Origin of the sequence: Leucobacter sp. USHLN154, assembly GCF_037145595.1 — a bacterium.
In the GTDB taxonomy this organism is placed as follows: Bacteria; Actinomycetota; Actinomycetes; order Actinomycetales; family Microbacteriaceae; genus Leucobacter; species Leucobacter alluvii.
Window position 1 is genome coordinate 230687 of the sequence record NZ_JBBCXF010000002.1, and the last position, 56595, is coordinate 287281.

Here is a 56595-nt window from a genome sequence, read left to right on the forward strand (position 1 = left end):
CTTCGCCAACGCTTCTCCCGTTTTTCGTCGTATATGAGCCGGGATTCATTCTACCCGAGTCCGTTTGAGTATCTCGACATCGAGATATATTCGCTCCGCTGCCGCCCCATTGCGGCCCTCCTGCCGCCGGGCATCGCGTGCGCCTCACCCGTAGCGCCTGGCCCCATCGCTCCCCTAATGTGGGTCTCACCCGAACCGGGTACCGACGGCGATGCAGCCGTCTTCCGCTGCAACGGATCGTCCGGCACGTGCCTGCCGGCAGAGGAGTTCATCATGGCAACAGTTACGTTCGACAACGTCACCCGGGTCTACCCGGGTGCTTCGCGCCCATCGGTCGATGCGCTCGACCTCGACATCGGGGACGGTGAGTTCCTCGTGCTGGTCGGCCCATCGGGTTGCGGCAAATCCACCACGCTGCGCATGCTGGCCGGGCTGGAGGAGATCGACGGCGGTCACATCCTCATCGGCGAGCGCGACGTCACCGACGTTCCCCCGAAGGATCGCGATATCGCGATGGTCTTCCAGAACTACGCGCTGTACCCCCACATGACGGTCGCCGACAACATGGGCTTCGCCCTCAAGATCGCCGGCGTCTCGAAGACGGAGCGCGAGGAGCGCGTGCGCGAGGCCGCTCGGATGCTCGACCTCGAGGAGTTCCTCGACCGCAAGCCGAAGGCGCTCTCGGGCGGCCAGCGGCAGCGCGTCGCGATGGGCCGCGCCATCGTGCGCCAGCCTCAGGTCTTCCTGATGGATGAACCGCTCTCGAACCTCGACGCGAAGCTGCGCGTGCAGACCCGCACGCAGATCGCGTCCCTGCAGCGCCGGCTCGGCGTGACCACGGTCTACGTGACGCACGATCAGACCGAGGCGCTCACCATGGGCGATCGCATCGCTGTGCTCAAAGAGGGGGTGCTGCAGCAGATCGGCACTCCGCGCGACCTGTACGAGACCCCGAACAACGTGTTCGTGGCCGGCTTCATCGGGTCGCCCGCGATGAATCTGCTGCCTGCGACGATCACGGGCGACGCGGCGCGATCCGGATCGCTCGACATTCCCCTGGAACCCTCCATCCGCAGCGCCGCGGCGAGCGGGGCGCTCACCATCGGCCTGCGGCCGGAAGATCTGACGGTCGTGCCGGAGGGAGACGCCGGGATACGGGTGGAGGTCGATCTCGTCGAGGAGCTCGGCGCCGACGGCTACCTGTACGGGCACGCCGACGTCGACGGAGTGCGCACCGAGGTCGTGTCGCGGGTCGACGGGCGCGTGCACCCGGAGGCCGGCGAGACCGTCACCCTCGCCCCCAACCCCTCGCGCGTGCACGTATTCGACGGGGAGTCGGGCGCTCGCCTCTCCTGACGCTCGCGCCCGCTTCCGAATCGGGGTCGATCTCCGGGCACTCGCCGACCCGGCGACGCCTCGAAACCGACCCCGATCCGCGTCGGGCCCGCTGCCGGCGCCGCGGAGCGGCCGCCGAAGATCCTGCACCTCCTCCTTGCGCGAACGGCGCGAGGCGCTAGCCTTGATTCATGAGCGACCTGAGACTCGAAGAGCTTTCCGCAGCGACCATCGTCGCGGTGAATACGCTGGGCTTGAAGCGGGGCCAGGAGCAGTTCATCACGCCCGTCTCCTACGCTGCTGCGGCGGCGGTCACGCCCGCGCACACGGCGTGGCAGCGCGTCGTCCTGCGCGATGACGAGGTCGTCGGGTTCATCCACGGCAACTTCGATCCCGACGCCTCCCAGGAGGAGTTCAAGGCAGCGCTCTGGCGCATCAACGTCGACGCCGAGGAGCAGGGAACGGGCGTCGGCACCTTCGCCGTCAAGGCGCTCATCGAAGAGGCCCGGCGCCGCGGGTTCGAGCGCGTCACCGTGCTCTGGGAGCGCGGTGAGGAGGGACCGGAGGGGTTCTTCCTGCACATCGGCTTCGCCCCGATCGGCGAGACGCCGTACGGCGAGGTCATCGGCGCAATCGATCTCTAAGGAGTGACCGGCTCGCTGAGCCGCGACTCGAGAGGGGCGATCGTTTCGGTCGCCTCTTCTGTGCTGTTCGCGGGAATCTACTTCGTCACGCCGCTGCTCGCCCCGGCCCCGGCTGAGGCGATCTGGGCGCTGCGCACGCTCTGCGCGATTCCCATCATCGCCCTCGCGCTCCTCGCCGCACGGCAGTGGCATCTCGTCGCCGAGCTCGGCCGCAGACTCCGGCGCACGCCGCTGCTCGTGCTCGGAGTGATCGCATGCGGCGCGCTGATCGCCGTTCAGCTCTGGGTGTTCACCTGGGCACCGCTGCACGGGCGCGGCCTGCAGGTCGCCCTCGGGTACTTCCTCCTCCCCCTGATGCTCGTGCTCGTCGGCAAGTTCTTGTACCGCGATCGCCTGCTGTGGTGGCAGTGGGCTGCCGCGGGCATCGCCGCGATCGGCGTCGGCTTCGAGCTCGTGCGCGCCGGCGGCGTCTCCTGGGAGACGCTGCTCGTCGCCGTGGGCTACCCCGTGTACTTCGTGCTCAGGAGGGCACTCGGTTTCGCGCACCTGGGCGGCATGTTCTGGGAGTTCCTCGCGATGACACCGATCGCCGCGATCCTGCTGGCGCGCGAGCTCGTCACGGGCACGTCCCTCGCCGTCAACCCGAATCTCCTCTGGTTGGGACCCGTCTTCGGCATCGGCACCGGCATCGCGCTCGTCTGCTACATCCTCGCCTCTCGACTGCTGACGATCAGCGTGTTCGGGCTGCTCAGCTACCTCGAGCCGGCACTCCTCGTCGTCGCATCGATGCTCAACGGGGAGCGCATCGCGCCTGAGGAGTATCCGCTCTACCTCGCCATCTGGGCGGCCGTGCTCGTGCTGATCGGCGGGGGTGTCGTCGGGTTGCTGCGCCGTCGGCGAACGGACGGCTGAACCCGGGTACAGTTCTCGCATGAGCGAAGTCATGGATGCTGCCTGCGCTGAGCACACGCACGGCTACATCGAGCACAAAGACGAACTGTTGAAGCGGCTGCGCCGCGCCGAGGGCCAGGTGCGCGGCGTCCAGCGCATGGTGCAGGAGGACGAGTACTGCATCGACATCCTCACGCAGGTCTCGGCGGCGACGAAGGCCCTGGAGCGCGTGGCGCTCGAGCTCCTGGACGATCACCTGCGTCACTGCGTCGCGTCTGCCGCTGCGGAGGGCGGGGCAGTGGCCGCCGAGAAGCTGCATGAGGCTTCGGCTGCGATCGCCCGGCTGGTGCGCTGACCATCGCGGCCGAGTCGCCGCCCCTTGCATCCCTCGCCTCCGGCCACCACGATGGAGGCATGAGCGAACTCGGAATCGATCCCGCAGCCATCCCCTCTGACGCGCTGGAGAGCGGCGTGCCTGAGGTCACGTTCTCGCTCTTCGCGGCGTTCCGCGTGAGTTCGTCGCACCCGGTCGTGCTCGACGGTCGTGACGTGCCCGGCATCGTCCGCGAGCTCGAAGACGTGTCGCGGGAGATCGATGATGAGGGCGTCGTCGTCCGCGGCTGGTACGACGTCAGCGGAGTGCGCTCAGACGCCGACGTGCTCGTCTGGCTGCAGGGGGCCGCACCCGAGGATCTGCAGTGGTCCCTGCGTCAGTTGCGGCGCACGGCGATCGTGCAGCCCCTCATTCGCACCTGGAGCACTCTCGGCGTCGTCGTCGATGCTGCCGCAGCCGATGAGTCGCCGAAGCAGTGGCTCTCCGTGAGCGGGGCGAGCGACCGGCCTGGCCTAGCCGGCGCCTCGGCGGCCGTCTCGGTTCAGTCGGCTGCCACCTGCGGCATCGGTGACACCGACTGGATCGTGACACGTGAGGCCGACGAGCTCGTCTGGATCGTCGACCATCTGCGCGACGCGGGCGACCGCTCGGGCGTCACCGGCGGCACGATCGCGGGCCGCCTCATCGATCCGGCGGAAATGGTCGAGGTGCTGCAGTAGCCCATCGGCGCACCGCCGCTGGTCTCCCGCTTACAGGCCCGAGTAGGCGTGCAGCCCCTTGAAGAAGACATTGACGATCGTGAAGTTGAAGATGACCGCCGTGTAGGCGATGACCGACAGCCATGCTGATCGCGTTCCTCGCCAGCCGCGCGTCGCGCGGGCGTGGATGTACCCCGCGTAGAGCACCCAGATGACGAAGGTCCAGACTTCCTTCGTGTCCCAGCCCCAGTAACGGCTCCACGCGGCTTCCGCCCAGATCGAGCCGGCGATGAGCGTGAACGTCCAGAAGACGAACCCGATGATCGCCAGGCGATAGGCCAGATCTTCCAGGCGCACGGCCGCAGGGAAGGTGGAGAGGAACCGCATGGTCGGCGTGGCGCCCTGCGCATCTCGCGCTTCGCGTCGGGCTTGGAGCAGCTGCAGCACCGACAGTCCGAACGAGAGGGTGAGGAACCCGACTGCGAGCACGGCGACGAGAATGTGGATCACGAGCCAGTACGAGTCGAGCGCCGGCTGCAGCGGGACGATCGCGACGTAGAAGTTCACCTTCGTGACTCCGAGGAACAGGATCGTCATGCCCGTGATCAGCGCGCCGAGGAAGCGCAGGTCGACGAAGAACTGCACGACCAGGAAGATCAGTACGATCGCGCAGGTCGCGGTCAGCGCGAACTCGTACATGTTCGCCCACGGAACGCGCTCCGCCCCGATGCCGCGCAGCACGGTCGCTCCGAGGTGCAGCAGGAACCCGAGGACGGTGAGCGAGAACCCGATGCGCAGCGAGCGGGATCGCCGAGGCTTGATCACGGTACCGGTTGCGCGGCTCGGCGGCGCCGTCCGCACCATCGTCGCAACGCCACCGCCGGCCGTCGCCGCCTCAGCGTCGGCGGCCGGCGTACGGACCGCTGCGGCGTCACCGCTGCGGTTCGCGAGATCCACCGCGTAGAACACGAAGGCGATGGCGTAGACGATCATCGCCGAGTACAGGGCGATGGTCGAGTAGTTTTCCAGTTCCGTCAGCAGCACAGTTTCCTAGAGTAGCCGCTCCCGCTGTGAACGGGGCCCGCCGAGCCCGTCGTTCGCTCAGCCCGCGAGCACGACCTGCTCGAGACGTTGGTAGCCCGTCTCCATGCCCTCGGCCATGCCGGTGGCGAGCACCGCCTCGCGCACGGTCGCGTCCGGGTACGTGATGACGTAGGCGAGCAGTGTGCCGCCGTCGACGGGAACGAGCGTCATCTCATTCAGGGTCTCGGGGCTGCTAGAGCCCTCGGGATCCTGCGGCGAGATCATCCGCTCCGTCGTCACGAGCCGATGCGGTGCGGCTGATTCGACGACGACCCCGGCGAAGCCGAAACGTTCACCGCTCTCGTCGTTCTGCCATTCGGTGCGCAGGCGCTGGCCGACTTCGGCGCCGTACTCGCAGACGGGCATGCTCCAGCCGTCGGGCCCCAGTTGCCAGCGCTGCAAGAGGGAGGGGTCGACGTGCGCCTGCCACACCTGCTCGACCGACCCGCGGATGATGCGGGAGACCCGCGCCTGCGTCTCACCCAGCAGCTGCACTTCGGTCTCGCGCCCGGCGGCGAACGATCGGAGGTCCTCGACGACCGCGTCGATCTGGCCCATCGCAGCGCGCATGCCCTCTTCCATTCCCATCGCCTTGAGCTGTTCGAGCGCTTCGAGCGAACCGAATCGGGAGACGGTGGTGAGTCTGGAGCCGAGGGCCGACTCGGTGAAGGCGAACTCCATGCGCACTGTGGGGAATTCGGTGTTCGGCGTGCCGTCGTCGTTCGCGAAGCCGTCTCGCACCGCGAACGAGTGCGGCGCGTCGACGGACTCCCATTCCCAGTATCCGCAGCTCCGGTCTCCGCCCGGGCCCGTCATGATGTAGTTGCTCACGCCGCCCGCGACCGCGTCGTGCCGGGTGAACGTCGAGGGGTACTCGGGCGGCCCCCAGAAGCGTTCGATCTGCCTGGGATCGACGTAGGCGTCCCAGAGGCGGCGCACCGGGACGGTGAAATCGGCGACCACGGTGAGGGTGTACGCCTCGGTATCGGTCGTGACGGAGGTGATGGGCATGATGTCGACCTTTCTTCGCGTGCCAGGGTCGCTGCGTCGGTGCAGCGCCGACGTGGGTTACTCGGGGCGTTCGGAGAGGAACGCGTCGAGCCGATCGATGCGCGAGCGCCAGATCTGCTCGAAGTGGCCCAGGAGTTCCTGGACCCGACGGATGGTCTCGGGGTTGCCGCAGATGATGCGCTCCCTTCCCTTGGGGGTTCGTGCGACGAGATCCGCTGCTTCGAGCACGCTGACGTGCTTCTGCACCGCCGCGAACGACATGTCGTAGTCGGCCGCCAGCTCGGAGATCGAGGCCTCTGCGGTCAGGGTGCGTCGCACGATGTCGCGCCGTGTCGCGTCGGCGAGGGCGCGGAAGACGCGGTTCACCTGCTCGTCCGTCAGCCCGAGTGCGGGCTCGGCGCTGGCGTCAGCGGACTGGGGCGAGATTTGTGCAACCATTTGGTTGTACTTTAAAGCAGGATCAGCGCGCCGTCAACCGACGAATGTCGCTCGTTCGCCGAGCGCTCTACGAGGCCCGCTTGCGGCGCGCGTTGCGCACCAGTCGGGCGATCACGAACCACAGGAAGAGCGCGACGATGATCACGATGATGGCGTCGGAGAGCACGCCGCTCCACTGCTCGAGTATCGGCTTGATCGCCGGCCCGAACGCGTACCCCAGTCCGATCCAGATCCCGTTCCAGACACCGGATCCGAGCAGCGTGTACATGCTGAACTTCGCGATCGACATGCGCTCGATGCCCGCGGGAATGGAGATGAAGGATCTGACGAGAGGCACGCAACGGCCGAGGAGCACCGCCGTGCCTCCCCACCGTGAGAAGAACGCTTCCGCACGATCGAAGTCGTCGTGGTCCATGAGCGGGATCCTGCCGACGACCCGACGGGTCCGGTCCCGGCCAAAGGCGGCGCCGATCGCGTACCAGACCCAGGCGCCCACCAGAGCCCCGAGTGTGGCCATCGCCCACGCGAACCAGAAATTCAGCCGCCCCTCGTACGCGAGAAAGCCGGCGCCGGGAAGCAGGGCCTCCGAGGGAATCGGCGGAATGAACGTCTCGAGGAAGACGGCGAGCCCGACCCCCCACTCGCCGATGCGCTCCATCAGCGTCAGGATCCAGCCGATGAGGCCCTCGTACTCGCTGCCCGGGTGCGTATTCATCTGTCTGCGCGCCCGCTTCAGGCGATCTCGTCGCCGTCGCGCGAGACGGGCGCCGCGACCGGAGCCCCGCGCTTCGCACGCCAGTGCGAGAGGGCGCGGAAGAGTTCGATGAGGATCGGGATGCCCGGGATCAGCACGAGGACGATGATGAACACCTCGCTGTACTCGCGCACGAAGGGGATCTGCCCGAGGAAGAACCCGAGGAGGGTCACCCCGACGCCCCAGAGCAGGGCGCCGATCGCGTTGTAGAGGACGAAGTGGCGGTACTCCATCTTGCCGACGCCGGCAGCAGCCGGCACGAATGCGCGGAAGATCGGGAGGAAGCGCGCGATGATGATCGCCTTCGGACCGTGCTTCTCGAAGAACGCGTGCGTACGCGCGACGTTCTCGGGGTTGAAAAGGCGGCTCTTCTCCCGGTTGAAGACCGCCGGTCCCAGCTTCCGCCCGATCATGAAGCCCATCTGGTCGCCGGCGAAGGCGAAGAGGAAGAGGAGGGCGCACGTGATCCCGATCGGCACATCGATGATGCCCGTCGCACTGAAGAGCCCGACCGTGAAGAGGAGCGAATCACCGGGGAGGAACGCCAGCACGAGAACGCCCGTTTCCAGGAACACGAAGGCGCACGCGAGCACCAGTGCGATCCACCCACCGGCCTCCAGCAGGGTCTCCGGATCGAGCCAGTCGATGCCGAGCAGCGCAGGGACGGTCGCGATCATGGAGAGTGCGGTGGTCGTCGGTGTCACGTGCAGAGCTCAACTTTCGTCGGGATGGGCGGCGGGCACGACGCACACCAGTATGCCGCGCCCGCCTGAAAGTTCGGCACCCCCAACGGGCGGCGCAGAACTTGCAGCACTGGAGTCAGCCGCGCTCAGCCATCTCCACGACGTTCTGCAGCAGAAGCGCACGCGTCATCGGCCCGACGCCGCCCGGATTCGGTGAGACCCACGCCGCGACCTCGGCGACCGAGGGATCGACGTCTCCGACGACACGGCTCTTCCCCGTCACCGGATCGGTCTTGCGCGATACTCCGACGTCGAGCACGATCGCGCCGGGCTTCACATGCTCCGCGCGCACGATGCCCTCGGAGCCGGCCGCAGCGACGATCACGTCGGCCTGCTGCAGGATGCTGCCGAGATCCTGCGTTCCCGTGTGCGTCAGTGTCACCGTCGCGTTGTACTCGCGACGCGTCAGCAGCGGACCGATCGGTCGCCCGACGGTCACACCCCGGCCCACCACCACCACGTGCTTGCCCGCCCATGAGATGCCGTTGCGCTCCACGAGTTCGATCACACCGCGCGGAGTGCACGGCAGCGGCGACGCGATCGGTCGGTTCGCGTTGAGCACGAGCCGCCCGAGGTTCGTCGGGTGCAGCCCGTCGGCGTCCTTGTCGGGATCGATGCGCTCGAGGATCCGATCGGTGTCGATGTGCTTCGGCAGCGGGAGCTGGACGATGTAGCCGGTGCACGCCGGGTCGGCGTTCAGCTCATCGAGCACGGCCTCGAGCTCCTCCTGCGTCACCGACTCCGGGAGGTCGCGCTTGATCGACGCGATGCCGACCTCGGCGCAGTCCCGGTGCTTGCCGGCGACGTACCACTGCGATCCGGGGTCGTCACCGACGAGCACCGTCGCGAGCCCGGGCACGATTCCGCGCTCGCGCAACGCCGACACGCGGCCCGTGAGCTCCTGCTTGATCGCCGAGGCAGCTGCCTTCCCGTCCAGGAGTTCAGCGGCCATCGGTTACCACTCCTCGAGACCGGGGTACAGCGGGAACGCGTCGGCGAGCGCCGTGACGCGGGCCGAGAGCGCATCGACGTCGCCCGACTGCTGCAGCGTCAGTGCGATGATGTCGGCGACCTCGGCGAACTCGGCGTCGCCGAATCCGCGGGTCGCGAGCGCGGGCGTGCCGATCCGCAGGCCCGACGTGACCATGGGCGGGCGAGGATCGAAGGGAACGGCGTTGCGGTTAACCGTGATGCCGACCGAGTGCAGCGCATCCTCCGCCTGCTGCCCGTCGAGCGACGAGTCGCGCAGGTCGGCGAGCACGAGGTGCACGTCAGTGCCGCCCGTCAGCACATCGACGCCGGCTCCGCGCGCGGCCTCGGTCGTCAGCGCCTCGGCCACGAGCTTCGCTCCCGAGAGGGTGCGCACCTGGCGGTCGGCGAACTCCTCCGTCGCGGCGAGCTTGAACGCGGTCGCCTTCGCGGCGATCACGTGCATGAGCGGCCCGCCCTGCTGCCCTGGGAAGACGTTCGAGTTCAGCTTCTTGTGCAGGTCGAGATCGTTGGTGAGGATGAAACCAGAACGGGGCCCGCCGATGGTCTTGTGCACGGTCGACGAGACGACGTGCGCGTGCGGCACCGGGTTCGGGTAGAGGCCTGCAGCGACGAGACCCGCGAAGTGCGCCATGTCGACCCAGAGGGTGGCTCCCACCTCGTCGGCGATCTCGCGGAACTTCGCGAAATCGAGCGTACGGGGGTAGGCGGACCACCCGGCGATGATCACCTTGGGCCGGTGCTCGAGCGCCTGCTGGCGCACGACATCCATGTCGATGAGGAACGTGTCGGGGTCGACTCCGTAGGAGGCGACCTTGTAGAGCTTGCCGGAGAAGTTCAGCTTCATGCCGTGCGTGAGGTGCCCGCCGTGCGACAGCTCGAGACCGAGGATCGTGTCGCCCGGCTCCGCGATCGCGGAGAGCACGGCGGCATTGGCGGACGCGCCGGAGTGAGGCTGCACATTGGCGTATGACGCGCCGAAGAGCGACTTGGCGCGCTCGCGCGCCAGATCCTCGGCGACGTCGACGAACTCGCAGCCGCCGTAGTAGCGGCGGCCCGGGTACCCCTCTGCGTACTTGTTCGTGAGCACGGAACCCTGCGATTCGAGCACGGCGCGAGGCACGAAGTTCTCACTGGCGATCATCTCCAGCGTGGAACGCTGGCGGTTGAGCTCGTTCTTGAGGACCTCGGCGATCTCAGGATCGACGACTTCGAGCGGCTCGTTGAAAAAGGCTGACTGGGTGGTCATGCAATGCTCCTCGGTGGTGATTCGCGCGCGAGCGCGGCAACATTTCCGGATCCGACCCAGGCGAGCGGCCGTCCCATGCAAGCAGTGTGTCGTTTCCCGATGGTGACCATCTGTACGCCAGTCGCGACGGGCTCAGCTTAGCAAGCCGCGACGGCGGCGGCGAGCGGTCGAGCCTCGCCCGCTCGCCGTATCGCGGTGCGCCGCCGGCTCGTCGGTCAGCAGCAGCGCGCGCCGGGGTTCCGATCCTGCTCGGCGTAGTGCTCGCGCCAGAAGGTGCGCACGTCGGGCACCGGCGCGTCAGGGTGCGCGACGCGAAGATGCGCGACGTAGCGCTCGTACTTGGCGTCGCCGAAGAGCTCGCGGCAGAACCAGCGCAGACGCGCCGCGCCTGCCCCGATCGCGCGCACGAGCCGACGCACTCAGTGCCCCCTCGCGCGCGCCGCATGCGGCTGGTCGTCGGCCCATCGGCGCTCGAGCCTGCGCTCGTTCGGAGTCGCCAGTATGCCGGCAGGAGCATAGGTGCGGGATGCGACCGGCGGATCGCTCGTATCGACGGCCTCCGGGCTTCGGTGCGAGCGGAGTACCGCCAGTACGGCGGCGATGATGACGATGATCGCGAGCGTGACGAACAGGATCGAGAGCGTCCCCTGGATCGCGGTGTTGCGCACGACGGCGCTCATCGCCTCGACTCCCTCTGCCGTGCCGTGCGACGTCTCCCCTGCGGCGAGCGCCTCGCGGAATGCGACGTGATTCGCCCAGTAGCCGATCGCCGGATTGGGCGAGAAGATCTTGAACGCCGAGGCCGTGATCGTGACGACGGCGGTGAGGGCGAGCGGCACGACGACCACCCAGAGGTACTTGAAGTTCTTCTGCGCCGCGACGATGGCCATGACGACGGCGAGGGCGATGGCCGCGAGCAGCTGGTTGGCGATCCCGAAGAGCGGGAAGAGCGTGTTGATGCCCCCCAGCGGGTCGGTGACTCCCATGATCAGGATCGATCCCCATGCCGCGACCATGATCGCGGTCGTGATCCACACCCCGGGACGCCACGAGTTGTCGCCGAACTTCGGCGCGACGTTGCCGATCGAGTCCTGCAGCATGAAGCGGGCGACTCGCGTGCCGGCGTCGACGGCGGTCAGGATGAAGAGGGCCTCGAACATGATCGCGAAGTGGTACCAGAAGCCCATCATGGCCGTGCCGCCGATGAGATCTTTCATGATGTTCGCCAGGCCGAGCGCGAGGGTCGGGGCGCCGCCGGTGCGCGAGACGATGCTCTCCTCGCCGACAGCGGCGGCCATGTCGGTGAGCTGCTGCGCTGAGACGTCGACTCCGGCGAGGCCGAGACCCATGACGAAGTCGACCGCGCCCTGCACGGTGCCGCCCGTTGCTGCTGCGGATCCGTTCATGGCGTAGTAGATGCCCTGATCGAGCGTCACTGCGGCGACCAGCGCCATCAGCGCCACGAATGATTCCATGAGCATCCCGCCGTACCCGATGACGCGGGTCTGCCGTTCCTTCTGCACGAGTTTGGGGGTCGTGCCGCTCGCGATGAGCGCGTGGAATCCGGAGAGGGCGCCGCACGCGATCGTGACGAAGAGGAACGGGAAGATGCTGCCGGTCACGACCGGAGCGGTGTCCGTGAAGGCGAACTGGCTGAGCGCCGGGGCCTCGACGTTCGGCATGACGAGGATCACCGCCGCGGCGAGCAGCAGGATCACGCCGATCTTCATGAAGGTCGAGAGATAGTCGCGCGGCGCGAGCAGCAACCAGACCGGCAGCACGGCCGCGATGAAGCCGTAGATGATGGTGCACCAGGCGAGCGTCGTCTTGTCCAGGGTGAACAGGGCCGCGCCCCACTCGGTCTCGGCCACCCATCCGCCGGAGATGATGGCGGCCATCAGCAGCACGAACCCGATGATCGACACTTCCGTAATGCGCCCCGGGCGCAGGTAGCGGAGATACACCCCCATGAAGAGCGCGATGGGAATGGTGAGCCCGACGGAGAAGACGCCCCACGGGCTCTCGGCCAGCGCGTTGACGACGACGAGCGCGAGAATCGCGACGATGATCACCATGATGACGAGGGTCGCGAGAATCGCCGCCGTCCCGCCGATCCGGCCGAGCTGGTCGCGGGCCATCTGCCCCAGGGAGCGGCCTCCGCGGCGCATGGAGAAGTACAGCACCAGGTAGTCCTGCACGGCGCCCGCGACGATCACGCCGACGACGATCCAGATCGTTCCGGGAAGAAAGCCCCACTGCGCCGCGAGGATGGGACCGACGAGCGGCCCGGCGCCGGCGATCGCGGCGAAGTGGTGGCCGTAGAGCACGCGCCGGTCGGTGACGACGTAGTCGCTGCCGTTCGCCCGGTACTCCGCGGGTGTCGCACGGCGGTCGTCCGGTCTCGCGATCTTCCACTCGATGAACTTCGAGTAGAAGCGGTATCCGATGAGATAGGTGCAGACGCCCGCGAACACGAACCAGATGGCGTTCACCGTCTCGCCTCGCGCCAGGGCGAGCATGGTCCAGCCCACCGCTCCCAGGACGCCGACCGCGATCCAGATCGCGATCTTCAGACCGCGGTGCCTGCCCGCGTCCTCCGCGCGCTCGTCATCGCTGAGCGCGACCGGCGGAAGGCCGGGGTCCTGCTCGAAGATCGGGTCAGACGATTCGCCGGTACGTAGCTGCGACATCGATTCACTCCTTTGCGCTGATGCTCGCCGCCCGGTTGATGCTCTGCGCGCAACTCCGGGCGCCGCCCCCTGGCGTCACTGTAGCAAAATTGGGCCGATACGGCGCACGCACTACCCTGGAGACCGTGACTATGCTCTCCGCACCTCCCACCGCTTCCGACACCCAGTGGGTCCTGACCCTCTCCTGCATCGACGGACCCGGGATCGTGCACTCGATCAGCGGCGCCATCGTGGCGGCCGGTGGCAACATCGTGGAGAGCCAGCAATTCGCCTCGGCGGATACCGGCCGCTTCTTCATGCGGCTGCAGGTGGAGGCCGTCGCCCAGCCGGAGACGTTCGATGAGCGGTTCGCCGCTGCGCTCGCCCCGGTCACGGAGCGCTACCACATGACCTGGCGCCTGGATCGTGCGGACCGACCGGTGCGCACGCTGATCCTCGCCTCGACGGCGACGCACTGCGTGAACGACCTGCTCTACCGTCGCCGCGCCGGCCAGCTCGCCATCGACGTCCCCCTGGTGCTCTCGAATCACGAGACGGTGCGCGACATCGCGGAGTTCTACGACGTGCCGTTCGAGCACCGCGCCATCGCCGGCGGCGATGACAAGGCGGCGTTCGAAGCGCGCGTCTTGGAGGCGGTCGCCGAGCTCGACATCGAGCTCGTCGTGCTCGCGCGGTACATGCAGATCCTCTCGCCCGAGCTCTGCGCCGCGCTCGAGGGACGCGCGATCAACATCCACCATTCCTTCCTGCCGGGATTCAAGGGCGCGAACCCCTACAAGCAGGCGCACCAGCGGGGCGTGAAGCTCATCGGGGCGACAGCGCACTTCGTCACGACCGATCTCGATGAGGGGCCGATCATCGAGCAGGACACGATCCGCGTGGATCACGGCTACACGGTGCGGTCGCTGACGCAGTTGGGCCAGGACGTGGAGGCGCGCGTACTGCGCCACGCCGTGCGCTCCTACGCCGAGAACCGCGTGCTCGTCGACGGCGATCGCACGATCATCTTCTAGGAGCGTCGCCGATCGTCGTTCTTCTGCGCTGCGAGAGCGGCGTACTCGGCGCGGAGGCCCGCGAGCATCGCACGCAGGCCGATGCCGAACGCGTCGTCGGCCGGGCTGGTCCCGGAGGCCTCGAGCGCCTCGCTTCGCGCGCGGTAGACCCCTGAGAAGGCCGGCACATCGCCCCGCCGCCCCGGATCGAGCATGGCCGGGTCCGCCGCGAGATCGAGCGCCGCCCCGAGGATGAAGCACTCGAAGGCCACGATCACCGAGAGCGCCCGCTCCTGCGGCCATCCAGCGCGCACCAGGCCGGCCGCGACCGCGTCGTACATGAACGACGTGCTCGAATCGGGGTCGAGTGGTTGCACGGCGAGCAGCGCGATCGTCGGCGGGTGCGACGCGAAGGCGAGCCGATACCCGAGCGCCCACTGCTCGAGCGCCGCATCCCACGGCAGCTCGGCGAACGGGGCGGTGGGGATCCGTTCGCTCACCAGGTCGCGCACGCCAGCGATGAGTTCGGCTTGACCGGCGACGTGGTTGTAGAGCGATGAGGGCCGCACACCGAGCTCAGCCGCGATCGCCCGCATTCCCGCGCCCTCGACTCCGTGCCGGTCGATGAGGCGGAGTGCCGTCTCGTGGATCAGCCGAGGCGACAGCACGTTCTGCTTGGGCCGGCCGGCTCGCCGCCGCTTCGCAGACTCCTCGCTGGCCATGCCACTCCTTCGTGCTCCTCGATACGGATTGCGCAACGAATCCGTGCGTTCGCTCGCTCTGCCGGAGAATCCGTACTATTCTCGACCCGCCGGTAAACGAACCCCGTTCGTTTACCACTCTAGACCCGCCCTCCGGCACCGAGCAGCAAGGATGCAGCATGAGTGAAGCCTCGCACGTCACCGTCTTCGTGAACGGAACCGTCATCGTCGATCCGATGGGGGGCGCGGACCGTGCGACGAGCGACGCGATCGCCTTCCGGTCGGGCAGAGTCGCAGCGATCGGGGAAGACGCGCGGGCGCTCACCGCTGAGGCGACGACCGTGATCGATCTCGCCGGGGGCGCGCTCGTGCCCGGCATCGGAGACGGCCACGCTCACCCCGTCCTGGGCGGCGTCGAGGCGCTCGGTCCGCAGGTGCGGCAAGCCGCCGACCTCGCAGGCATCGTCTCCGCCGTCGCAGCATGGAAGGCCGAGAACCCCGACGCCGAATGGATCGTGGGTGCGAGCTATGACGCGACCTTCTCCGAAGGCGGTCTGTTCGACGCCCGCTGGCTCGACGAGGTCACCGGGAGCACCCCCACCATCCTGCGCGCCTGGGATTACCACACCGCGTGGGTGAACAGTGCGGCGCTGGCCGCCGGCGGCATCACCGCCGACACCCCCGACCCCGAGCTCGGCCGCATCGTGCGCCGGGCCGATGGCGCACCGCTCGGCACCCTGCAGGAGGCGGCGGCCAACGATTTCATCGCGGACGTGGTGCCCCCGTTCGCGTTGGATCAGCGGCTCGAAGCGCTCGAACGGGCGACCCGGGGCTACGCGGAGCAGGGCACCACCTGGATTCAGGACGCCTGGGTGGAGCCGGCCGACCTCGAGCTCTACCTCGAAGCGGCGCAGCAGGAACGGTTGCACACGCGCGTCAACCTCGCATTCCGCGCCGACCCGGCGCGCTGGCGCGAGCAGGTCGCCGAGTTCGTCACGAACCGCAACCGCGTCAGGTCGCTGGACCACCCGCGACTGAGCGGAGAGACGGTGAAGCTCTTCCTCGACGGGGTCATCGAGAGCCACACCGCCGCACTCATCGAGCCGTACGCCGACCGGCCCGATGATCGCGGGCTGCCGAACTGGAGCGACGCCGAGCTCGCCGAGGCCGTGCGCGCATTCGACGCGGAGGGATTCCAACTGCACCTCCACGCGATCGGCGACGCCGCGAACCGCAGCGCGCTCGATGCGCTCGCGCACGCCCGCGCGACGAACCCCGCCAGGGAGCGCGCCGACGTCATCGCTCACGTCGCGCTGCTCGATCCCGCCGACGTCCAGCGCTTCGCCGAACTCGGGGTCATCGCGAACTTCGAACCGTACTGGGCGCAGTGCGACGCGGTGATGCGCGACCTCACGATCCCGCATCTCGGCCACTCCCGCGAAGGATGGCAGTACCTCATCGGGTCGGTGCATCGCAGCGGAGCCACTGTCACGTTCGGCAGCGACTGGCCGGTGACGACCCGCGACTGGCGGCCGGCGCTCTCCACGGCCATCACCCGCCACAGCCACACCGAGCCCGACGCCGACGCCTGGCTGCCGGAGGAACGCATCAGCGCCGCGGCCGCGCTCGGCGCCTACACCACCGGCATCGCGCGGCAGGCCCTCGCGAATGATCGCGGCACCCTCGAGGTGGGCCGCGTCGCCGACGCCGCCTGGCTCTCGGCCGACCCGTTGACCATCGCCCCGGAGGCGATCGCCGAGATCGTCGTCAACGGCACCTGGCTCGCCGGCGACACCACCTTCCTGAGCACTTCCATCACCACCTGACCCGTTCCTCGACGTTGCACGAATCAAAGGAGACCATCGTGAGCGACACCCAGTCCAAGCCCCGATTGCAGCGGGCACTCGGCCTCACCGGCCTGACCCTCTTCGGGGTCACCTACATGACGGTCATCACCGTCTTCACGACCTACGGCATCGTCAATCAGGTCACCGATGGGCACCTCCCCGCGGCCTACGTCGTCGCGGTCATCACCATGCTCTTCACGGCGGCGAGCTACGGGGCGATGGTGCGCAAGTATCCGGTCGCGGGATCGGCGTACACCTATTCGCAGCAGTCCTTCGGGGGCGCGGCCGGGTTCCTGACCGGTTGGGTCATGCTGCTCGACTACCTCTTCATCCCGATGATCAACTTCATGCTCATCGGCATCTACATGAACACCCAGTTCCCGGCCATTCCGATCTGGGTCTTCACCCTCGTCGCGCTGGTGCTCGTGCTGGTCTTCAACATTCTGGGCATCACGCTCGTGAACAAGGTCAACTTCGTCATCATCGCCCTCTCCGTGGTGCTCGTGGTCGTCTTCGTCGCGCTCGCATTCAAGCAGTACCTCGGCGGCGACCAGTCGGTCGGCCTCATCGACCCCTTCACCTTCGGTGAGGGCGGCATCGGCGCGATCGCGTCGGGAGCCGCGATCCTCGCGCTCTCCTTCCTCGGCTTCGACGCGGTGTCGACGCTGTCCGAGGAGGCGAAGAACCCGCGCCGCGACATCCCTCGCGCGATCCTGCTCGCGACGATGCTCGGCGGCTTCTTCTTCATCCTCGTCTCGTGGGCCGGCGCCCTGGCGTTCAACCCCGAGTGGTCGACCCTCAGCAGTGCTCAGATCGACGCTGCGGGAACGACCGTGATGGACAGCTTCGGCACGAGCTGGTTCACGTCGTTCTTCGTCGCCATCTACGTGGTGGGCGCCTTCGGTTCGGGTATGACCGGCCAGGTGTCGGTGTCGCGCATCCTCTACGCGATGGGCCGCGACGGCATGCTGCCGAAGCCGCTCTCGCGACTGCACTCCCGCTTCGGCACTCCCGTGATCGCCGCGGTGGTCGTGTCGGTATTCGCGCTCTCCGCGCTCTTCCTCTCGCTCGACACCGTCGCGTTCATGATCAGCTTCGGCGCGCTCGCGGCGTTCGCGATGGTCAACCTCTCGGTCATCCGCACCTACCTCTTCCCGAAGCACGGCAAGCGACCGGAGGGCGCCTGGGCCCTGATCCGGTACGGCGTCATGCCGCTCATCGGGTTCGTGCTCACGATCTGGCTCTGGAGCTCGCTCGAGGCCCTCACCTGGCTCGTCGGCGGGATCTGGCTGGCCGTCGGCGTCGTCATCATCGCGCTCGTCACCGGCGGCTTCCGCCGGCCCGTGCCGAAGATGGACTTCTCGGAGAGCGATCCGAGCACCGAGCAGATCGATCAGTTGGCGGAGGACTACCCGCTCGACCCGCGATAGTCACCGCGGCCGCGCGCACGGCGGCCCCCGCCCGCACGGGTGGGGCCGCCGTGCGTCTCATGCATGCGCTCGCGCTCGTGCTCGCGCAGTGGCTCCGCGCTGTTCAGCGCGGAGCCAGCTGGGCCTCCCGTTCGCGCTGCTCGGATCGGAGGCCGCGCAGCAGCAGCTCGAGGCCGGCGGCGAAGGCCTGGTCCGCGGGCCCGGTGCACGTGTCCGAGCCCTGCCGATCGCGCTCCTCGTACGCCGCCGTGAAGTTCGGAACGTCGTCGCGGTCGCGCGCGTGCATCATGTCGGGCGCGGCAGCCGCGTCGAGCGCGGAGCCGAGGATGAAGGACTCGAAGGCGACGAGGATGTTGAGGGCAGCCGCCCGGCTCCACCCCTCCGAGGTCAGCAGCGCGACGATGCGATCGTACGAGGCGAATACGTGCGAGCCGGGGTCGAACGGCATGACGGCGAGCAGTGCGATCGTCGGAGGGTGCGCGGCGAACGCGTCTCGATACGATCTCGCCCAAGCGGCGAGGGCCACGTCCCAGGGCTCGTGCTCCAGTTCGCGCTGCGACACCCGGCCCGCGATCACCTCGCGGATGCCGCGGAAGACGTCTTCCTTGTTCTCCACGTGGTTGTAGAGCGCTGATGGTCGCACTCCGAGCTCGCGCGCCAGGTCGCGCATGCCGAAGCCCTCGCCGTGCTCGTCGAGCAGATCGAGCGCGGTCTCCACGATCCTGACCCGCGAGAGCACCTGCTCGCTCGGGCGCCCCACGCGTCGCCGCACTGACTCAGTCACGCGCATCACTCCTTCGCTGACGCTTCGCGGCGCGAACCGATGCACTCGACTCGCGCTCCCGACGATCTCCGTCTAGTCTAGTCACGTCAAAAAGAACCTTGTTCATTTTGGTGGTCGTTCCGCAGACGGAATCGGCGCACGGCACCGGCACCAGCCGCCACATCACAGGAGATTCAGTGAGCGAAGCAACCGGGGCGCATCTCAAGCGCACTCTTGGCCCCATCACCCTCACACTGTTCGGGCTTTCGTACATGGCGGTCGGCACCGTCTTCACGACCTACGGCATCGTGAACCAGCTCACCGAGGGCCACCTCGTCGATTCCTACATCGTCGCCCTCGTCGTCATGCTGTTCACCGCGGCGAGCTACGCGGCGATGGTGCGCCGCTATCCCGTCGCCGGATCCGCCTACACGTATTCGCAGCAGGCCTTCGGGGGCACGACCGGCTTCCTCACGGGCTGGGTGCTCATGCTCGACTACCTCTTCATCCCGATGATCAACTTCCTGATTCTCGGGCTCTACGCCAGCACCCAGTTCCCGAGCGTCCCGACATGGGTGTTCACGCTCGCCGCGCTGATCGCCGTGTTCGTCTTCAACGTGCTCGGCATCTCGCTGGTCGGCAAGATCAACACGGTGATCGTCGTCGTCTCGCTCGCCGCCGTCATCGTCTTCGCGATCCTCGCCATCAAGGCAGCGATCAACGACCCGAACGCGCCGTCACTGCTCGAACCCTTCATCCCCGGCTCCGTCGGCTACAGCCCGATCTTCACGGGCGCCGCCATCCTCGCACTCTCGTTCCTCGGCTTCGACGCCGTGTCGACCCTGTCCGAAGAAGCGAAGAACCCGCGCCGCGACATCCCCCGCGCCATCATGCTCACGACCATCATCGGCGGCCTGATCTTCATCGTCGTCTCGTACGTCGGCGCACGCGCGTACTACCTCGACGATTGGAGCACCGCGTCGACCGAGCTGCTCGACGCGGCCGGTGCCGTGCTCTTCAGCCACGTGGGAGGCGAAGTGCTCGCAGCCATCTTCGTGATCATCACCGTCGCCGGCTGCTTCGGCTCCGGCCTCGCCGGCCAGGTCGCCGTGTCGCGCATCCTCTACTCGATGGGCCGCGACGGCATCCTCCCGAAACCGCTCGGCATCCTCTCGAAGCGCTTCGGCACCCCGATCGTCGCCGCGACCACCGTCTCGATCGTCGCCCTCGCGAGCCTCTTCGTCAGCCTCGACCAGGCGGCGTTCATGATCAGCTTCGGCGCGCTCGCCGCATTCGCCATGGTCAACCTCTCCGTCATCCGCACCTACCTCTTCCCGAAGGGCGGCCGCACCGAGCCCGTCTCGGCGTGGGGCTGGTTCCGGTACGGCGTGATCCCGCTCATCGGATTCGGGCTCACCATCTGGCTGTGGACCTCGCTCGAGGGCCTCACCTGGATCGTCGGCGGCATCTGGATGCTCATCGGCGTCGTCATTCTGGCGCTGAAGACCGGCTTCTTCCGCAAGCCCGTGCCGAAGCTGAACTTCTCTGAGGAGATCCCGTCGACCGAAGCGATCGACGCCCTCTCGGCGGAGTACCCGCTCGACGCAGCAGAGGCGCGCTCAGAGCGCTAGCCCGTGCAGGGGGCGCCGCACGAGCGCGGCGCCCCCGATCCCCCATTCACCACCTGACCTCCGGAGGCCACCGTGACGACCACCCTGTACCGCAACGCCGTCGTCTTCACCGCCGACCCCACCCCCGAGCAGCCCACCCCGATCGCCGAGGCCTTCGCCGTCGAGCACGGACGGTTCATCGCCGTCGGGTCGATCGACGATGTGCGCACGGCCGTCGGAGGGGTCGCAGGCGGCGCCGGATCGCGGGAGGTCGTCGAGGTGGACCTCGAGGGGCGATTCGTCGCTCCCGGCGTCATCGATTCCCACACCCACCTCGTCGGGTTCGGCGAGTCGCTCGCCCGCGTGCAGCTGCGCGACTGCGCCTCGCTCGCCGAGATGCACGAACGCCTGGTCGCTGCGCGAGCCGCCGACCCGGCCGGGGCGAGAGTGCTCGGCAGCGGCTGGCTGTTCGACGCGATCGGCGACGGCATGCCGACCGCCGAGATGCTCGATCGGGTGCTGCCCGATGTGCCCGTGTATCTCGACGCCAACGACTTCCACTCGGTCTGGGTGAACAGTGCGGCGCTCCGAGAGATGGGCATCACACGCGACACCGCGAATCCCGTCGGCGGCGAGATCGTGCGAGACGCCGCGGGCGAGGCGACGGGATTGCTGCTGGAGACCGCCGGTTCGCAATACGCCTCGGCGTTCCTGCTCTCCCAGACGACTGAAGCCGATGTCGTCGCCGCGCTCGATCGCGCGTTCGCGAGCTATCTCGAGGCCGGCGTGACGGGAGCGACCGAGATGTCGCTGAATGCGGCGGAGGTCGACGGGCTGCGCGCCATCATCGACCGGGACGGCCGTCTCCCCTTCCCCATCACCGCCCACTGGATCCTCGAGCCGACGGGTGACGCGGCGCGCGACGTGGCAGGCGCAGCGCGCATCGCGACGCTCCGAGATGAGATCGCCGCGAGCAGTGCGGCCGACTGGCTGCGGGTAGCCGGTGTGAAGTTCATCATGGACGGCGTCATCGACGCGTGCACGGCCACGATGCTCGCGCCCTACGCGAACGGCAGCAACGCGGAGCCGATCTGGACAGCTGAGCGCATCCTCCCCGTCGCCGAGGCCGCCGATCGAGCCGGCCTGCAGATCGCCATGCACGCGATCGGCGATCGCACCAGTCAGATCGCCCTCGATGTGGTCGAGCACTGCGTGCGCATGAACGGGCCCCGCGCTCGTCGCCACCGGATCGAGCACCTCGAGAGCGTCGCGGACGACACCATCATCCGCATGGGCGAGCTCGGCGTCATCGCGTCGATGCAGCCGGTGCACTGCGATCCCGCCGTACTCGACAATTGGAAGGCGCAGCTCGGCGACGAACGCCAGGAACTCGGGTTCCCCTGGCACAAGTTCCGCGCGGCGAACGTTGCGATCACCCTCGGCACCGATGCGCCGACGGCGCCGCACGAGGCGATTCCCAACCTCTACATCGCGCTCACCGGCGCTTCAGCGCTCGATCCCGAACGGGCCCCGTACCACCCGGAGCGCGCCTTCAGCCCAGCGGACGCGCTGACGGCGATCACCGCAGGCGGTGCGTTCGCCGGCGAGATGGATGCGACGACGGGCCGAATCCGACCGGGCCTCGGCGCCAATTTCATCGTGCTCGACGTGAACCCGCTCGAAGCGGCACCCGAGGCGCTGCTCTCCTCGCGCGTTCGCAGCACCACGGTGCTCGGCGAGGAGCTCTACCGGGCGGCGTGACGCGGCGCGACGTCGTCACCTCAGGTGCTCGACGTCGCCAGCAGACACGGTGAGTTCGCCACCGGTGGGCAGATCGACGACGAGTGACCCGTCGGCGGCGAGCGCCCGGGCGCGCCCGTCCACGATCCGGTCACCGGGCAGGTGCACCCGCACCTCGGTGCCGATCGTGAGCGAGTGGCGGGCGATCCGCGCCCGTGCGGCCCCCGGGTCGTCGGCGGCGAGGCGCACGAGCCGGAGCAGTTCTCCGGCGTACTCGGAGAGCACGCGGTCTGCGAGATCCCGGCCCGCGGCGTCGGCGAGACTCTCAGCGCCACCCGTGTCGGCGCCCGCTGCGAGCAGCGAGGTCGCGCGGTCGGTGGGCAGCTCCCACTCGGGGATCAGCAGATTGATGCCAGTGCCGACGATGACGGTGTGCCCGCCGGTCGTGTCGCCCGGCAGCAGTTCGCACAGGATCCCGCAGAGCTTCTTGCCCGGCCTCCCGGCGATCGCGTCCTCCTCATCGCGCACGTGCACGTCGTTCGGCCACTTCACCCCGACGCGCTTCGCCTCGCCGCCTGCGGCCTCAGCAGCTGCCGTGAAGCACGGCTGCAGCGCGGTGACGATGGCGGAGCCGGCGAGCAGGGGAAGCCAGCTCACCCCCAGTCCGCTCGCTCCGAATCCGCGCACCAGCAACGAGGCCGCGATCGAGGTGTTCGGCGGAGTCACCCACCCGCGGTCGAGACGACCCCGGCCAGCGGTCTGATCACTCGTGGCCACCAACGTGCCGTGCGGAATGCCGTCAGCGTCTCGACCCGTCTCAGTCACCACGAGAGCACGGAGCTCGGCGTTCGTGGAGGGCGAGGTCTCTGCCCATCTGACATCGGGCAGTGCCGCACGCGTGCGAAGGAGCTCCATGAGCTTTACGTTAGCGCTTGGAAAACAATTGGACCCGGATGCCGAGGCACGAATACACTCCGATTGTGGAGCACTCAGGCTTGTCCCCCCGTCCGCATCCTCACCGGCCGCGCATCGGGCGCTGGTGGGCGAGCGCGCTGATGGGCGCCGGACTGCTCGCGCTCGGCGCGTCGAGCGCTGCTGCTGTCGCTCCCGGCTCCCTCGGCACCGAGTACGTGACCGACGCCGTCGACGTGCTCGACCCCGCTGAGGAGCAGACCGCGAACGCTCGTCTCGCCGCCGCCTTCGACGAGACGGGGCTCGACCTCTTCGTGGTGTTCGTCGACGAGTTCACCGATCCGGCTGACAGGATCGCGTGGGCCGACGAGACCGCGCAGCGCAACGGTCTCGGAGATACGCAGTATCTGCTCGCGGTCGCGACCGAGGGCCGCCAGTACTACATCTCCTCGCCGGAGAACGGGGCGCTGAGCAACGACGCGCTCGACAGCATCGAGCAGCAGCTGCTTCCCGAGCTCCGCGACGAGGACTGGGCGGGCACGATCGCCGCCGCCGCCGACCAGCTTGAAGCGGAGCAGGCGGCTCCCGGCCGCAACACCGCGGTCGCCGTCGGGATCGGCGCCGGAGTGCTGGGTCTCGGTGGAGCCGCCTACGGCATCACGCGCGTCGTGCGCAAGCGCCGCACCGAGCAGGCAGCCGAGCAGGAGCTCGCGGAGCTCGAGCGCGTCTCGGGCTCCGCGCTGGTCGCCGCCGACGATGCCGTGAAGAGCAGTGCGCAAGAGCTCGAGTTCGCCCGCGCTCAGTTCGGAGATGCCGCGGTCGCGGCCTATGCCGCATCGATCGAGTCGGTGCGAGCCCGCCTGCTCGAAGCCTTCGCGCTGCGTCAGCAACTCGACGACGCCACTCCGGACACCGACGCTCAGCGGCGGGAATGGCTGGAACGGGTCATCGAGCTCTGCGCCTCCGTCGACGACGAGCTCGACGCGCAGGCTGAATCGTTCGAGCGGCTGCGCGCCATCGAGCAGAACGCTCCGGCTGCGCTCGCCGCTGCGGCGGCACGCCGGGAACAGGCGGCCGCGCAGGCGGCGCAGACCGCTGCCGAGGTCGCCAGCCTCACGGCGACGTTCGCCCCGGAAGAGCTCGCCGCCCTCGAAGGCGCCCCCCAGCAGGCGGAGGCACTGCTCGCCTTCGCCGCGGAGCGGGAGAACGCTGCGGCCTCCGCGCTCAGCGCCACGCCACCGGAATCCGGCGCTGCCGCCGTGTTGATCCGCGAGGCAGAGGCAGCGATCGCGCAGGCGGAGACGATCTACCAGTCCATCGCGGCGCGCGGCCCGGAACTCGCGGGCGTCGAAGCGCGATGCGCCGAATTGATCAGCGAGTTGGAGGCCGACATCGCTGGGGCCCAGTCCGTCCTGGATGCGGATGGCGCCGTCGCAGCGGCGATCGCTGCGACGCAGGGGCGCATCGCCGAAGCACGGGACGATCTCTCGGGCGCCGGGCGCCGACCGTCGCGCGCCGTCGCCGCCCTCGAGGCCGCGAACGCGCACATCGACGGCGTCGTGCAGTCCGCCCAGCAGGCGGCGCGCGCTCGACAACTCCTCGACGCGCAGCTCATCCAGGCCGATGGCGACGTGCGCCAGGCCGAGGCATTCATCGAGGCGCGTCGCGGAGCGGTCGGCTCGACCGCACGCACCCGGGCCTCCGAAGCACGGGCAGCGCTCTCCCGTGCCGGGGCCGCGCGCGGCGCCGACCCCGCCGCTGCGCTGTCAGATGCGCAACGCGCGAGCCAGCTGGCCCACCAGTCGCTCTCCGCCGCTCAATCCGACGTCTCCGGCTTCGGGTACGGAGGCAGAAGCCCGTCAGCATCGGGCGACCTCGCCGCCGTCCTCGGAGGGATTCTCGGCAGCGGCGGGGGCTCCAGCTACGGCGGCTCGGGCGGAGGCTTCTGGGGCAGCGGCTCCGGCAGCTCCTGGGGCGGCGGTTCCTCCCGCCGCTCGGGCGGAACCTCGCGACGCTCGAGCGGCTCGTCTCGGCGCTCGGGCGGATCCTCGCGCCGCTCCCGCGGCGGCCGGTCGGGTCGCAGCGGCGGGGGCCGCTTCTAACTCGGCGCTTCCCCAGTACTGATCCCTACACTCAATCCAAACCGCTCCGCCGAAAGGAACTCACATGTCGAAGCAGTCCATCCTCGGGCGCATCACCACCCTGGTCCGCGCAAACGTCAACTCGATGCTCGACTCGGCCGAAGACCCCGAGAAGATGATCGACCAGCTGATCCGCGATTTCTCGACCAACATCTCAGACGCCGAGACGGCCATCGCGGAGACCATCGGCAACCTCCGACTGCTCGAGCAGGATTACGACGAGGACGTGCGCACCGCTCGCGAGTGGGAGCGCAAGGCGATTGCGGCGAGCTCGAAGGCCGACGAGCTGCGCTCCGCCGGGAACTCCGTCGACGCCGACAAGTTCGACAACCTCGCGAAGGTCGCGCTCCAGCGCCAGATCACCGAGGAGAACGAGGCTCGTGCCGCGGAACCCACCATCGCCGCGCAGCGCGAGGTCACTGCGAAGCTGAAGGACGGCCTCAACGGGATGCGAGTGAAGCTGCAGCAGCTGCAGACCAAGCGCTCTGAACTCGTCGCCCGCGCCAAGACCGCAGAGGCGCAGAACCGCGTCGCCGACGCCGTGAAGTCGATCGACGTGCTCGACCCCACGAGCGATCTGGGCCGGTTCGAGGACAAGATCCGCCGTCAGGAGGCGCTCGCACGCGGCAAGCAGGAGATCGCGGCGTCGACGCTCGATTCGCAGTTCAACGAACTCGAGAACTTCGAAGCCGTCACCGAGGTCGAAGCGCGGCTCGCCGCACTGAAGGCCGGCCGCACGCCGCAGGCGCTCGAGCAGTAACCACGGAGATCCGAGCGGAGCGGACCGAGGCGGGTTCGCTCCGCTCTTCCATCGAACCGCAGTAAGCCATCGCACGAAGCAGACAGGACACACCGTGGCATTTTGGGGACGCCGAGACCGCGAGTCGCAGGAACGACAGCACGCCTCCGACGCGCAGCAATCGCAGCGCGCCCGCAGTGCGATCGTCGCCGCCGACGAGCGGATCCGCGCGACGAGCGACGAACTAGCATTCGCCACCGCGGAGCTCGGCGAAGACGCCACCGCCGAGTTGCGGGCCGGCCTCGACTCCGTGCGCGAGCACCTGAGCGAGGCGTTCCAGCTGCATCAGCTCAACCACGATCACATCCCCGATACGCCCGACGAGGTGCGCACCCGCAACGCGCGCATTCTGCAGCTGTGCGAATGGGCCGAGTCGGTGCTCGACGAGCGCACGACGGCGCTGCAGGCGAGAGTGGAGCGCGCCCGCCGCGCGCCGGAGATGGTGGAGCGCGTGCGCGCCGACGCCGCGGCCCTGCGCGCGCGGGTGCCGGACGCGCAGCGCGCTGCCGCCCGATTGGCCGAGCGCTACAGCCCGTCAGCGCTGCAGCGCGTGCGTCTGCACTCGGAGGACGTGGAGCAGCTGCTCGACTTCGCCGAGCACTCCGCCGATCTCTCGGATCGTCGCCGCACGGCCGGCGCACTCGCCGACGCGAACCTCGCGCTCGAGACCGCGACCGAGACCGTGCGCCGGGCGGCCTCCATTCTCGACGGCGTCGACAGCTTCGAGATCGAGGCGCTGCGCGCGCAGAACACGCTCGCCGACGTCATCGACGACTCGCGGGGCGACATCGCCTCGGCCCGCACCGAACCCCGCAATGAGACGGTGGACGCTGCGATCGAGCGACTCGAGCAGGCGCTCGCGGAGGTGAGCACGGGCCGTCAGCGCGACCCCTTCGCCGACCTCGCCCTCGTCTCATCGGCCAACTCCGCGCTCGACGCCGCTCGTGCGCGCGCGGCGAAGCCAGTGCCGTCGGCCGCGCAGGTGCAGCACGGGGTCTCGGCAGCGGACCACGCCATCGGCATCGCCGCCAGCCTGATCGAGGGGCACCGCGGCTGGATCGGCGCCGACGCCCGCACACGGCTCGCGGAGGCGCGTCGCCACCGCAGCGAGATCACTGCACTGCCGGTCTCCGAAGACACCCGCGAGCAGGTGCTGCAGCTCGCACGCCGCGCCTCCGATCTCGCCGACGAGTCGCTGCGGCTGGCCCAGCGCGACATCGACTCGTCCCGACCCGACGACGACGACTGGGGTTGGGGCGGCGGAGGCGGAGGCGGCCAGTGGGGCGGCGGAGGTCGCGGTCGCGGCGGCGCGGGCGGCGGCGGCGGCATGCTCGGACCGGTGATCGGCGGCGTACTGCTCGGCGGGCTGCTCGGCGATATCTTCGACTGATTCGTAGGTATCGCACCAAGGAGTTTCGATTCCGTTGGAGAGGTTCGGAGGGTCAGGGGTGGTGCTCCGCGCTAGGCTGGCAGGCGTGACTGCAGAGAACATCGCACCCGCGACGACCGCCGACCGCATCGCGGATCATCGCCGCAAGTACCAGGAAGCCGTGGGTGACCGCGATGCAGCCGCCGCGGCGAAGCAGCATGCGCGTGGAAAGATGACCGCGCGCGAGCGCATCGCGGCCCTCCTCGATGCCGGCTCGTTCGTCGAGTTCGACAAGTTCGTCAAGCACCGCTCGCAGGGCTTCGGCATGGAGCAGTCCCACCCGTTCGGCGACTCCGTCGTCACCGGCGCGGGAACGATCCACGGCCGCCAGGTCGTCGTGTACTCGCAGGACTTCACCACCTTCGGCGGATCGCTCGGCGAGGTCGCCGGCGAGAAGATCGTGAAAGCCATGGAGTTCGCGCTGAAGACCGGCGCTCCCGTGCTCGGCATTCTCGATTCCGGTGGCGCGCGCATCCAGGAGGGCGTCGTCGCGCTCTCCAAGTACGCGAGCATCTTCCGGCTCAACACCATGTGCTCGGGAGTGATCCCGCAGATCTCCATCGTGATGGGACCGTCGGCCGGAGGCGCCGTGTACTCCCCCGCGCTCACCGACTTCGTCATCATGGTCGACAAGACGAGCCACATGTTCGTCACCGGCCCCGACGTCATCAAGACCGTCACCGGCGAGGAGGTCGGCTTCGAAGAGCTCGGCGGCGCGCTCACGCACAATAAGACGAGCGGCGTCTCCCACTATCTCGCGAGCGATGAGCACGACGCGCTCGACTACGCCCGTGCGCTCATCAGCTACCTCCCCGACAACAACCTGGCCGAAGCGCCGATCTACGACACCGACACCGCGCTCGAGATCACCGACGCAGACCGTCGGCTCAACACGCTGATCCCCGACAGCGCGAACCAGCCCTACGACATGCAGACGGTCATCAGCGCGATTCTCGACGGCGGCGACTTCCTCGAAGTCCAGCCGCTGTTCGCCCCGAACATGCTCATCGGCTTCGGTCGCGTGGAGGGCCGAACCGTCGGCATCGTCGCGAACCAGCCGAACCAGATGGCGGGCACGCTCAACATCGATGCGAGCGAGAAGGCGGCCCGCTTCGTGCGCTTCTGCGACGCATTCTCCATTCCGATCCTCACGCTCGTCGACGTGCCCGGCTACCTGCCCGGCACCGACCAGGAGTTCCAGGGCGTCATCCGTCGCGGCGCCAAGCTGCTCTACGCCTACGCCGAGGCGACGGTGCCACTCGTCACCATCATCACGCGCAAAGCGTACGGCGGCGCGTACATCGTGATGGGGTCGAAGCAGATGGGGGCCGACTTCAACATCGCCTGGCCCACCGCCGAGATCGCCGTGATGGGCGGCGCGGGAGCGGTGAACATTCTCTACCGCAAGGAACTCGCAGCGGCCGCCGAACGCGGCGACGACGTCGAGGCGTTGCGCGCCGAGCTCACCGCGAAGTACACCGCCGATGTGACGTCGCCCTTCCTCGCCGCAGAACGCGGTGAGCTCGACAACGTCCTCGAGCCCGCCGGAAGCCGCCTCGCCGTGATCAAGGCACTGCGCGGGCTTCGCGGCAAGCGCACCGAGCAGCCGGCGAAGAAGCACGGCAACATCCCGCTGTGAGCGGGCCGTCTCCGAGCACGAGCACCGAGAGCGAGCACCACGTGGCCAAGCACGCTGCACCGCCCACCGACGTCGAGACCGACATCGACCGGCCGATCCTGCCCCCTGATGCCTCCGAGCGCGATGCGGCGAAACGGGATGCGGCGCTCGACGACGTGCTTCACGGCGACGACATCCGCTTCGTCACCGGGAAGGTCGACGAGACGGAGCGCGCTGCGGTGATCGCTGTGCTCACGCAGGTGCGGGCTGAGGAGTCCGACCAGGTGAAGCGCGTTGCCCGACGCGACCGTGAGCCCTGGGCGCGCTCCCAGCGCGTACCGGACAGCATCTACGACCTGCTCGCCGACGCCTGACCGTCCGCGAGCCGAGCGGGCGGTTGTAGGGTGACGGGTATGCCGCGAACCGTTGCCGACACCGAAGGCGAGCTCCGCGCGCTCCTCAGCCGCCGCGTCGCCGTCTCGTACGAACCGCAGGCCCCCCGCACCGACCGGCCGCTTCGGCGGTCGGCGGTGCTGATCCTGTTCGGCGCCCTCGACCGTCGCCCCGCCGAGCACGGCGCCCGCACCGTGCCGCCGGAGCTCGACGTGCTGCTGACTCGCCGCGCCGACAGCATGCGGCATCACGCGGGCCAGATCGCGTTTCCGGGCGGAGGCGCTGAGGCTCAGGACCGCGATGCCTCAGAAACCGCCCTTCGGGAGGCCGCGGAGGAGACGGGGATCGATCCATCGGGCGTCGAAGTGCTGGGATCGCTCCAGCCCGTGCACATCCCGGTGAGCAACAATCTCGTCACTCCGGTCGTGGGGTGGTGGCGCCGTGCGAGCGCCGTCGCCGCCGACCATGCGGAGTCGGTGGAGGTGTTCCGAGCTCCCGTCGCCGAGATGCTCGACCCGGCCGCACGCGGCACATCGGTGCTGCAGCACGGCGCTTCCACGTATCGGGGCGCAGCGTTCGCCCTCGGCCCGCACCTCGGTGGGCACCTCGTGTGGGGGTTCACCGGGATGACCCTCGCGAGCCTCTTCGACGAGCTCGGGTGGGCGGAGCCGTGGGACCCCCGGCAGGAGTTCCCGGTCGCCCCGTAGCCGCCGGCCCCGCCGAGCCCGGCTCCCGGTCAGGCGTGCGTCGCCCCGTCCTCGGGGAACGCGGTGGTGGTGTCGCCGAGCTGCACGGCCAGGGCGGTCGCCTGCGCGGCGTCCTCGAGGTTGAGCGCCCTGCGGTACGCCATCTGCACGGTGTCAGCGACGACCGAGCATCCGTGATGCTGCATCACGACGCAGTTGTGATCGCGCAGGGCCACGGCTGCCGTGTCGGCGAGTTCGTCGGTGCCGTTGTGGTAGAACGGGACGACGGCGATCTCGCCGAGGTAGTAGGCGTGATCGAGGGTGAGCCGCCGGATGGGAGTGCCGACGCTGGCCAGCACCACAGCCGTTCGCGGGTGCAGGTGCAGCACGCACTCCGCGTCGGGCCGCGCCAGGTACGCCCGGTGATGCAACTTCCACTCGCTCGACGGGCGCGGCCCGCCAAGCGCTGCGTCCCCCGACTCGGAGGCATCGAGCGAGAGCACCGCGAAGTCTGCGGCGGTCAAGCGATCGAGCCAGGTGCCCGACGCGGTGACGACGAATTCCCGATCCGAGATGCGCGCTGAGAGGTTGCCGGCACTCGCGAGCACCAGCCCCCGCCCGACGGCGTCGCGGCCGACTTCGATCAGTTCCTCGACGAGTCGGTCCCGATCCCGCAACTGCTCACTCACTGGTCACTCCTCCGGTCAACGCACGATAGGTGGTCACGGCTTGCTGGTCGCTGAGCGAGGCGACATAGTCGAGGATCGCGCGACTGCGCCCCTGTCGCCGCATGCCGGCGTCGCTCGTGTCGCCCATCAGCAGCTCGGGTCGGTCGCGGCGCACGGCGAACCCCGCCTCGGTGGCCTCGTCGGCCCATTCGAGGAGGCGGCGGGGCGCACGACCGGCGTCGTCGGGGTCGGCGAGCCAGGCGTCGAACCCGATGGCGAGCTGCTCGACCATCTTCGCCCGCCCGCGCTGCGGCTGCGCCAGTTCCGGACGCTCGAGCACGAAATGCGCGTGGACGAATTTGAGCACCATGACCTCGTGCCAGGCCTGCGTGTTGAGCCGCACGTGGCCGCTCCGCACGTGGGGAGACTCCTCGACGACGATCGAGGTCCGCAGGTGGTCGATCCAGCGTCGGGTGAAGTCGGAGACGGATCGCTCGCTGTCGATGCCGCCGTCGTAGGGGGCGGCGAGGAGGGTCTGCCCCACCTCTTCGCTCACTCGGCGCACCGCGGCACGGAATGCGTCGCGATCCGCGATCCAGCTGTCTTTCGCGTGCAGCCTGCGCCACAGCAGTTCCAGCGAGCGCCCCGGCGTGCGCCACTCCGCCGCCACAGCGTCATCCGCTTCGGTCGCGAGCGCCCCCGCGTGATCGAGCCAGGCGCGGAATTCCCCGGCGACCGACGATTGCTGCAGCACGCCCGCCCGGGTGAAGTCGTCGAGGTCGTGCACGGCGTAGGCGATGTCGTCGGCGAGATCCATCACGGCGCACTCGACCGTCTGCACACCGTCGGCGATGCGCCCGAACGGAGCGAGAGCGGTCTCCATCTCCGCGACGTCGAGCGCGTACACCGAGAATTTCTCGGCACCACCCGCGACATCGACCCCGACGCCGCGGGGTCGATCCGCCGCCGGTCGCGTGCTCGTGGGGACCCCGACCCATGCCCCGCGCGTCCAGGGGTACTTCAGGGTCGCCGCTCGCGTCGCCGCGGTGAGGTTGAGCCCCGGGAAGTCGCGCCCGAGGGTGTCGAGCTGCGTGAGGATGCGGAAGCTCTGGGCATTCCCCTCGAACCCCTCGGCCAGGCCGAGGCGCTCCCGGGCGACACGATCGAGCACGCGTTCGCCGAGGTGCCCGAACGGCGGGTGCCCGAGGTCGTGGGCGTGAGCCGCGGACTGCGCGACGATCGTGTCGCAGCCGCCGAGGCGCGTGATGATCGCCCCGATCGCGTCGTCCTCCCCGCGGTTGCCGCGCATGAACTCGGCGTGCTGCGCGGCGCGGCCCGCGAGCTGCGCCGCGATCACCCGCGCCACCGCGCTCACCTTGAGCGAATGCGTGAGCCGGTTGTGCATCACGGGGCCGACCCCCGTCTGGGGCACGACCTGCGTCACATCGGAGAGGCGGGCGAAGTACGACGAGAAGCGGATGCGCTCGAGGTCGACCCGGTACTCCTGCGGTTCGACCGACAGCCCCTCGACGTCGGCGGGCCACTGCGAGTCGGCGATTCCGGCCGGGCGGTGCTGCGACGAGACGTGCTCCACATAGCGCCGGTGTTCGCGCCCGCCCCCCACTCCCTGCATACCCCTTATTCAAGCATGCGCCGCGCCACTACACTGATCGCAACGGCGAAAGGGGTCTTCCATGAGCGATGCAGCCGGATCCTCAGACGTCGCTCCGAACGAGTCCGGGGCATCGGCGACGGGGTCGAACCGCACCCGCGCCGAGAGCATTCCCGGCATCGAGCGGGCGACCGGGCGCGAGTGGAGCGCCTGGGTGACCCTGTTCGAAGCGCAAGGTGCCCCCACGCTGCAGCACCCTGCGATCGCGAAGATCGCTCGCGCAGCGCTGACCGACGAACTGCGCAATCCCGACTGGTGGGCGCAGGCCATCGCCATCGCGTACGAGCAGCACGCCGGCCTGCGCGTGCCGGGGCAGTCGTCCTCGGGAACGTTCCGCGTGAGCGCGAGTCGCACCCTGCCGTTCGATCGGGATGCGGCGATCGAGGCGTGGCGCACGGCGCACGGCGCACGCGTCGAACATCTCGGGCACGCGGTGATCGATGCGCGGGCGTCGCGCACCGAGAAGCGCAGTTTCTGGCGGTTCGGCCTCGAGGGCGCTGGCAGGGTTGAGGTGTCCGCGTCTCCGAAGGGCGAGAAGGTGACCCTCGCGATCAGCCAGGACGGCCTCGCGGACGGTGAGCGCATCGAAGTATGGCGCGCTCATTGGAAGTCGCTGCTCGCGGCGCTCTGATCGCACCGCCCAATGGGGAATGAGGGAGTGCAGTATGTCTGCTGAACGCATCGGCATCGTGTGGAACCCATCGAAGGTCGCGGAGCACGAGATCCGTGCCGCCTGGGAAGCGGCGGTCTCCCGCGTGAGCGGACCAGCACCCGAGGCCCTGTGGTTCGAGACCGATCCGGAAGACGCCGGACTCGGTGCGACCGCATCGGCTCTCGAGCAGGGGTGCGATGTCGTGATCGCCGCTGGCGGAGACGGCACGATCCGAGCGGTGGCGGAGGCACTGGGCGATTCGGGATCATCGAGCGCACAGCTGGGCGTCGTCCCTCTCGGTACCGGCAACCTGCTCGCCCGCAATCTGGGCATCCCGCTCGCGAATCCGCGCGCAGCGTTCGCACGGGTGCTCACGCAGCATGCGTCTCCCCTCGACCTCGGGCGCGTGACGTTCACGAACGCCGCCGGTGTCGAGGAACGACACGGCTTCGTCGTGATGGTGGGATTCGGCATCGACGCGCAGATGATCGTCGAGACGGACGACGAGCTCAAGGCGAAGGCCGGCTGGCTGGCCTACGTGGAGTCGCTCGGCCGAGCGGCGTCGGGTGCGGAGGTCGTGGAGTTCTCGCTCCAGCTCGATGATGCGCCGGCCGAGACGGTCGCCGCGCACACGCTGCTCATCGCCAATTGCGGATCGATTCAGGGCGGCATCACGCTCCTTCCGGATGCGCGCCCCGACGACGGCGACCTCGATCTGCTCGTGCTGCGCGCCGATGGCGTGGCCGCGTGGCTCGAGACGATGCACAATTTCGTCTGGCACAACGGCCTGAAGCGAATGCTCACGCGATCTGAGACGGCGGAGAGCGCCGACGCGATCGAGCATCTCACGGCCAGATCCGTTTCGGTCGCGTTGCCGCTGCCACTCGCCTTCGAGGTCGACGGGGACGAAGTGGGCGAGGTCACGGCGTTCACCGTGGAGATCCTGCCCGGAGCCCTGCGCCTGCGCTGAGCGCAGGCGCAGGCGGGAGAGAAACCGGGGTTCCCAGCTTCTTCACCGGGTTCCCCGGGGGTGCTCCTGGGACGCGCTGCCAGGGTTGAGGTCCATCGAACGCAGCGCACGGGCAGCCCCCACCCGCTCCAGGCCACAGGAGACACTGTGAAGAAGTCCCAGAAAATCCTCATCGGCGTCGGCGCGGGAGTCATCGTGCTGGCCGCGGTCGCGGTCATCGCCGGACCGACGATCTATCGAGACCTGATTGCAGCCCCCGCCGCTGATGCTCCATCTCTGGCGTCGGATGAGGCCGACGGCGGCTCCGGGAACACGGATGATGCGGTCGCGGAGCTCGACCCCCGGCTCCTCGTCGGCGACTGGAACGTCGCAGAAGACTCGGAGGCCGGATACCGCGTGGACGAGGTGCTCAACGGCACCGACGTCACGGTGACCGGGCGCACCGATGACGTGACGGGCTCATTCACCATCGGCGGCACCGGGCTCACGCTTGAGGCAGCCGACCTCACCGTCGACGTCGCCACCATCGCGACCGACAACAGCAACCGCGACCAGTACTTCCGCAGCGAGGCGCTGCGGACCGACGAGTTTCCAGAGGCGACGTTCGTGCTGAGTGAGCCGGTGACGCTCGACGGCGCTCCGGCCCTGGGCGATGTCGTGCAGACGGAGGCGACGGGTGAGCTGACTATCGCCGGCGAGACGCAGACCGTCACCGCTGAGATCGAGGTGCGCAGCGACGGAGAGACCGCCGAGATCGCGGGCTCGATCCCCATCACCTTCTCGGACTTCGGCGTCGAAGCACCGAATCTCGGATTCGTGTCGGTGGAAGACAGCGGCGCGGTCGAGTTCCAGCTGACCGCCGTACCAGCGCAGCGGTAGCCGGTGCCGCTGCTCGCCGGCTACCCGTCGGCGAGTTCGCGCGCGGCCTTCGACAGCTTGCGCACGCGCGTCCGGCGACGCCGACGCTCGGGGAGCATCGATCGCATCTCCTCGAGCTTCCCGAAGCAGAGCAGTCGGTCTTCGGCTTCGAGCACGAGGCTCTTGCGAGGATTCGGGATCACCTGCACGCCCCGGTGCAGCGTCAGCACCGTGACGTCGCGATCCCAGAGGCCGAGTTCGCCGAGCGTCTTCCCGACATATTCCGAGCCGTGCATGGTCAACTCGGCGACCCCGTACGCGGTCGAAACGCTGAGGCGCTGCCGCAGATCGATCTCGGGGAAGTTCACCTGGTTGGCGATGAAGTCGATGATCGCACCGGCGATGTCGAGACCGGTCGCGCTCTCGATCCCCTGCAGGCCCGGCGAGGAGTTGACCTCCATGACGAGCGGCCCCTCGTCGCCCTCGAGCATGTCGACCCCGGCAACGCGCAGACCCATGATCTGCGCCGCGCGCACGGCCGTCTGCTCGTACACCGCGTCGAGCTCGACGGGCTCGACGGTGCCGCCGCGGTGCACGTTCGACCGGAACTCGTCTCCACCCGCGGTGCGCCGCATCGCAGCGACCACGCGATCGCCGATCACGAGAGCGCGCACGTCGCGACCGCGACTCTCCGACACGAAACGCTGGATGAGCACGTTCTGCCTGGTCGAGTGCAGCGTTTCGATGATGGCTTCGGCAACCTTCACCTGCGGGGCGAGAATCACGCCGATCCCCTGCGTGCCCTCGAGCAGTTTGATCACGACCGGCGCGCCGCCGACGCTCTCGATCGCGGGCCGCACGTCCGCACGATTGCGCACGAACGCCGTGGCCGGCATCTCGATGTTGTGGCGGGACAGAATCTGATTCGCCCGCAGCTTGTCCCGCGCATTCGCAATGCCGTTCGAGGTGTTCGGCGTGTACACGTCCATCTGCTCGAACTGCCGCACGACGGCCGTGCCGAAGTAACTGATCGAGCTGCCGATGCGCGGCAGTATGGCGTCGTAGTCGCTGAGCTGCTTGCCGCGGTAGAGGAGGTCGGGCGCCTCGCCCGCGAGGTCGATCGCAAAACGCAGGGTGTTGAGCACGCGCACGGTGTGCCCGCGCTCGAGAGCCGCGGACTGCAGGCGCTGGGTGGAGTACGCCTGCGGGGCGCGCGAAAGAATCGCGAGTTTCATCGTGATTTCCTGCCAAGATAGATGCGTGACCGTACCCGACCATTCAAGCACTCTCACGGGGTGGCGTGAATGGGTGAAGCTCATCGGAATCGGCGTGCCGTGGATCAAAGCGAAGATCGATACCGGAGCCCAGACATCGGCGATGCACGCGACCGAGATCACCGAGTTCGAACGTTCGGGCGCGTCGTGGGTGCGATTCCTCGTGCAGCCCTGGCAGGTGACGGATGATGACGCGGTCGAGGTGGAGCTGCCGGTGCACGACCGCCGCACCGTGCGCAGCTCGTCGGGGCATGCTCAGCTGCGCCCCGTCGTACTCATGACGATCACGCTCGCCGGCCGCAGGATCAAGGCCGAGGTGACCCTGACCGATCGCGAGGAGATGGGCTTCCGCATGCTCATCGGCCGCGAAGCGCTCCGACAGGGGTTCGTCGTCGATTCGTCGGCCTCATTCCTTGGCGGCAAGCCGCCCCGGGACACTCGACGCCGCAATCGCGGGAAAGCCTGAAGCCGCGGCGCCAGCGCCGGGACTTGCCGCCTGCGAGACCACTACGCTGGTGCCATGGACGCGCATGATGTCGATCTGATCCCTGCCGGCACGGCGTTCTCGCCGGCCGACATCATCCACTACGCCGATCCCGACATGCGGGATCTGGCGCAGGCGATCTCGGACGCCGATGTGCTCGTGACCGCTCCGCATGCCGGCGCCGCGATTCCGGAGGAGCTCGCCGGCTTCCTCTCACCTGACCTCACCCGTCGCCTGCAGGTCGACTTCTCGGACATCGCGACAGCGGCCGTGGTCAAGCGGTGGGCCGAGATCGACCCGCGCATCGTCGCCGTCATCAATCCGCATCCGCGGCTCGTGCGCGACCCGAACCGAGTGCAGCCGTCCGATCTGCGCGCCGACGTGCGGGAAGCCTTCGATCGCGTGCGCGCGGCGGGCCCTCGCCGGGACGCCGACCTCACGGGGGTCGATGCGGTGCGGCCCGTCACCTACTCGTCCTTCCCCGTTCTCTCCGCCCCTCGGAGTGACGTCGAACTCGCACGGCTCGTCGAGACGCTCTCGCACGTCGCGTCCCAGGGGCTCGACGTGTACGAGGCTACGCGCGAAGAGCTCACCGATCTCTTCATCACGAAGGTGCTCGCGCAGGGCGGCGCGTTCACGCGTCTGTCGTTCCACGATTCGATGCACGCGCCCATGCGCGCAGACGGCGCCCTCAACGACGATCCGGCGGTGCAGGTCGAGATGCCCGCCGTCGTGGCGCTGTCGAACTACGGCGACGAGGTCGGCGAGCAATGCGGTGCTGCCGATCCCGTGACGATGGCACCCGTCGAGTTGCGACGTCTCGCCGAGGCGCACCGCAGGGAATTCGAGGTCGCCGAGCCGGAAGCCGTGACCCTCAACCGGCCGTACCGCGGCAGTCACGAGATTCTCGACGCCGCCGAGCGCTTCGCCCGCGTCTCCGCCGAGACGGGACCCGCCGACGCTTCATTCGCCGCAGTGCAGGCCGAGTTCTCCCGCGCGTACGTGCTCGGACCACGTGCGTTGGAGGAGCTCTCCGAGCCGGGTGAGGCATGGGTGGAGGAGGATCACGAGCGCATCGAGTTCCTCGCGTATGCCTGCAAGCGAGCCTGGGACGCGTTCCGCGACGGGAGCTAGCTCTCTCGCTGCAAGGTGCCGATCTCGGCGCCCGAGCTGTTGAACACCTGGAGCTCGTCGCCCGAGAGCTGCACCTCGCGCACGCCGCGCAGCCAGTCATCGACCCCCGGGCAGGCCATCATCGTCGAGACGAAGCTCTCGATGAGCACGCGATCGCCCTCGACCTTGTACGTGGAACCGATGCCGTTGCACCCGTCCGTGCCCGAGACCTTCCCGGCGTCGTCGAAGGTCAGCGTCGGCTTGCCCTTCTCATCGGAGGTCCACGTGCCCACCACATCTGACTGCGCAACCATCTCGTCGTCCCCCGCTCCCGAATCCGTGCCTGCACCGCCGCCGTTCAGCGCTGCGCATCCCGCCAGAAGCGCGATCGCGCCGGTCATCGCGAAGACGCCGGCAGCCATTCTCATGCGTCGCTTCATCGCTCTCCCCCGCTTCGACCACGTTGCTTCCGTGCCTATAGCGGTATCGTAACGACGCGAGATGCGCACTCCATCCGAAATTCTCAAATCGGACGGGCACCTGGGGTTTATAACGAATTGATACACCACCCAGAGGTCTCGCCCCTTGCATGGTGCAAATTATCAGGTTACGTTTACTCCGGCCCCTGGTGTCGGACCAGGGTGCTCGCGCAGGGGTAACGCGCGTGCATCCGACCGACTTCCACGTTAAACCTGCTCCAGTGGCCTCTTTTGACCATTCGAACACATAGGGGAACACACGTGACACAACGTCGCCCACTCGCGCTTGGCGCGGCCGCGGTGCTCGGTTTCGGCAGTCTCTTCATTGCCGCACCGGCAATGGCAGAGGAGACGCCGACCGTTGACACCACTGCTTCGGCAATGGCAGCAGTTACTGAGATCAACAAGGAAGTAGCTGAAGCACCCGCAGTCGGTGCCGGCACCACGACCGATGGCCAGCCCATCGTGATGGTTGAAGAAGTCACTGCCAAGAACGCCGACCAGATCGAAGCGCTTGCCGCAGAGCACGGCGTCAGCAACGTTGCCATCGTCGGCAACGTGGTTTCGCACGCATCGACCGATATCGTCGCCGGCGCCGGGTACTTCGGCGAGCTCTCCGACGATCGGGTGGGCACCTGCTCCACCGGCTTCACCGGCTTCACGCCTGAGGGCGAACCCGCACTCATCACCGCCGGGCACTGCTCGAGCGATGGCGCGGTCACTGATGTGCAGTTCAGCGATCCCTCCAACGATGCGGCCGGCGGAGAGTTCATCGAGCCCGACGGCAACGGCATCGCCGGAAGCTTCGCCTTCAGCCAGTTCGGTGGAGTGGGAAACACCCCCGGAGCAGAGAACGATCCCAACTCGACCGACATCGCTGTGATCGACATCACCAACGATGCACTGAACCTGCTCCCTGAGGTCACCGACTGGACGACTGCCGCGCAGGACGATCTGTCGCTGAGCACGACGCCGATCAAGTCCGTCGGCCTGCCGCAGTCGGGCACCATCTCGAAGTCGGGCCGCACCACTGGCCTCTCGACGGGTGACACCACCGTGAACCTGCAGTACACCGACGGCAGCATTCGTGCGACCGAGATCCTCGACGGCTACATGCAGGTCTCGAACCGCTGGGTCCACGGCTTCATCGGCGGCGCGACCACCAGCCCCGGCGACTCGGGCGGCGCAGTGTTCCAGGGCGAGACCGCAGTCGGCGTCGTCAGCGGCGGACCGGATGAAGTTCCCGCAGGCACCGATGACTACGCCTGGTACACCCTGCTCCAGCCGGCACTCGGCTTCACCGACGGCTACACCGTCGCACTCGACATCGACGAGCCGGTCGTCAAGACCGACGTCTCGAACGGCGTGGCCGGCGGCAGCGACATCGTCGTGACCGTCCCGAGCAACGCCAAGGAGCTCTCGGTCGGCCAGGGCCAGTCGGGCGAGGTCATCCCCGTCGAGGGCACCGAGGTCTCGTTCACGGCACCCGACGCTCCCGGTGATTACTCCTACTCGCTGGTCGCCCAGAACGGGTTCAGCAAGTCGGAGACCGTCGAGCTGAACTTCGAGGTCGTCCTCGCAGCTCCGACCGTGGCTGACATCGACACCACCGACAGCGACGTCACCCTCACCGGCACCGGCGTCCCCGGCGCTGAGGTCTCGGCAGAGCTCGACGGCGCTTCGTACACCGCAACGGTGGGCGAGGATCGCAACTGGTCCGTCAAGGTCGAGGATGTCGCCATCGGCGAGTACACCGTGACCGCGACTCAGACCTTCGAGGGCGATACCTCGGCGACCGGCACCGGCAACGTCATCGTTCGCCCGACCGCAGTCGAGAACCTCTCGATCGCCAGCGGCAGCAGCTTCGCAGCTGCCGACGCACCGAGCGAGATCTCGGGCACGGGCATCGAGGGCGCAGCGATCAACCTGAGCCTCAACGGCTCGCTCCTCACCGATGCGACCGTTGCACAGGCAGAGGTCGTCGATGGCGCATGGACCGTCGATTTCGGCGGCCAGGCTCCGACCGGTACGCACACCGTCGACGTCTCGCAGACCGTCAACGGCATCACCTCGGTCGTCACCACGATCGTCTTCACGGTCGAGGCCGCACCGGTTCCCCCGGTCGCACCGGTTGACCCGGGCACCCCGGGCGCACCGGCTGATCCCTCCAACCCGGCTGCCCCGGGCGGACAGGGTGGCACCGGCGGAGCAGAGCTCGTCAACACCGGTACCGGCTTCTCGATGCTGCCCTTCGGGCTCGCAGCACTCGGCATGCTGATCCTCGGCGGCGGCGCGATCGTCTTCACCCAGCGTCGTCTGCAGGCCACCGCCGCGGAGTAATCCGCGCATCGGCTGGCGCAGTCGCGCAGCACAGCGGGCCTCGATCTTCGGATCGGGGCCCGCTGTCGTGTTTCCACCCGGCGACCGCACGGCTTCAGGTCAATGGAAGCACCGATGACGTCTCGCGGGTAGATGACGGCCCGTTACTTCGCGGTTCGCGCCCGGAAGCGGCTCCGCGAGACGATGGGGGCATGAGCGACGCAGACTGTGCACCGAGCCCGACTGCCGTCGACCCGTCGGCGCCCCCGTCAACCGGGGCCACTGCCGACCCTGCAGGCGTCCCCTTCGCGGCACTCGATCCTCGCCTCCTCCGTGAGCAGCGCACGAGCCTCAAATGGACGCGTTTCGCCCCGGACGTGCTGCCGCTCTTCGTCGCCGAGATGGATTTCGCGATCGCGCCCGAGATTCAGCGAGCGATGATCGAACGAGTGCAGGCATCCGATCTGGGGTACGTGGACGGCACAGGCGCGCTTGCTCCGGCATTCACCGCATTCGCCCTGGACCGCTGGGGCTGGCATGTTCCGGACGAGCATGTGCATCTCGCCACCGATGTCGCGACGGCCGTCGTCGAGGCCCTGCGCGTCGGGCGCCCGGCCGGTGGGCGTCTCGCGATCTCGACGCCCACCTACCCCGGGTTCTTCGAGATGCTGGAGGAGGTGCCGTTCGAGGTCGTCGAGGTGCCGCTCACGGGAGATGCAGGCGCGGGGACCGATGCCCCAGGCCGCGCCACGAGCGGCTCGGCCGTGCTCGCCCCGCCGGTGCGTCTCGACCTCGCGGCGATCGAGCGCGCCTTCGCAAGCGACCCTGGGATCGACGCCTTCATCCTCTGCAACCCGCACAACCCCCACGGCCTCGTGCATACGCAGGCAGACCTGGCTGAGCTCGCTCGTCTCGCCGCAGCGCATGACGTGTTCGTGGTCTCCGATGAGATTCATGCCCCGCTGACCTTCCCCGGCGCGCGCTTCACCCCGTTCGCTCCGCTCGCGGCCGAGGCTGGAGCACTCTCCGTCTCGACCCTCTCGGCGAGCAAGGGCTGGAATCTCGCGGGCGCGAAGTGCGCGGTGCTCGTCGCCGCCGATGCGTCCGCCAACGAGCTGCTTCGCCGGCTGCCCCCTGAAACCGTCACGCGTGTGAGCATTCTGGGGTTGCACGCGAACGCGGCCGCATTCACCGCGGGGCGAGAGTGGCTCGATCGCGCCATCGCACAGGTCCAGGCGAATGTCGCGCTGCTGACGGACCTCGTCTCACGGCGCCTCCCCGGCGTGCGTCTCGTCGCCCCCGAAGCGGGGTACCTCGTCTGGCTCGATCTGCGAGGGGCCGGGCTGGGTCCGAACCCGTACAGCCGGATCCTGCACGACGCTCGCGTCGCCCTGAACGACGGCGCCGCCTTCGGTGCTGGTGGGGCCGGTTACGCCCGCATCAACGTGGCGTGCGCGCCGCAGACCATCCATGCGGCGGTGGATCGCATCGCGTCGATCCTGCCGCCCTTCGACGGCGGGGCCTCACCGGAGTCCCGCTCGCCCAATCTCGATCTGGAGGAATCCCGATGAGTGAATCAGCCAACGACACCGCCCAGCCGGTCACGGATTGGGAGGGCTACTCCTTCGACACGCGGCAGGTGCACGCCGGGGAGTACTCCGACCGCAACACCGGTCTTCGCGTGCCCCCCATCGCCATGTCCGCAGGGTACGTCTTCGACGACTTCGACGATCAGGTCGACCGGTTCGCCGGACGATCGATCGACCCCATCTATTCGCGCCAGGGGAACCCGACGAATGCGGTCGCCGAGGAGCGCCTCGCGTCGCTCGAGGGCGGAACGGGTTCGGTGGCCGTCTCGAGCGGGCAGGCAGCCATCTCTTCTGCGCTCTTCGCGTTGGCGCAGCACGGCGACCACATCGTCTCGACGGCGTCCATCTACGGCGGCACGCGCATCCTGTTCGGGCGCAGTTTCAAACGGTTCGGCATCGAATTCGATTACGTCTGGGACGCGGATGACGACGCGGAATGGGAGCGCGCGATCAGGCCGACCACGAAGGCGATCTTCACGGAGACGATTCCGAACCCGCGCAACGACGTCACCGACCTTCGACGCATCGCGGAGATCGCGGCCCGCTACAACCTGCCGGTGGTCGTCGACAACACGGTCGGCACGCCAGCACTCATCCGCCCATTCGCGCACGGTGCCGACATCGTCGTGCACTCGACCACCAAGTTCCTCACCGGGCACGGCGCCGCCGTCGGCGGTGCCGTGGTCGACGGGGGGCGCTTCGACTGGGCGGCGGCCGAACGGGCTGGGCGCGCGTACCCGCTCATCACGGCCGCGCCCCGGCCGGGTCTCGGGTCCATGCTCGACCGGTTCGGCACGGGCGCGTATGCACGCGCCGTTCGCGAAGCCGTCGTGAACGACATCGGCCCCTCTCTGTCGCCCTTCAACGGCTTCCTGCTCCACCAGGGCATGGAGACGCTGTCGCTGCGCATGGAGCGGCACGTCGACTCGTCGCTCTCCATCGCCGCGTGGCTCGAGCAGCAGCCGGAGGTCGAGTCGGTCGACTACGCCGGTCTCCCCTCGAACGCATTGCACGGGCTCGCGCTGCGAGACTACGACGGCCGCACCGGCTCCGTCTTCGGGGTCGCCGTGCGCGGCGGCATCGACGGTGCCCGCGCGTTCGTCAACGGTCTGCGCGTCTTCTCGCGCATGACGGGCATCGGCGACACCCGGTCCATGGTGATTCATCCGCTGTCTTCGACCCACGCGACGTTCCCGCAGGAGATCAATGATCGGCTGGGCATCACTCCGGGTCTGCTGCGCCTCTCGATCGGTCTCGAAGCGGTCGACGACTTGAAGCGCGACCTTCGCGCCGGGCTGGATCGCGTCGCCGCACTCGCGACGCCCGCGGTCTCTCTCGCGGGCTGATCGTCACACGCCGAGTTCGGCGCGCGCCGCGGCGAGCGCTTCGTCCGTGGCGGCGTAACGGTGCTCGGGCGCCGGGAACGCGCCGGAGCGCACGTCGGCCGCGTACGCCTCGATGGCGGCGGCGGCATCATCGCCGATGCTGGCGTACCGTTTGACGAACTTCGCGGCCCGACCCTCGGTGATGCCGAGCAGGTCGTGCGCCACAAGCACCTGGCCGTCGGCGTCCCCGGCCCCGATGCCGATGATCGGGATGCTCAGATGCTCCCGCAGGAGCGCCGTGATCTCCGCCGGCACCGCCTCGATCACCAGGCAGAACGCTCCGGCCTCCTGCACGCCGCGCGCCTCGCGCACGAGTCGCGTCGCGGTCGCCTCGGTGCGCCCCTGAGCGCGGAGCCCCCCGAGGGCCGTCGCCGTCTGCGGGGTCAGGCCCAGGTGGGCGACCACGGGGATGCCTGCGGCGACGATCGCGCGAATCCGACTCAAGCGCGGCTCAGAGCCGCCCTCGAGCTTGACAGCGTCAGCTCCGGCCTCCTTCACGAACCGCACGGCCGTGTCGACGGCCTGCGCGTCGGAGACCTCGGTCGAGCCGAATGGAACGTCGCAGACGAGGAACGCCGTTTCGGTGCCGCGACGCACCGCTCGTGCGAGCACCAGCATCTCGTCGGTGGTCACCGGCACGGTCGAGCCGTACCCGAGTACCACCTGAGCCGCAGAATCGCCGACGAGCACCATGTCGACCCCGGCACGCTCCGCGGCGCGCGCTCCCGGGAAGTCGTAGGCGGTCACCATCACGATCGGCTCGCCGGCCGAGCGCTTCTGTGCGAACGCGGGAATCGTCACCTGTGGCATGTCAGTGCTCCTCGATCACATCGGGCGGGGTCAGCAGGGTGTTGTCGATGAGCCTCACCGCACCGACTCGTGCCGCGATCGCGCAGAGCACGGGCCCGGCGATCTCTGCGACGGGCACGAACGAGTCGGCGTCGACGAACGCCACGTACTCGGGGGCGATGCCGCCGGCGGTGAGCACGGCGACGACTCGCGCGTGCACGTGCTCGACCCGAGTCTCCCCCAGCGCGAACGCCGTTTCGGCGGCTTCGAGCGCGCGCGGGATCGCTGTGGCCTGCGCTCGTTCCTCGGCGCTGAGGCGCACATTGCGGCTCGACATCGCCAGGCCGTCGGCGTCGCGCACCGTCGGGCACGCGACGATCTCGGTGGGGATGCTCAGATCGGCGACCATGCGGCGCACCACCATCACCTGCTGAGCGTCCTTCTGCCCGAAGTAGGCGGTGTCGGCGTCGACGGCCAGCAGCAGCTTCGACACGACGGTCGCGACGCCGTCGAAGTGCTCGGGCCCTCGGCCCGCGGCTTCGAGCGTCTGCGTCAGCGGTCCGCCCACATGCACGGTCGTCGCGAAGCCGTCCGGGTACAGCTCGGACGGCTCCGGCGCGAAGAGGATGTCGACTCCGGCGGCCTCGGCGAGTGCCGCGTCCGCGGCCTCCTGTCGCGGGTACCGCTCGAGGTCGGAGAGTTCCGTGAACTGCTTCGGGTTGACGAAGATCGACATCACGACGAGATCGCTGCCGTGCTGAGCGGCGCGCACGAGCGAGAGGTGACCGTCGTGCAGCGCCCCCATGGTCGGAACGAGCCCGACACGGGCGACTCCGTCCGTGCGCGCCAGTCGCACCGCTGCACGCACTCCGCTCACGCTGCGTACGATCTTCATTCGGCCTCCTCCGCCGGCGCAGCGGGCTGATCAAGCAGTCGCCGGCTCGCGTCCACCATCGCATCGTACAGGGCGACATTCGCCGGATCGCGCTCCCCGATCGCCGCGCGTTGCAGCGCAAGCGTCTCGTTGTCGCCGCGGACGACCGGGCCGGTGAGCGCTTCCGCTGGCCCGAGTCGCGCCCAGTTCGCCAGCGACCGTTCGGCGAGCGGGATCAGCGCTTCCCGCGGGACGCCGGCCGTCGCCGCAACCCGATCCGCAGTCGCCGCGAGCACGACGAGGAAATTCGCCGCGATCGAGGCGGACGCGTGATACGCCGCGCGATCCTCGTCGCGCACGCGGAACACTCGCAACCCGAGCAGGCGAGCGACCTCGGCCGCGGCGTCGACAGCGCGCTCCGTCGATCCGTCGATCGCCGCCCACGCCCCTTCGAATCGCGTGCGCACACCGGCAGCTGAGAGCAACGGGTGCACGCTGCAGGCGTCATGCCCGACCAGAGGTGCGAGCGTCGTGATCCCCGACAGGTGGCCGACGATCGGCCCCGGCGCGATCATCGCCGATGCTTCGGCGATCGCAGCATCCGGAACGGCGAGGAGCACGAGATCTGCACCCGCCCCGTCGGCGCCTCGACCGCCGATCGGAAGCATCGCGGCTCCGGCCGCTCGCAGGGCGCCATCGATCGCTCGGCCCATGCGGCCACCGCCGACGACCTGAATGCGCATCGCCGCCTACAGCTCGAGACCGTACAGGTTCGGCTCGGGGGCCAGGATCACCCCGAACTCCTGCTGCACCCGCTGCACCACGAAGCGCGCGAGCTCGGCGACGTCGCCCGCACTCGCCCCGCCCTGATTCGTGATCGCTAGGGTGTGCTTCGACGATATCGCGGCACCGGATCCCGGCAGCCGGAACCCCCGCCGCACCCCGGCACGATCGATGAGCCAAGCGGCCGAGAGCTTCACCATGCGCTCCGGCGGCGGCGGCGGAACGCGCACGGGCAGCCCGGCCTCGAGCTCGGCGAACGTCGTGATCGCGTCTTCGGGCTCGGGCACCGGCTGCGGAAACCTCGGAGCGCTCTCCGGCAGCTCGCGCGCGAAATGCTCGGAGACGATCGGGTTGGTGAAGAAGGAGCCGCAACTCCAGGTGTCGTGATCAGCGGCGTCGAGCACCATCCCCTTCGATGCCCGCAGCCGCAGCACGGAATCGCGCAGATCCCGGATCGGCACGCGTTCGCCGAGTTCGACGCCGAGCGCACTCGCGAGCTGCTCGTAAGCGATGGGCTCTGAGAGCACCTCTGGTGCCGCGTGCGCTCGCCGGCCCGGGGATTCCTCCCCCACGCTCAACACGATGTCGATCGACAGAACGACGCCTTCGAGCCCCTGCTTGATCGCCGAGTCGCGATAGGCCAGGCCGAGCGCGTCGGCCGGGATCCGGCGGGCGTGCCCGCGCTCGCGGTCGAGGAACTCGATCGAGTGGAGCACGTCCGAGAGCTCCTGGCCGTACGCTCCGATGTTCTGCACCGGCGCGGCTCCCGCCAGACCGGGGATCCCCGAGAGAGCCTCGACGCCCGACCAGCCGTTGTCGACGCAGGCGGCGACGAGGTGGTCCCAGTCGTGCCCGGCCTGCACGCGCAACCGGATCTTGCCTTCGGGGAGCGCGTCGTCCGCGACGGGTGCGATCCCGTTCGTGCGCACGAGCAGCACGGTTCCGGCAAAGCCGTCATCATGCATCACCGTGTTCGAGCCGCCGCCGAGCAGCATCCACGGCTCATCCGTATCCCAGAGGCCCTGCGCATAGGCGACGAGCTCATCAACGGCGTGCGCCACGAGCACGCGCTCTGCCGGCCCGCCCACGCGCATCGTCGTGAGCTCCGAGAACGGGGTGCCGTCACCCGCGGGCTCCGGACCGATCTCGGGAAGCATCACGCGAACGCCGCCACGAGCTGCGCCTTGCCGAGCACGGTCGCCCCGTCGAACGTCACCCGGAGGTCGATCCGCGCGGTGCGCGCATCGGCGTCCACCGCGCCGACCGTCGCGGTCACCGTGACACGGGCGCCGTCGACGGCATCCACGGGCACGGGACGAGTGAATCGGGACTGGAAGTCGCGCACGCTACCGCTCGTGCCGAGCCAATCGGTCGCGACCGAACCCGCGATCCCCATGGTCAGCATGCCGTGCGCCAGCACGCCGGGAAGTCCGACCGAGACCGCGATGTCGTCGCGGTAATGGATCGGGTTGAAATCTCCCGAGGCTCCCGCGTAGCGGACCAGGCGATCACGCGTCAGCTCGAACTCTCGCTCGGCGACGACGTCGCCGGTCGACAGGGATGCGAAATCAGGCGCGGTCATGCGGTCTCCTCCTCAGCAGCACGTACGACGAGCGTCGAGGTCGCCGTGACCACGTGCTCACCCGCAGCATCGACGACATCGCTCGATGCAGTCACCATCGAGTGGCCGCCGAGCTGCTTCACGGCGGCGATCGTCAACGTCGCGGTCAGTTCATCTCCGGCGACGATGGGCCGCGTGTAGGTGAACCGCTGGTCGCCGTGGACGACGCGCGAGAAGTCGACGCCGGCTGCATCATCGGCGAGGAGCTGGGCGAGCGTCGCCTCCTGCACCACGACCGCGAAGGTCGGCGGTGCGACGACATCGGCGTACCCGGCAGCACGAGCCGCCTCTGCATCATGGTGCAGCGGCGACGCACTGCACACGGCGCGCGCGAACTCGCGCACCTTCTCGCGCCCCACGAGATAGGGAGCGGTCGACGGATACACCCGGCCTGCGATCTCTGGATTCACCACGGTGCAAGTGTACCGAGCGGTGCTTCTGACGCGCATACAGGCTGATTCCGGTAACGAATCACGAAAAGGTTTGTGCGATATATCCAAGGCTCCGCCCCGGCCCTCGAATAGGCTGTACCTCATGTCGCGCATCCGTAAAGTGCTCATCGCCAACCGCGGTGAGATCGCCGTCCGTATCATTCGAGCTGCTGCTGACAGCGGAATCGCTTCGGTGGCGGTGTACGCGGATCAAGATCGGGACGCGATGCACGCGCAGCTCGCCGACGAAGCGTACGCGCTGGGCGGCACCACGAGCAGCGAGACGTACCTCGTCATCGAGAAGATCCTCGGCATCGCACGGCGTTCCGGCGCCGATGCGGTGCACCCCGGGTACGGCTTCCTCGCAGAGAACGCCGATTTCGCGCGCGCCGTCATGGATGCGGGCATGACCTGGATCGGGCCGGGCCCCGACGCGATCGAGCGTCTCGGCGACAAGGTCTCGGCACGCCACGTCGCGGAGAAGGTCGGCGCACCGCTCGCCGCCGGCACGAGCGACCCGGTGCAGAACGCCGACGAGGTGCTCGCCTTCGCCGACGAGGTCGGTCTCCCGATCGCGATCAAGGCGGCGTTCGGCGGAGGCGGCCGTGGCCTGAAGGTCGCATACGAACGAGACGAGGTCGCAGAGCTCTTCGAGTCGGCGACCCGTGAAGCCGTGGCCGCCTTCGGTCGCGGCGAGTGCTTCGTCGAGAAGTACCTCGAGAAGCCGCGCCACGTCGAGACGCAGTGCCTCGCCGATCAGCACGGCAACGTCGTCGTCGTCTCCACCCGCGACTGCTCACTGCAGCGTCGGCACCAGAAGCTCGTCGAAGAGGCGCCCGCCCCCTTCCTCACCGATGACCAGAACGCCCAGCTCTACGCGGCGTCGAAGGCGATCCTCGCGGAGGTCGGGTACGTCGGCGCGGGTACCTGCGAGTTCCTCGTCGCGAAAGACGGCACGGTCTCCTTCCTCGAGGTCAATACGCGCCTCCAGGTCGAGCATCCCGTTTCCGAGGAGGTCACCGGGATCGACCTCGTGCGCGAGCAGTTCCGCATCGCTGAGGGCGGCACCATCGACTACGCCGACCCCGAACCCCGCGGTCATTCCTTCGAGTTCCGGCTGAACGGCGAGGATCCCGGGAACGGATTCCTCCCCGCCCCCGGGCCGGTCGCACTGTTCAAGCCGGCCGCCGGGCCGGGCGTGCGCATCGACACGGGCGTCGCGTCGGGCGACGTCGTCTCCGGCGCCTTCGACTCGATGCTGGGCAAGCTGATCGTCACCGGCGCGACCCGCGAGGAAGCGCTGGAGCGCTCTCGCCGCGCGCTCGACGAATTCGAGATCCAGGGCCTGCCAACGGTGCTGCCGTTCCACCGCAAGATCGTGCGCGATCCCGCGTTCACCGCGCCCGACGGCACGTTCGGTGTCTACACCCTCTGGATCGAGCGCGAGTTCGAGAACGACATCGAGCCCTGGGAGGGCGAGGTGCCCCCGATCGGTCAGGACGCGAAGCGCCGCAGCGTCACCGTCGAGGTCGAGGGCCGCCGTGTCGAGGTCACGATGCCCGCCACGCTGCTGCCCCTCGTCGACCAGGAGGTCACCCGCGGGCCCGCACCCCGCCGCGCCAAGGGAGCCGGCATCGCCGCTTCGGCCGGCGACGGCGTCGCTGCGCCGATGCAGGCCACCGTCGTGAAGGTGACCGTCGCAGACGGCCAGGAGGTCGCAGAGGGCGATCTGCTCCTCGTACTCGAGGCCATGAAGATGGAGCAGTCGATCTACGCGCACCGTTCGGGCGTCGTCGCGGGCGTCGACGCGCCGGTCGGCCAGACGGTCTCGAACGGTCACCTGCTGCTGTCGATCATCGACCCGGCCTGAGTTCAGCTGACGGCGTACGCCTGAGGCCGCCGCCATGGAATAGGCGCTGATCGAGCGGGGTTGCACTCACCATGACTGCAACCCCGCTTTCGATTCTGGATCTGGCGACTGTCGAAGCGGACGGTACGATCGCCGACGCATTCCGGCACTCCGTCGACGTCGCACGACTGGCGGAAGCCAGCGGATACCGCCGCATCTGGTACGCCGAGCATCACAACATGCCGTCCATCGCTTCGAGCGCGACGTCCGTGCTGATCGCCCACATCGCGTCCCAGACCGCGTCGATCGGCCTCGGCGCGGGCGGCGTCATGCTCCCGAATCACTCCCCGCTCGTCATCGCCGAGCAGTTCGGCACGCTCGCCGAGCTCCACCCCGGGCGCATTCATCTCGGCCTCGGTCGCGCCCCCGGAACGGACGGTGCGACATTCCGCGCGCTCCGCCGCACCTACGAGGCGGCGGAGAGCTTTCCGAGCGACGTCGCGGAGCTGCAGCGGTACCTCTCGGACGAGCTGCCGCGCAATGCGGTGAACGCGTACCCCGGGCGCGGAACGCGGGTACCGTTGACGATCCTCGGATCCAGCCTGTTCGGCGCGAGTCTTGCCGCGCAGTACGGCCTCCCCTACTCGTTCGCGTCGCACTTCGCGCCGCAGGCGCTGAAAGCGGCCATCGACCACTACCGCTCCCAGTACGTGCCCAGCGAGGCCCACCCCGAACCCTACGCGAGCGCGGGCATCAACGTGGTGGCGGCCGACACCGACACCGCAGCGGAATCCCTGTTCGCACGGGCCGAGGTCGATCGTGTGCGGCGCTTCCTGTCGCGCGGCCGTGAACGAGAGCTCACCTTCGACGAGGCGTCGCAGCTGATCGAGACGCCCGCCGGGCGGGAGATCCGCGGCATGATGCAGTACACCGCCATCGGCGGCCCCACTCGCGTGCACGAGGAACTCGAGGCGTTCGCGAAATTCGCCGATGTCGACGAACTCGTCACGGTGCACATCGCGCCGACCCGGGCCGAGCAGCTCGAGTCCGTGCGCATCGCCGCAATCGCGTCGCAGGCCTAGGCCGGCCGGCTCGACTCGGTTCTCCCGAGCCGCCCGATTCGCCCGATCCTCCCGCTCCGTCCGAGCCGGGTCACTTGGAGAGGGTGTCGCCCCGTCGACCTGGCGCAACACACTCCCCAAGTGACCCGGCTGCGGTGGGGATTGCCGCGGAAGCGCGGAGGCACAGCAGCGCTGCCGATCGGCGGCCCGGCCTCACTCCACCGCGGCGCTCGACTCCTCGATGCGCTCGTCGATGCGCCCCAGCATGCTGCGGAGCGCGAAGACGATGGTGCCGAAGCCGGACTCGGTCTCGGCCCGCTCGAACACCTCGCCGACATCCTGCACTGCGGCGGCGTACGCCTCCCGCGCCTCATCGACATCCACCGACGTGTTCCACGCGCGGATGTACTCCGCGAGTGCGCTCAGCGCTCGACCGAGCGAATCGATCGCCTCGTCGGGAATCGTCACAGCCACGGGCTGATGCCAGATCGCGCCCCCGAGCGCGTCTGAGATATCGGCGAGCCTGAGCCCGACGTAGCGCAGCGCCTCGATATCGGCGTCATCGCTCGACGCGTCGAACCGCCGCCACAGGTTGCGCGGATTGCCGCGACCGCTCTCCTTCGCCTCCCGCACCATCTCCTCCGCGTCGTCGACGGAGCGCTGACGACGGCGGGCGTCGTCGAGCCAGTCGGCGCGATCCGGCGGCCACGCCGTCGTGAGCACCGTTGCGAGATCTTCCGCTGCGGCGGCGAAATCGCTCTTCAAGTCTGCGATGCGCGATCGGGCGTATCCGTACATGAGCGGCGGGATGAACACGAGGTTGACGACGGTGCCGACGAACAAGCCGATCCCGAACTGTGCGACGTACCCCGCGACGTAGGAGTCGGGGTCGCCCGCGCCGATGATCACGACGAACACCGCGGCGATAGCGACGTACGATCGGCCCTCGCCCAGCTTGCGCACGCCCGCGATGAGCATGCCGAGGCCGGCGGCGACGGGCGCGCGCACGTACCAGGGACTGCCGGTCGCGACGAGCACCCATCCGATGCCCAACCCGATGACGATGCCGGTGATGAGCTCGACGCTCGTGCGCACCGAGCTCACGATGGTCGGCGCCACCCCGAGCAGCGCGCCCAGCGGGGCGTAGTACGCGTACTCGTTCAGTTCGCCCGGGAGCAGCCGCCCGATCAGCCAGGCGGCTGTCACCCCGATCGCGGCTTTGAGCGCGAGGAGGAGGCGAAAGCGCGTGAAGATCGGTCGCGCGGTGTTCAGCCCGCGGCGCAGCACGACCGCCACGCGCGAGGTCTCGGTTCGCTCACCATTCGGCACAGGATGAGCATGCCCGGGCGGGGGCGGTCGCAGACACCCCCTTGGTCACCGTGGACGGACGTGCTAGCCCCCGTTCCGCCGTCATGCTCCCGTCGTCAGTCCTCCTGCAGGCGTCGCAGCCGATCCTCCGCTCGCGAGACGCGGTCGCCCTCGTCCATCTCCCACCATGCGGTGCCGCGTTCCCCGAGTCCCTCCTTGGCGAGCTGCACGCGGTCCCTGAGGGCCGCGCGCCCTGCGTCGTCGGGGGCGGTGCGAATGCGTGAGCGCGCGCTGCCCAGTTCCGACTTCAGCGGCGCTGTGAGGCGTTCGGGCAGTGCCGGGTCCATGGCTCGCCATCGGCGTCCGCCGACGATGATGTACCGACCGTCTGGGGTGCGCTCGGGTCCGCTGGTTGCGTTCATGGTTTCGATGCGGATCGCGTGCGGCCGGATCGCTACGCCTGGTCCGAGGTTCGCTCCGGGAACAACTCGTCGAGGTCGAGATCCGGGTTCGTGTCCTGTCCTTCCACGAGTGCAGCCGCTTCTGCATCGGTGCCGACGCTGGGCATGGCGCCGGGAAGCGGGCGCCGTGCGGATTCCTTCAGCAGAGCGACGGCGACGAAGCCCGCGATCGAGGTGCCGATCACGTAGAACGCCGGTGCGAGCGCCGACCCGCTGAGCTGCACGAGCGATTCCATGATCACCGGCGCGGTCCCCGCGAAGAGTGCGACGGAGAGGTTGTACGAGATACCCATTCCGCCGTATCGCGATGAGGTCGGGAAGAGCGCGGGCAGCGAAGACGCAAGATTGGCGACGTAGAAGGTCACGGGCACTGCGAGCAGGGCGAGCCCGAGAAGCGTCGACCACGTCTCGCCGTGCATCATGAAGAGGAAGGCCGGAACGGCGAGGACGATCGCGGTGCTCGAGCCGATAAAGAGCACCTTGCGCCGACCGATCCGGTCGGAGAGCCTGCCGGTGAGCGGGATGCACAGGGCCATTCCCACGAGCACGGGCAGCGTCAGGAGATTGCCGTGCACTTCGTCGTAGCCGAGGGTCTGGGTGAGGTAGGTCGGCATGTACGACGTGAGCGCGTACCCGACGGTGTTCGCGGCGGCGACGAGCACGAACGCGGTGAGCAGCTCGCGCCAGTACGCGCGGACCAGCGCGAGCACGCTCTTCGGGGCTTCCGGCGATGCCTCGGCGGATTCCGTGGCGCGCTCCGCCGCGTCGCGCGCCTCCTTGAACGCTGGCGTGTCTTCGATCTTGAGGCGGAAGTAGATCGCGATCAGGCCGAGCGGCAGCGCCACGAGGAACGGGATGCGCCAGGCGAAGCCTTCCATGGCCTCTGCCGAGACGGTCAGCTGCAGGATGGAGACGAACGCGGCGCCGATCGCGAACCCCAGGTACGAACCCATGTCGAGCAGCGAGGCGTAGAAGCCGCGCGTCCGATCGGGTGCGTACTCGGTGATGAAGGTCGTGGCCCCGGCGTATTCGCCGCCGGTCGAGAATCCCTGCGCGAGCTTCAGCACGATGAGGAGGATGGGGGCGAAGACGCCGATGACCGAGTAATCGGGCAGGACGCCGATGAGGAAGGTCGCGGCCGCCATCATGATGAGCGTGAACGCCAGCACCTTCTGCCGACCCATTCGGTCGCCGAGCTGGCCGAGCACGACGCCGCCGAGCGGGCGGGCGACGAAGGTGACGGCGAAGACGCCGAGGGAGAAGAGCGCCTGCGCCCCTCCCGAGGCGTCGGGGAGGAACACGCGACCGATGATGACCGCGAGGTACCCGTAGATCCCGATGTCGTACCACTCCATGAGGTTGCCGACGACCGTCCCGGCGATCGCGCGCTTGAGCATGGGGCGATCGACGACGTGGACATCGTCGACGGTGAGCCGCCTGGGTTCAGCGCTCTTCGCCTGGAAGCGAGCGAGCCATCCTCGCCAGAAGGCTCCGGCGCCGTTCGACTCGGGTGGGATGTGCATGCGCTGCTCCTTCGGTTTCCGCATCGATGGAAGGCGAATGCGAGACCACGGTGATGGAAGGGTTGAGAGGTCAGTCGAGTTCGTCGAGCGCTCGGGTCAATCGTTCGAGCACCCGCGCCGCCGTGCCGGCATCCGCGTCGTCGATCTCCTCGATCTCGGAGACGAGCGCGGCGTGGTGACGCATGAAGATCGCCTCGACGTTGGAGATCGCCGTTGCGGTGGGCCGCAGGTAGTGGGCACGACGATCGCTGGGGTGCTCGACCCGCGCGACGAGGTGCCGCTTCACGAGTCGATCGACCACGTTGGTCACGTTCGCGCTCGACGTGCCGAGCATGCCGATGAGGTCTTTCGGCCCGAGGTTTCGCTCGTCCCTCGTCGCCTGCACGAGGTATCGGAGCGCACGCAGGTCGAGATCGGAGAGACCCGAGAGCCCGAGCGCTCTGGCTTCTTGGCGCTGCTCCGCCCGGCGCATCCGCAGCAGCGCGGCCGAGAGCGCCCGTCCGGCTTCCGAGGCGGGCTCGGGCGCGTACAGGTGCTCCGATTCGTTCAAGATGATGTTCTGCGGCATCGTCACCCCTCCAGCAGGCGCCACTCCATTTCGATACTCAGCATATTACACAAGTTATATGCAGTCTAATCGCTGAATCAAAAGGTCGTCTCAGCTATCAGCGCCACGACTGCGCTCCTCCTCCGCCAGACCGACGATGCGCGCCACCATGCCGCTGAAGATCAATCCGTGGAAGGGCAGCATTGCGAGCCAGTACAGCCGGCCCGCGAGTCCGCGCGGGAAGAACACCGCGCGTTGCCGATACACGGAACCGCGGCCCGTCGGCTCGACGGACAGTTCGAGCCACGCCAGCCCGGGAACCCGCATCTCTGCACGGAGTCGCAGCAGACGGCCGGGCTCGATCGACTCGACGCGCCACACATCGACGGCGTCGCCGACGACCAGCCGGGTGCGCGAGCGCCGCCCGCGCTGCAGCCCCACACCCCCGGTGATGCGGTCGTACCAGCCGCGCAGCGCCCAGAGCCGCGGTGACGAGTACCAGCCGGTCTCACCGCCGATCTGCGTGATCACCGACCACACCGCATCGGGGGACGCCGTCGACTCGCGCTCGCGCTGATCGGTGAAGACGGTGCGCCCCGCCCACTCGGGGTCGCTCGGCAAGGACTCGCTCGGTGCAGCGACGCGAGCGTCGACCCAGCTCGTCTCGACCCCGTCGACTTCGATCCGGCCGAGCGCGAGCCGCACGGCTTCGCGATAGGGAGTCAGGCCGTGCTCCGGTTGCGGCAGGATCGCATCGACGTCGTGGTTCTGCATGACGCAGCGATGCTGCAACGACTCGACGAGCGGCCGGGCGATCGACGTCGGCACCGGCGTCACCAACCCCACCCAGTGCGAGGCGAGCCGGGGGGTCAGCACCGGCAGGGATGCGATTCCTCGCTGCGGCAGACCCGCCTCGACGGCATACCCGTTCATCATCTGCCCGTACCTGAGCACGTCTGGCCCACCGATGTCGAGCGCTCGATTGACGTCGTGCTCCACCCGTGCCGCGGCGAGCAGGTAGTGCAGCACATCCCGCACCGCGATCGGCTGGATGAAGTTGCGCACCCATTTCGGGGCCGGCATGTACGGGAGCACCTCCGTGAGATGGCGCACCATCTCGAACGATGCGGATCCCGATCCGATCACGACCCCGGCTTGCAGTTCGAGCGTCGGCACTCCCGAGGCGAGCAGAATCTCTCCCACCTCTGTGCGAGACGCAAGATGGGGAGAGAGCCGCACCCCCTCGGGGTGCAGGCCCCCGAGGTAGACGATGCGCGACACCCCGGCCTCGCGCGCCCGTGCGGCGACATTCTCGGCGATCTCGCGATCCTTCTCGGCGAACTCCGCCCCACTCGACATCGAGTGCACCAGGTACACGATGATGTCGACGTCGCGCACCGCCCTGGCCATCGCCTCGGCATCGCCCGCGTCGCCGACCTCGATCTCCGTCTCCTCCGACCACGGATAGGCGCGGATGCGCTCTTCCGAGCGAGAGAGCGTGCGCACGCGATATCCCGCATTCAGCAGACGCGGCATGAGCCGCCCGCCGAGATACCCGGTCGCTCCGAGCACGAGCACTCGCGGCATCTCCCCATCGGGGCGAGGGATCGCACGAAGCACTTCTTCCTGCCCGGTCGGGGCACTGAGGCCCTCTTCGCCCCCTGAACGATCTGCGCTGCTCTTCATCCGCTCCCCCGCATCATCGGCCGAGACGGTACCCGTCTCGCGCTCCACCCCATGATCCGCGAATTCCCGCACGACCGCGATGGTCTTGACATTGTCGAGGACGCGAAAGTGCCCTCCCGTGTCGATCGGCACGTTGCGCGCTCCCGCGAGTTCACTGCCCTCGGGAATGTGGGGGTCGAACCGGGCGTAGACCGAGACGATGCGCGCATTCACCTCAGGAGCCTCGGCGAGGAGCACGATGGTCGGGTCGACCGGGGAGAACGCACGCAGGGTGCGCC

Annotated in this window: 54 protein-coding genes and 1 riboswitch (1 of these 55 running past the window's edge); of the genes, 26 read left to right on the top strand and 28 right to left on the bottom strand. The window is 68.7% G+C overall.

Annotated elements, in window-relative coordinates:
* A protein-coding gene (locus WFH23_RS05115; RefSeq protein WP_336661792.1) for an NADP-dependent isocitrate dehydrogenase crosses the window boundary here: on the bottom strand, window positions 1-9 show its 5' portion. The gene continues 1206 nt to the left of window position 1, outside the view; 9 of the gene's 1215 nt are visible here — the first part of the coding sequence; its start codon is at window positions 7-9; its stop codon lies off the left edge, out of view.
* 264 nt (window positions 10-273) lie between these two features.
* On the opposite strand from WFH23_RS05115, the gene WFH23_RS05120 reads away from it, so the two are divergent.
* The 5 genes from WFH23_RS05120 (at window position 274) to WFH23_RS05140 (ending at window position 3923) form a co-directional block, all read left to right on the top strand.
* Complete coding sequence (locus tag WFH23_RS05120; protein ID WP_336661793.1) at window positions 274-1356, top strand: ABC transporter ATP-binding protein; 1083 nt, start codon at window positions 274-276, stop codon at window positions 1354-1356.
* A gap of 170 nt (window positions 1357-1526) precedes the next feature.
* Window positions 1527-1979: a GNAT family N-acetyltransferase gene (locus WFH23_RS05125; protein ID WP_200332283.1), complete on the top strand. Its 453-nt coding sequence runs from the start codon at window positions 1527-1529 to the stop codon at window positions 1977-1979.
* A gap of 3 nt (window positions 1980-1982) precedes the next feature.
* Window positions 1983-2891, top strand: coding sequence for an EamA family transporter RarD (gene rarD, locus WFH23_RS05130; protein ID WP_336661794.1), 909 nt, complete (start codon window positions 1983-1985; stop codon window positions 2889-2891).
* A gap of 19 nt (window positions 2892-2910) precedes the next feature.
* Window positions 2911-3225, top strand: coding sequence for a metal-sensitive transcriptional regulator (locus WFH23_RS05135; RefSeq protein ID WP_090152154.1), 315 nt, complete (start codon window positions 2911-2913; stop codon window positions 3223-3225).
* Window positions 3226-3284: 59 nt separating this feature from the next.
* On the top strand, window positions 3285-3923 hold the full coding sequence (locus WFH23_RS05140; protein WP_090152157.1) for a chlorite dismutase family protein: 639 nt from the start codon (window positions 3285-3287) through the stop codon (window positions 3921-3923).
* 30 nt (window positions 3924-3953) lie between these two features.
* Here the strand turns inward: WFH23_RS05140 and ccsB are convergent, their stop codons facing one another.
* The 9 genes from ccsB to WFH23_RS05185 all read right to left on the bottom strand — a co-directional run bounded on the left by ccsB (window position 3954) and on the right by WFH23_RS05185 (window position 12860).
* Window positions 3954-4895: a c-type cytochrome biogenesis protein CcsB gene (ccsB, locus tag WFH23_RS05145; RefSeq protein WP_336661926.1), complete on the bottom strand. Its 942-nt coding sequence runs from the start codon at window positions 4893-4895 to the stop codon at window positions 3954-3956.
* A 108-nt stretch (window positions 4896-5003) separates the two neighbouring features.
* Window positions 5004-5996 carry an SRPBCC family protein gene (locus WFH23_RS05150; protein WP_336661795.1) on the bottom strand — a complete coding sequence of 331 codons (993 nt, stop codon included), beginning with the start codon at window positions 5994-5996 and terminating at the stop codon, window positions 5004-5006.
* 57 nt (window positions 5997-6053) lie between these two features.
* Window positions 6054-6434, bottom strand: a complete 381-nt coding sequence (locus WFH23_RS05155) for an ArsR/SmtB family transcription factor (RefSeq protein WP_090152164.1) — start codon at window positions 6432-6434, stop codon at window positions 6054-6056.
* 67 nt (window positions 6435-6501) lie between these two features.
* Complete coding sequence (locus WFH23_RS05160; protein WP_336661796.1) at window positions 6502-7149, bottom strand: DedA family protein; 648 nt, start codon at window positions 7147-7149, stop codon at window positions 6502-6504.
* A 17-nt stretch (window positions 7150-7166) separates the two neighbouring features.
* Window positions 7167-7892, bottom strand: a complete 726-nt coding sequence (locus WFH23_RS05165) for a VTT domain-containing protein (RefSeq protein WP_090152170.1) — start codon at window positions 7890-7892, stop codon at window positions 7167-7169.
* 115 nt (window positions 7893-8007) lie between these two features.
* Entirely contained in the window at window positions 8008-8883 is an 876-nt protein-coding gene (locus tag WFH23_RS05170) for a bifunctional methylenetetrahydrofolate dehydrogenase/methenyltetrahydrofolate cyclohydrolase (protein ID WP_200332275.1), read from the bottom strand.
* A gap of 3 nt (window positions 8884-8886) precedes the next feature.
* Window positions 8887-10170, bottom strand: a complete 1284-nt coding sequence (gene glyA, locus WFH23_RS05175) for a serine hydroxymethyltransferase (protein WP_200332273.1) — start codon at window positions 10168-10170, stop codon at window positions 8887-8889.
* A gap of 47 nt (window positions 10171-10217) precedes the next feature.
* Window positions 10218-10305, bottom strand: a riboswitch (ZMP/ZTP riboswitch).
* Between the two features lie 80 nt (window positions 10306-10385).
* Window positions 10386-10589, bottom strand: coding sequence for a YbdD/YjiX family protein (locus WFH23_RS05180; protein WP_336661797.1), 204 nt, complete (start codon window positions 10587-10589; stop codon window positions 10386-10388).
* A complete protein-coding gene (locus tag WFH23_RS05185; protein ID WP_336661798.1) occupies window positions 10590-12860 on the bottom strand; it encodes a carbon starvation CstA family protein in 2271 nt (756 codons plus the stop codon).
* Window positions 12861-12991: 131 nt separating this feature from the next.
* Between WFH23_RS05185 and purU the strand changes: the two genes are divergently transcribed.
* Entirely contained in the window at window positions 12992-13873 is an 882-nt protein-coding gene (gene purU / locus WFH23_RS05190) for a formyltetrahydrofolate deformylase (protein ID WP_336661927.1), read from the top strand.
* Here purU and WFH23_RS05195 read toward each other — a convergent pair.
* Complete coding sequence (locus tag WFH23_RS05195; RefSeq protein WP_090152185.1) at window positions 13870-14574, bottom strand: TetR family transcriptional regulator; 705 nt, start codon at window positions 14572-14574, stop codon at window positions 13870-13872. The genes purU and WFH23_RS05195 overlap by 4 nt on opposite strands.
* A gap of 158 nt (window positions 14575-14732) precedes the next feature.
* On the opposite strand from WFH23_RS05195, the gene WFH23_RS05200 reads away from it, so the two are divergent.
* Together WFH23_RS05200 and WFH23_RS05205 are read left to right on the top strand one after the other, a co-directional pair.
* The gene (locus tag WFH23_RS05200; protein ID WP_336661799.1) at window positions 14733-16379 is read left to right on the top strand and encodes an amidohydrolase; all 1647 of its coding nucleotides are present in this window, start codon (window positions 14733-14735) and stop codon (window positions 16377-16379) included.
* Between the two features lie 38 nt (window positions 16380-16417).
* Window positions 16418-17830: an APC family permease gene (locus tag WFH23_RS05205; protein ID WP_211649177.1), complete on the top strand. Its 1413-nt coding sequence runs from the start codon at window positions 16418-16420 to the stop codon at window positions 17828-17830.
* A gap of 103 nt (window positions 17831-17933) precedes the next feature.
* On the opposite strand, the gene WFH23_RS05210 is transcribed toward WFH23_RS05205, so the two are convergent.
* Complete coding sequence (locus tag WFH23_RS05210) at window positions 17934-18614, bottom strand: TetR/AcrR family transcriptional regulator (protein WP_336661800.1); 681 nt, start codon at window positions 18612-18614, stop codon at window positions 17934-17936.
* A 176-nt stretch (window positions 18615-18790) separates the two neighbouring features.
* Between WFH23_RS05210 and WFH23_RS05215 the strand changes: the two genes are divergently transcribed.
* Both WFH23_RS05215 and WFH23_RS05220 read left to right on the top strand, forming a co-directional pair.
* The gene (locus tag WFH23_RS05215) at window positions 18791-20224 is read left to right on the top strand and encodes an amino acid permease (protein ID WP_090152488.1); all 1434 of its coding nucleotides are present in this window, start codon (window positions 18791-18793) and stop codon (window positions 20222-20224) included.
* A 72-nt stretch (window positions 20225-20296) separates the two neighbouring features.
* Window positions 20297-21964: an amidohydrolase gene (locus WFH23_RS05220; RefSeq protein ID WP_336661801.1), complete on the top strand. Its 1668-nt coding sequence runs from the start codon at window positions 20297-20299 to the stop codon at window positions 21962-21964.
* A gap of 15 nt (window positions 21965-21979) precedes the next feature.
* On the opposite strand, the gene WFH23_RS05225 is transcribed toward WFH23_RS05220, so the two are convergent.
* Window positions 21980-22858 (bottom strand): biotin--[acetyl-CoA-carboxylase] ligase, encoded by an 879-nt coding sequence (locus WFH23_RS05225; protein WP_090152202.1) that lies wholly within the window; start codon window positions 22856-22858, stop codon window positions 21980-21982.
* A 65-nt stretch (window positions 22859-22923) separates the two neighbouring features.
* On the opposite strand from WFH23_RS05225, the gene WFH23_RS05230 reads away from it, so the two are divergent.
* The 6 genes from WFH23_RS05230 to WFH23_RS05255 all read left to right on the top strand — a co-directional run bounded on the left by WFH23_RS05230 (window position 22924) and on the right by WFH23_RS05255 (window position 29942).
* Window positions 22924-24957, top strand: coding sequence for a TPM domain-containing protein (locus tag WFH23_RS05230; protein WP_336661802.1), 2034 nt, complete (start codon window positions 22924-22926; stop codon window positions 24955-24957).
* 64 nt (window positions 24958-25021) lie between these two features.
* Window positions 25022-25756 carry a PspA/IM30 family protein gene (locus tag WFH23_RS05235; RefSeq protein WP_090152208.1) on the top strand — a complete coding sequence of 245 codons (735 nt, stop codon included), beginning with the start codon at window positions 25022-25024 and terminating at the stop codon, window positions 25754-25756.
* Window positions 25757-25850: 94 nt separating this feature from the next.
* Window positions 25851-27185 (top strand): hypothetical protein, encoded by a 1335-nt coding sequence (locus WFH23_RS05240; protein WP_336661803.1) that lies wholly within the window; start codon window positions 25851-25853, stop codon window positions 27183-27185.
* 85 nt (window positions 27186-27270) lie between these two features.
* On the top strand, window positions 27271-28863 hold the full coding sequence (locus WFH23_RS05245; protein WP_090152492.1) for a carboxyl transferase domain-containing protein: 1593 nt from the start codon (window positions 27271-27273) through the stop codon (window positions 28861-28863).
* Window positions 28860-29216, top strand: a complete 357-nt coding sequence (locus WFH23_RS05250) for an acyl-CoA carboxylase epsilon subunit (protein ID WP_336661804.1) — start codon at window positions 28860-28862, stop codon at window positions 29214-29216. Before WFH23_RS05245 ends, WFH23_RS05250 begins: the two co-directional genes overlap by 4 nt.
* 39 nt (window positions 29217-29255) lie before the next feature.
* Window positions 29256-29942: an NUDIX hydrolase gene (locus WFH23_RS05255; RefSeq protein WP_211649183.1), complete on the top strand. Its 687-nt coding sequence runs from the start codon at window positions 29256-29258 to the stop codon at window positions 29940-29942.
* 29 nt (window positions 29943-29971) lie between these two features.
* On the opposite strand, the gene WFH23_RS05260 is transcribed toward WFH23_RS05255, so the two are convergent.
* Complete coding sequence (locus WFH23_RS05260) at window positions 29972-30610, bottom strand: class II aldolase/adducin family protein (RefSeq protein WP_336661805.1); 639 nt, start codon at window positions 30608-30610, stop codon at window positions 29972-29974.
* Window positions 30603-32222 carry a deoxyguanosinetriphosphate triphosphohydrolase family protein gene (locus WFH23_RS05265; RefSeq protein WP_336661806.1) on the bottom strand — a complete coding sequence of 540 codons (1620 nt, stop codon included), beginning with the start codon at window positions 32220-32222 and terminating at the stop codon, window positions 30603-30605. Before WFH23_RS05265 ends, WFH23_RS05260 begins: the two co-directional genes overlap by 8 nt.
* A 61-nt stretch (window positions 32223-32283) precedes the next feature.
* Here WFH23_RS05265 and WFH23_RS05270 point away from each other — a divergent pair, with 61 nt between their 5' ends.
* From WFH23_RS05270 to WFH23_RS05280, 3 genes are all read left to right on the top strand, one after another.
* Window positions 32284-32892, top strand: coding sequence for a hypothetical protein (locus WFH23_RS05270; RefSeq protein ID WP_234037523.1), 609 nt, complete (start codon window positions 32284-32286; stop codon window positions 32890-32892).
* A gap of 34 nt (window positions 32893-32926) precedes the next feature.
* Complete coding sequence (locus WFH23_RS05275) at window positions 32927-33883, top strand: diacylglycerol/lipid kinase family protein (RefSeq protein ID WP_336661807.1); 957 nt, start codon at window positions 32927-32929, stop codon at window positions 33881-33883.
* 147 nt (window positions 33884-34030) lie between these two features.
* Complete coding sequence (locus tag WFH23_RS05280; protein WP_336661808.1) at window positions 34031-34762, top strand: YceI family protein; 732 nt, start codon at window positions 34031-34033, stop codon at window positions 34760-34762.
* Between the two features lie 20 nt (window positions 34763-34782).
* Here the strand turns inward: WFH23_RS05280 and WFH23_RS05285 are convergent, their stop codons facing one another.
* Entirely contained in the window at window positions 34783-35976 is a 1194-nt protein-coding gene (locus WFH23_RS05285) for a RimK family alpha-L-glutamate ligase (RefSeq protein WP_090152235.1), read from the bottom strand.
* Window positions 35977-36001: 25 nt separating this feature from the next.
* Between WFH23_RS05285 and WFH23_RS05290 the strand changes: the two genes are divergently transcribed.
* Together WFH23_RS05290 and WFH23_RS05295 are read left to right on the top strand one after the other, a co-directional pair.
* Window positions 36002-36481, top strand: coding sequence for a putative ATP-dependent zinc protease (locus WFH23_RS05290; protein ID WP_090152239.1), 480 nt, complete (start codon window positions 36002-36004; stop codon window positions 36479-36481).
* Window positions 36482-36535: 54 nt separating this feature from the next.
* A complete protein-coding gene (locus tag WFH23_RS05295; protein WP_336661809.1) occupies window positions 36536-37633 on the top strand; it encodes an N-formylglutamate amidohydrolase in 1098 nt (365 codons plus the stop codon).
* Here the strand turns inward: WFH23_RS05295 and WFH23_RS05300 are convergent.
* A complete protein-coding gene (locus WFH23_RS05300; RefSeq protein WP_176698400.1) occupies window positions 37630-38040 on the bottom strand; it encodes an META domain-containing protein in 411 nt (136 codons plus the stop codon). The genes WFH23_RS05295 and WFH23_RS05300 overlap by 4 nt on opposite strands.
* A gap of 432 nt (window positions 38041-38472) precedes the next feature.
* Here WFH23_RS05300 and WFH23_RS05305 point away from each other — a divergent pair, with 432 nt between their 5' ends.
* The 3 genes from WFH23_RS05305 to WFH23_RS05315 all read left to right on the top strand — a co-directional run bounded on the left by WFH23_RS05305 (window position 38473) and on the right by WFH23_RS05315 (window position 43345).
* The gene (locus tag WFH23_RS05305; RefSeq protein ID WP_336661810.1) at window positions 38473-40431 is read left to right on the top strand and encodes a S1 family peptidase; all 1959 of its coding nucleotides are present in this window, start codon (window positions 38473-38475) and stop codon (window positions 40429-40431) included.
* A gap of 191 nt (window positions 40432-40622) precedes the next feature.
* Complete coding sequence (locus tag WFH23_RS05310) at window positions 40623-41981, top strand: MalY/PatB family protein (RefSeq protein ID WP_336661811.1); 1359 nt, start codon at window positions 40623-40625, stop codon at window positions 41979-41981.
* A complete protein-coding gene (locus WFH23_RS05315; RefSeq protein WP_336661812.1) occupies window positions 41978-43345 on the top strand; it encodes an O-acetylhomoserine aminocarboxypropyltransferase/cysteine synthase family protein in 1368 nt (455 codons plus the stop codon). Before WFH23_RS05310 ends, WFH23_RS05315 begins: the two co-directional genes overlap by 4 nt.
* A gap of 3 nt (window positions 43346-43348) precedes the next feature.
* On the opposite strand, the gene panB is transcribed toward WFH23_RS05315, so the two are convergent.
* From panB to WFH23_RS05345, 6 genes are read right to left on the bottom strand one after another with little or no spacing between them, the layout of a single operon-like run.
* Entirely contained in the window at window positions 43349-44194 is an 846-nt protein-coding gene (gene panB, locus WFH23_RS05320) for a 3-methyl-2-oxobutanoate hydroxymethyltransferase (RefSeq protein ID WP_336661813.1), read from the bottom strand.
* 1 nt (window position 44195) lies between these two features.
* Window positions 44196-45068, bottom strand: coding sequence for a pantoate--beta-alanine ligase (gene panC / locus WFH23_RS05325; protein WP_336661814.1), 873 nt, complete (start codon window positions 45066-45068; stop codon window positions 44196-44198).
* Window positions 45065-45790 (bottom strand): DUF2520 domain-containing protein, encoded by a 726-nt coding sequence (locus WFH23_RS05330; protein WP_336661815.1) that lies wholly within the window; start codon window positions 45788-45790, stop codon window positions 45065-45067. Before WFH23_RS05330 ends, panC begins: the two co-directional genes overlap by 4 nt.
* Before the next feature lie 6 nt (window positions 45791-45796).
* The gene (locus WFH23_RS05335) at window positions 45797-46987 is read right to left on the bottom strand and encodes a UDP-N-acetylmuramate dehydrogenase (RefSeq protein WP_090152278.1); all 1191 of its coding nucleotides are present in this window, start codon (window positions 46985-46987) and stop codon (window positions 45797-45799) included.
* Window positions 46987-47412 (bottom strand): MaoC/PaaZ C-terminal domain-containing protein, encoded by a 426-nt coding sequence (locus WFH23_RS05340; RefSeq protein WP_200332234.1) that lies wholly within the window; start codon window positions 47410-47412, stop codon window positions 46987-46989. Before WFH23_RS05340 ends, WFH23_RS05335 begins: the two co-directional genes overlap by 1 nt.
* A complete protein-coding gene (locus tag WFH23_RS05345) occupies window positions 47409-47864 on the bottom strand; it encodes an FAS1-like dehydratase domain-containing protein (RefSeq protein ID WP_336661816.1) in 456 nt (151 codons plus the stop codon). The genes WFH23_RS05340 and WFH23_RS05345 overlap by 4 nt, the downstream gene beginning before the upstream one ends.
* Window positions 47865-47985: 121 nt before the next feature.
* Between WFH23_RS05345 and WFH23_RS05350 the strand changes: the two genes are divergently transcribed.
* Complete coding sequence (locus WFH23_RS05350; RefSeq protein WP_336661817.1) at window positions 47986-49752, top strand: acetyl/propionyl/methylcrotonyl-CoA carboxylase subunit alpha; 1767 nt, start codon at window positions 47986-47988, stop codon at window positions 49750-49752.
* Between the two features lie 71 nt (window positions 49753-49823).
* A complete protein-coding gene (locus WFH23_RS05355) occupies window positions 49824-50813 on the top strand; it encodes an LLM class flavin-dependent oxidoreductase (protein WP_336661818.1) in 990 nt (329 codons plus the stop codon).
* A gap of 192 nt (window positions 50814-51005) precedes the next feature.
* Here WFH23_RS05355 and WFH23_RS05360 read toward each other — a convergent pair whose 3' ends face one another.
* The 5 genes from WFH23_RS05360 to WFH23_RS05380 all read right to left on the bottom strand — a co-directional run bounded on the left by WFH23_RS05360 (window position 51006) and on the right by WFH23_RS05380 (window position 56317).
* Window positions 51006-52121, bottom strand: coding sequence for an FUSC family protein (locus WFH23_RS05360; protein ID WP_336661819.1), 1116 nt, complete (start codon window positions 52119-52121; stop codon window positions 51006-51008).
* A gap of 95 nt (window positions 52122-52216) precedes the next feature.
* Window positions 52217-52522: a biopolymer transporter Tol gene (locus tag WFH23_RS05365; protein WP_090152303.1), complete on the bottom strand. Its 306-nt coding sequence runs from the start codon at window positions 52520-52522 to the stop codon at window positions 52217-52219.
* A gap of 32 nt (window positions 52523-52554) precedes the next feature.
* On the bottom strand, window positions 52555-54084 hold the full coding sequence (locus WFH23_RS05370; protein WP_090152308.1) for an MFS transporter: 1530 nt from the start codon (window positions 54082-54084) through the stop codon (window positions 52555-52557).
* A gap of 70 nt (window positions 54085-54154) precedes the next feature.
* Entirely contained in the window at window positions 54155-54652 is a 498-nt protein-coding gene (locus WFH23_RS05375) for a MarR family winged helix-turn-helix transcriptional regulator (RefSeq protein WP_211649207.1), read from the bottom strand.
* A 90-nt stretch (window positions 54653-54742) separates the two neighbouring features.
* Complete coding sequence (locus tag WFH23_RS05380) at window positions 54743-56317, bottom strand: SDR family oxidoreductase (protein ID WP_336661928.1); 1575 nt, start codon at window positions 56315-56317, stop codon at window positions 54743-54745.
* Window positions 56318-56595 lie beyond the last annotated feature (278 nt).

What these genes read in the sequence shown, in the direction of transcription:
- WFH23_RS05310 (WP_336661811.1), top strand. Translation starts at nt 40,623, where the DNA reads ATGAGCGACGCAGACTGTGCACCGAGCCCGACTGCCGTCGACCCGTCG.
- WFH23_RS05160 (WP_336661796.1), bottom strand. Translation starts at nt 7,149, where the DNA reads ATGAATACGCACCCGGGCAGCGAGTACGAGGGCCTCATCGGCTGGATC.
- WFH23_RS05300 (WP_176698400.1), bottom strand. Translation starts at nt 38,040, where the DNA reads ATGAGAATGGCTGCCGGCGTCTTCGCGATGACCGGCGCGATCGCGCTT.
- WFH23_RS05350 (WP_336661817.1), top strand. Translation starts at nt 47,986, where the DNA reads ATGTCGCGCATCCGTAAAGTGCTCATCGCCAACCGCGGTGAGATCGCC.
- WFH23_RS05135 (WP_090152154.1), top strand. Translation starts at nt 2,911, where the DNA reads ATGAGCGAAGTCATGGATGCTGCCTGCGCTGAGCACACGCACGGCTAC.
- WFH23_RS05375 (WP_211649207.1), bottom strand. Translation starts at nt 54,652, where the DNA reads ATGCCGCAGAACATCATCTTGAACGAATCGGAGCACCTGTACGCGCCC.
- WFH23_RS05255 (WP_211649183.1), top strand. Translation starts at nt 29,256, where the DNA reads ATGCCGCGAACCGTTGCCGACACCGAAGGCGAGCTCCGCGCGCTCCTC.
- WFH23_RS05380 (WP_336661928.1), bottom strand. Translation starts at nt 56,317, where the DNA reads ATGAAGAGCAGCGCAGATCGTTCAGGGGGCGAAGAGGGCCTCAGTGCC.
- WFH23_RS05150 (WP_336661795.1), bottom strand. Translation starts at nt 5,996, where the DNA reads ATGCCCATCACCTCCGTCACGACCGATACCGAGGCGTACACCCTCACC.
- WFH23_RS05140 (WP_090152157.1), top strand. Translation starts at nt 3,285, where the DNA reads ATGAGCGAACTCGGAATCGATCCCGCAGCCATCCCCTCTGACGCGCTG.
- WFH23_RS05235 (WP_090152208.1), top strand. Translation starts at nt 25,022, where the DNA reads ATGTCGAAGCAGTCCATCCTCGGGCGCATCACCACCCTGGTCCGCGCA.
- WFH23_RS05355 (WP_336661818.1), top strand. Translation starts at nt 49,824, where the DNA reads ATGACTGCAACCCCGCTTTCGATTCTGGATCTGGCGACTGTCGAAGCG.
- panC (WP_336661814.1), bottom strand. Translation starts at nt 45,068, where the DNA reads ATGAAGATCGTACGCAGCGTGAGCGGAGTGCGTGCAGCGGTGCGACTG.
- WFH23_RS05330 (WP_336661815.1), bottom strand. Translation starts at nt 45,790, where the DNA reads ATGCGCATTCAGGTCGTCGGCGGTGGCCGCATGGGCCGAGCGATCGAT.
- WFH23_RS05155 (WP_090152164.1), bottom strand. Translation starts at nt 6,434, where the DNA reads ATGGTTGCACAAATCTCGCCCCAGTCCGCTGACGCCAGCGCCGAGCCC.
- glyA (WP_200332273.1), bottom strand. Translation starts at nt 10,170, where the DNA reads ATGACCACCCAGTCAGCCTTTTTCAACGAGCCGCTCGAAGTCGTCGAT.
- WFH23_RS05315 (WP_336661812.1), top strand. Translation starts at nt 41,978, where the DNA reads ATGAGTGAATCAGCCAACGACACCGCCCAGCCGGTCACGGATTGGGAG.
- WFH23_RS05185 (WP_336661798.1), bottom strand. Translation starts at nt 12,860, where the DNA reads ATGTCGCAGCTACGTACCGGCGAATCGTCTGACCCGATCTTCGAGCAG.
- WFH23_RS05340 (WP_200332234.1), bottom strand. Translation starts at nt 47,412, where the DNA reads ATGACCGCGCCTGATTTCGCATCCCTGTCGACCGGCGACGTCGTCGCC.
- WFH23_RS05195 (WP_090152185.1), bottom strand. Translation starts at nt 14,574, where the DNA reads ATGGCCAGCGAGGAGTCTGCGAAGCGGCGGCGAGCCGGCCGGCCCAAG.
- WFH23_RS05285 (WP_090152235.1), bottom strand. Translation starts at nt 35,976, where the DNA reads ATGAAACTCGCGATTCTTTCGCGCGCCCCGCAGGCGTACTCCACCCAG.
- WFH23_RS05270 (WP_234037523.1), top strand. Translation starts at nt 32,284, where the DNA reads ATGAGCGATGCAGCCGGATCCTCAGACGTCGCTCCGAACGAGTCCGGG.
- purU (WP_336661927.1), top strand. Translation starts at nt 12,992, where the DNA reads ATGCTCTCCGCACCTCCCACCGCTTCCGACACCCAGTGGGTCCTGACC.
- WFH23_RS05295 (WP_336661809.1), top strand. Translation starts at nt 36,536, where the DNA reads ATGGACGCGCATGATGTCGATCTGATCCCTGCCGGCACGGCGTTCTCG.
- panB (WP_336661813.1), bottom strand. Translation starts at nt 44,194, where the DNA reads ATGCCACAGGTGACGATTCCCGCGTTCGCACAGAAGCGCTCGGCCGGC.
- WFH23_RS05370 (WP_090152308.1), bottom strand. Translation starts at nt 54,084, where the DNA reads ATGCACATCCCACCCGAGTCGAACGGCGCCGGAGCCTTCTGGCGAGGA.
- WFH23_RS05170 (WP_200332275.1), bottom strand. Translation starts at nt 8,883, where the DNA reads ATGGCCGCTGAACTCCTGGACGGGAAGGCAGCTGCCTCGGCGATCAAG.
- WFH23_RS05275 (WP_336661807.1), top strand. Translation starts at nt 32,927, where the DNA reads ATGTCTGCTGAACGCATCGGCATCGTGTGGAACCCATCGAAGGTCGCG.
- WFH23_RS05225 (WP_090152202.1), bottom strand. Translation starts at nt 22,858, where the DNA reads ATGGAGCTCCTTCGCACGCGTGCGGCACTGCCCGATGTCAGATGGGCA.
- WFH23_RS05120 (WP_336661793.1), top strand. Translation starts at nt 274, where the DNA reads ATGGCAACAGTTACGTTCGACAACGTCACCCGGGTCTACCCGGGTGCT.
- WFH23_RS05200 (WP_336661799.1), top strand. Translation starts at nt 14,733, where the DNA reads ATGAGTGAAGCCTCGCACGTCACCGTCTTCGTGAACGGAACCGTCATC.
- WFH23_RS05335 (WP_090152278.1), bottom strand. Translation starts at nt 46,987, where the DNA reads ATGCTTCCCGAGATCGGTCCGGAGCCCGCGGGTGACGGCACCCCGTTC.
- WFH23_RS05365 (WP_090152303.1), bottom strand. Translation starts at nt 52,522, where the DNA reads ATGAACGCAACCAGCGGACCCGAGCGCACCCCAGACGGTCGGTACATC.
- ccsB (WP_336661926.1), bottom strand. Translation starts at nt 4,895, where the DNA reads ATGATCGTCTACGCCATCGCCTTCGTGTTCTACGCGGTGGATCTCGCG.
- WFH23_RS05305 (WP_336661810.1), top strand. Translation starts at nt 38,473, where the DNA reads ATGGCAGCAGTTACTGAGATCAACAAGGAAGTAGCTGAAGCACCCGCA.
- WFH23_RS05265 (WP_336661806.1), bottom strand. Translation starts at nt 32,222, where the DNA reads ATGCAGGGAGTGGGGGGCGGGCGCGAACACCGGCGCTATGTGGAGCAC.
- WFH23_RS05125 (WP_200332283.1), top strand. Translation starts at nt 1,527, where the DNA reads ATGAGCGACCTGAGACTCGAAGAGCTTTCCGCAGCGACCATCGTCGCG.